General features: G+C 39.3%; 54 protein-coding genes and 5 tRNA genes (1 of these 59 running past the window's edge). 26 read left to right on the top strand and 33 right to left on the bottom strand.

Features of this window, described 5'->3' with window-relative positions; translation table 11 throughout:
- Positions 1–503 carry the 3' portion of a TetR/AcrR family transcriptional regulator gene (locus tag K1I94_RS10475; protein WP_002899570.1) on the top strand. It extends 28 nt beyond the left edge of the window, so 503 of the gene's 531 nt are visible here — the last part of the coding sequence; the start codon falls outside the window, past its left edge; it ends in the stop codon at positions 501–503.
- Between the two features lie 103 nt (positions 504–606).
- Here K1I94_RS10475 and K1I94_RS10470 read toward each other — a convergent pair whose 3' ends face one another.
- From K1I94_RS10470 to mnmA, 15 genes are all read right to left on the bottom strand, one after another.
- Positions 607–1,611 (bottom strand): 3-oxoacyl-[acyl-carrier-protein] synthase III C-terminal domain-containing protein, encoded by a 1,005-nt coding sequence (locus tag K1I94_RS10470; RefSeq protein ID WP_168956591.1) that lies wholly within the window; start codon positions 1,609–1,611, stop codon positions 607–609.
- Positions 1,612–1,651: 40 nt separating this feature from the next.
- Entirely contained in the window at positions 1,652–2,911 is a 1,260-nt protein-coding gene (locus K1I94_RS10465) for a F390 synthetase-related protein (protein ID WP_223315273.1), read from the bottom strand.
- Positions 2,880–3,707 (bottom strand): MBL fold metallo-hydrolase, encoded by an 828-nt coding sequence (locus K1I94_RS10460; RefSeq protein WP_223315272.1) that lies wholly within the window; start codon positions 3,705–3,707, stop codon positions 2,880–2,882. The genes K1I94_RS10465 and K1I94_RS10460 overlap by 32 nt, the downstream gene beginning before the upstream one ends.
- A complete protein-coding gene (locus K1I94_RS10455) occupies positions 3,682–4,713 on the bottom strand; it encodes an NAD-dependent epimerase/dehydratase family protein (protein ID WP_223315271.1) in 1,032 nt (343 codons plus the stop codon). The genes K1I94_RS10460 and K1I94_RS10455 overlap by 26 nt, the downstream gene beginning before the upstream one ends.
- A gap of 244 nt (positions 4,714–4,957) precedes the next feature.
- Positions 4,958–5,569, bottom strand: coding sequence for a 30S ribosomal protein S4 (rpsD, locus tag K1I94_RS10450; protein ID WP_002899562.1), 612 nt, complete (start codon positions 5,567–5,569; stop codon positions 4,958–4,960).
- A 262-nt stretch (positions 5,570–5,831) separates the two neighbouring features.
- The gene (locus K1I94_RS10445) at positions 5,832–6,554 is read right to left on the bottom strand and encodes an ABC transporter ATP-binding protein (RefSeq protein WP_223315270.1); all 723 of its coding nucleotides are present in this window, start codon (positions 6,552–6,554) and stop codon (positions 5,832–5,834) included.
- Positions 6,554–7,552 carry an ABC transporter substrate-binding protein gene (locus K1I94_RS10440; RefSeq protein WP_223315269.1) on the bottom strand — a complete coding sequence of 333 codons (999 nt, stop codon included), beginning with the start codon at positions 7,550–7,552 and terminating at the stop codon, positions 6,554–6,556. The genes K1I94_RS10445 and K1I94_RS10440 overlap by 1 nt, the downstream gene beginning before the upstream one ends.
- A 44-nt stretch (positions 7,553–7,596) precedes the next feature.
- Entirely contained in the window at positions 7,597–8,376 is a 780-nt protein-coding gene (locus K1I94_RS10435; RefSeq protein WP_223315268.1) for an ABC transporter permease, read from the bottom strand.
- A 275-nt stretch (positions 8,377–8,651) separates the two neighbouring features.
- Positions 8,652–9,275 (bottom strand): HAD family hydrolase, encoded by a 624-nt coding sequence (locus K1I94_RS10430; RefSeq protein ID WP_223315267.1) that lies wholly within the window; start codon positions 9,273–9,275, stop codon positions 8,652–8,654.
- 96 nt (positions 9,276–9,371) lie between these two features.
- Positions 9,372–9,647: a Veg family protein gene (locus K1I94_RS10425; protein WP_002894239.1), complete on the bottom strand. Its 276-nt coding sequence runs from the start codon at positions 9,645–9,647 to the stop codon at positions 9,372–9,374.
- 2 nt (positions 9,648–9,649) lie between these two features.
- Entirely contained in the window at positions 9,650–11,005 is a 1,356-nt protein-coding gene (dnaB, locus tag K1I94_RS10420) for a replicative DNA helicase (RefSeq protein ID WP_002894241.1), read from the bottom strand.
- 26 nt (positions 11,006–11,031) lie between these two features.
- Positions 11,032–11,484, bottom strand: a complete 453-nt coding sequence (rplI, locus tag K1I94_RS10415; protein ID WP_002899398.1) for a 50S ribosomal protein L9 — start codon at positions 11,482–11,484, stop codon at positions 11,032–11,034.
- Entirely contained in the window at positions 11,481–13,472 is a 1,992-nt protein-coding gene (locus tag K1I94_RS10410) for a GGDEF domain-containing protein (protein WP_457654770.1), read from the bottom strand. The genes rplI and K1I94_RS10410 overlap by 4 nt, the downstream gene beginning before the upstream one ends.
- A 187-nt stretch (positions 13,473–13,659) precedes the next feature.
- Positions 13,660–15,567 (bottom strand): tRNA uridine-5-carboxymethylaminomethyl(34) synthesis enzyme MnmG, encoded by a 1,908-nt coding sequence (gene mnmG / locus K1I94_RS10405; RefSeq protein ID WP_223315266.1) that lies wholly within the window; start codon positions 15,565–15,567, stop codon positions 13,660–13,662.
- 137 nt (positions 15,568–15,704) lie between these two features.
- On the bottom strand, positions 15,705–16,850 hold the full coding sequence (gene mnmA, locus K1I94_RS10400) for a tRNA 2-thiouridine(34) synthase MnmA (RefSeq protein WP_223315306.1): 1,146 nt from the start codon (positions 16,848–16,850) through the stop codon (positions 15,705–15,707).
- A 274-nt stretch (positions 16,851–17,124) separates the two neighbouring features.
- Here mnmA and sdaAB point away from each other — a divergent pair, with 274 nt between their 5' ends.
- Genes sdaAB through K1I94_RS10385 form a run of 3 tightly spaced genes read left to right on the top strand, consistent with a single transcriptional unit; the run spans position 17,125 to position 19,376 of the window.
- Complete coding sequence (gene sdaAB / locus K1I94_RS10395; RefSeq protein WP_223315265.1) at positions 17,125–17,796, top strand: L-serine ammonia-lyase, iron-sulfur-dependent subunit beta; 672 nt, start codon at positions 17,125–17,127, stop codon at positions 17,794–17,796.
- A gap of 8 nt (positions 17,797–17,804) precedes the next feature.
- Complete coding sequence (sdaAA, locus tag K1I94_RS10390; RefSeq protein WP_168956580.1) at positions 17,805–18,677, top strand: L-serine ammonia-lyase, iron-sulfur-dependent, subunit alpha; 873 nt, start codon at positions 17,805–17,807, stop codon at positions 18,675–18,677.
- A 51-nt stretch (positions 18,678–18,728) separates the two neighbouring features.
- On the top strand, positions 18,729–19,376 hold the full coding sequence (locus K1I94_RS10385) for an HAD family hydrolase (protein WP_223315264.1): 648 nt from the start codon (positions 18,729–18,731) through the stop codon (positions 19,374–19,376).
- Between the two features lie 132 nt (positions 19,377–19,508).
- Here K1I94_RS10385 and K1I94_RS10380 read toward each other — a convergent pair whose 3' ends face one another.
- From K1I94_RS10380 to yfmF, 8 genes are all read right to left on the bottom strand, one after another.
- Complete coding sequence (locus tag K1I94_RS10380; RefSeq protein ID WP_002894257.1) at positions 19,509–20,099, bottom strand: LysM peptidoglycan-binding domain-containing protein; 591 nt, start codon at positions 20,097–20,099, stop codon at positions 19,509–19,511.
- Positions 20,100–20,309: 210 nt separating this feature from the next.
- Entirely contained in the window at positions 20,310–21,104 is a 795-nt protein-coding gene (locus K1I94_RS10375) for an energy-coupling factor transporter transmembrane component T family protein (protein ID WP_223315263.1), read from the bottom strand.
- Positions 21,097–21,936 carry an energy-coupling factor ABC transporter ATP-binding protein gene (locus tag K1I94_RS10370; protein ID WP_223315262.1) on the bottom strand — a complete coding sequence of 280 codons (840 nt, stop codon included), beginning with the start codon at positions 21,934–21,936 and terminating at the stop codon, positions 21,097–21,099. The genes K1I94_RS10375 and K1I94_RS10370 overlap by 8 nt, the downstream gene beginning before the upstream one ends.
- Positions 21,912–22,748, bottom strand: coding sequence for an energy-coupling factor ABC transporter ATP-binding protein (locus K1I94_RS10365; RefSeq protein ID WP_223315261.1), 837 nt, complete (start codon positions 22,746–22,748; stop codon positions 21,912–21,914). Before K1I94_RS10365 ends, K1I94_RS10370 begins: the two co-directional genes overlap by 25 nt.
- Position 22,749: 1 nt before the next feature.
- Positions 22,750–23,289: a CDP-diacylglycerol--glycerol-3-phosphate 3-phosphatidyltransferase gene (gene pgsA, locus K1I94_RS10360; RefSeq protein ID WP_223315260.1), complete on the bottom strand. Its 540-nt coding sequence runs from the start codon at positions 23,287–23,289 to the stop codon at positions 22,750–22,752.
- Between the two features lie 16 nt (positions 23,290–23,305).
- Positions 23,306–24,160 (bottom strand): cytoskeleton protein RodZ, encoded by an 855-nt coding sequence (gene rodZ, locus K1I94_RS10355; RefSeq protein WP_223315259.1) that lies wholly within the window; start codon positions 24,158–24,160, stop codon positions 23,306–23,308.
- Positions 24,161–24,193: 33 nt separating this feature from the next.
- Positions 24,194–25,489, bottom strand: a complete 1,296-nt coding sequence (gene yfmH / locus K1I94_RS10350; RefSeq protein WP_223315258.1) for an EF-P 5-aminopentanol modification-associated protein YfmH — start codon at positions 25,487–25,489, stop codon at positions 24,194–24,196.
- Entirely contained in the window at positions 25,489–26,736 is a 1,248-nt protein-coding gene (gene yfmF, locus K1I94_RS10345) for an EF-P 5-aminopentanol modification-associated protein YfmF (protein ID WP_317627946.1), read from the bottom strand. Before yfmF ends, yfmH begins: the two co-directional genes overlap by 1 nt.
- A 187-nt stretch (positions 26,737–26,923) precedes the next feature.
- On the opposite strand from yfmF, the gene yaaA reads away from it, so the two are divergent.
- Entirely contained in the window at positions 26,924–27,322 is a 399-nt protein-coding gene (yaaA, locus tag K1I94_RS10340; RefSeq protein ID WP_002894275.1) for a S4 domain-containing protein YaaA, read from the top strand.
- 2 nt (positions 27,323–27,324) lie between these two features.
- On the top strand, positions 27,325–28,419 hold the full coding sequence (gene recF / locus K1I94_RS10335; protein WP_223315256.1) for a DNA replication/repair protein RecF: 1,095 nt from the start codon (positions 27,325–27,327) through the stop codon (positions 28,417–28,419).
- 182 nt (positions 28,420–28,601) lie between these two features.
- Here the strand turns inward: recF and guaB are convergent, their stop codons facing one another.
- Positions 28,602–30,083, bottom strand: a complete 1,482-nt coding sequence (gene guaB / locus K1I94_RS10330; protein ID WP_032908038.1) for an IMP dehydrogenase — start codon at positions 30,081–30,083, stop codon at positions 28,602–28,604.
- Between the two features lie 204 nt (positions 30,084–30,287).
- A complete protein-coding gene (gene trpS / locus K1I94_RS10325) occupies positions 30,288–31,313 on the bottom strand; it encodes a tryptophan--tRNA ligase (RefSeq protein WP_223315255.1) in 1,026 nt (341 codons plus the stop codon).
- Between the two features lie 290 nt (positions 31,314–31,603).
- On the opposite strand from trpS, the gene K1I94_RS10320 reads away from it, so the two are divergent.
- Positions 31,604–33,226: an ATP-binding cassette domain-containing protein gene (locus tag K1I94_RS10320; protein WP_002899531.1), complete on the top strand. Its 1,623-nt coding sequence runs from the start codon at positions 31,604–31,606 to the stop codon at positions 33,224–33,226.
- 75 nt (positions 33,227–33,301) lie between these two features.
- A complete protein-coding gene (locus tag K1I94_RS10315; RefSeq protein WP_223315254.1) occupies positions 33,302–35,887 on the top strand; it encodes a YfhO family protein in 2,586 nt (861 codons plus the stop codon).
- A gap of 87 nt (positions 35,888–35,974) precedes the next feature.
- Here K1I94_RS10315 and K1I94_RS10310 read toward each other — a convergent pair.
- The 7 genes from K1I94_RS10310 to rlmH form a co-directional block, all read right to left on the bottom strand.
- A tRNA-Asn gene (locus K1I94_RS10310) sits at positions 35,975–36,048 on the bottom strand.
- Positions 36,049–36,053: 5 nt separating this feature from the next.
- Positions 36,054–36,125: transfer RNA gene (locus K1I94_RS10305), tRNA-Glu, on the bottom strand.
- Between the two features lie 45 nt (positions 36,126–36,170).
- Complete coding sequence (comE, locus tag K1I94_RS10300; RefSeq protein WP_002899424.1) at positions 36,171–36,935, bottom strand: competence system response regulator transcription factor ComE; 765 nt, start codon at positions 36,933–36,935, stop codon at positions 36,171–36,173.
- A gap of 5 nt (positions 36,936–36,940) precedes the next feature.
- Positions 36,941–38,275 (bottom strand): competence system sensor histidine kinase ComD, encoded by a 1,335-nt coding sequence (comD, locus tag K1I94_RS10295; protein ID WP_223315253.1) that lies wholly within the window; start codon positions 38,273–38,275, stop codon positions 36,941–36,943.
- 27 nt (positions 38,276–38,302) lie between these two features.
- Entirely contained in the window at positions 38,303–38,410 is a 108-nt protein-coding gene (locus K1I94_RS10290; protein WP_002894290.1) for a hypothetical protein, read from the bottom strand.
- Between the two features lie 180 nt (positions 38,411–38,590).
- Positions 38,591–38,664, bottom strand: a tRNA-Arg gene (locus K1I94_RS10285).
- A gap of 42 nt (positions 38,665–38,706) precedes the next feature.
- Positions 38,707–39,186 carry a 23S rRNA (pseudouridine(1915)-N(3))-methyltransferase RlmH gene (gene rlmH, locus K1I94_RS10280; RefSeq protein WP_002927418.1) on the bottom strand — a complete coding sequence of 160 codons (480 nt, stop codon included), beginning with the start codon at positions 39,184–39,186 and terminating at the stop codon, positions 38,707–38,709.
- 203 nt (positions 39,187–39,389) lie between these two features.
- Between rlmH and K1I94_RS10275 the strand changes: the two genes are divergently transcribed.
- The 5 genes from K1I94_RS10275 (at position 39,390) to K1I94_RS10255 (ending at position 44,570) form a co-directional block, all read left to right on the top strand.
- Positions 39,390–40,562, top strand: coding sequence for a S1C family serine protease (locus K1I94_RS10275; RefSeq protein WP_002901929.1), 1,173 nt, complete (start codon positions 39,390–39,392; stop codon positions 40,560–40,562).
- Between the two features lie 63 nt (positions 40,563–40,625).
- Complete coding sequence (locus K1I94_RS10270) at positions 40,626–41,387, top strand: ParB/RepB/Spo0J family partition protein (RefSeq protein ID WP_223315305.1); 762 nt, start codon at positions 40,626–40,628, stop codon at positions 41,385–41,387.
- A 213-nt stretch (positions 41,388–41,600) separates the two neighbouring features.
- Entirely contained in the window at positions 41,601–42,953 is a 1,353-nt protein-coding gene (gene dnaA / locus K1I94_RS10265; RefSeq protein WP_223315252.1) for a chromosomal replication initiator protein DnaA, read from the top strand.
- 158 nt (positions 42,954–43,111) lie between these two features.
- Complete coding sequence (dnaN, locus tag K1I94_RS10260) at positions 43,112–44,248, top strand: DNA polymerase III subunit beta (RefSeq protein WP_002908362.1); 1,137 nt, start codon at positions 43,112–43,114, stop codon at positions 44,246–44,248.
- Positions 44,249–44,375: 127 nt separating this feature from the next.
- Positions 44,376–44,570 (top strand): DUF951 domain-containing protein, encoded by a 195-nt coding sequence (locus K1I94_RS10255; RefSeq protein WP_049552985.1) that lies wholly within the window; start codon positions 44,376–44,378, stop codon positions 44,568–44,570.
- Between the two features lie 126 nt (positions 44,571–44,696).
- On the opposite strand, the gene K1I94_RS10250 is transcribed toward K1I94_RS10255, so the two are convergent.
- Positions 44,697–45,188, bottom strand: coding sequence for a DUF1307 domain-containing protein (locus K1I94_RS10250; protein WP_002922817.1), 492 nt, complete (start codon positions 45,186–45,188; stop codon positions 44,697–44,699).
- 166 nt (positions 45,189–45,354) lie between these two features.
- On the opposite strand from K1I94_RS10250, the gene ychF reads away from it, so the two are divergent.
- The 13 genes from ychF to K1I94_RS10190 all read left to right on the top strand — a co-directional run bounded on the left by ychF (position 45,355) and on the right by K1I94_RS10190 (position 57,507).
- On the top strand, positions 45,355–46,470 hold the full coding sequence (gene ychF, locus K1I94_RS10245; RefSeq protein ID WP_223315251.1) for a redox-regulated ATPase YchF: 1,116 nt from the start codon (positions 45,355–45,357) through the stop codon (positions 46,468–46,470).
- A gap of 73 nt (positions 46,471–46,543) precedes the next feature.
- Positions 46,544–47,113, top strand: coding sequence for an aminoacyl-tRNA hydrolase (pth, locus tag K1I94_RS10240; RefSeq protein ID WP_223315250.1), 570 nt, complete (start codon positions 46,544–46,546; stop codon positions 47,111–47,113).
- Positions 47,106–50,609, top strand: coding sequence for a transcription-repair coupling factor (gene mfd / locus K1I94_RS10235; RefSeq protein ID WP_223315249.1), 3,504 nt, complete (start codon positions 47,106–47,108; stop codon positions 50,607–50,609). The genes pth and mfd overlap by 8 nt, the downstream gene beginning before the upstream one ends.
- A 90-nt stretch (positions 50,610–50,699) precedes the next feature.
- A complete protein-coding gene (locus tag K1I94_RS10230; protein WP_002894302.1) occupies positions 50,700–50,966 on the top strand; it encodes an RNA-binding S4 domain-containing protein in 267 nt (88 codons plus the stop codon).
- A complete protein-coding gene (locus K1I94_RS10225) occupies positions 50,959–51,327 on the top strand; it encodes a septum formation initiator family protein (RefSeq protein WP_002894303.1) in 369 nt (122 codons plus the stop codon). The genes K1I94_RS10230 and K1I94_RS10225 overlap by 8 nt, the downstream gene beginning before the upstream one ends.
- 2 nt (positions 51,328–51,329) lie before the next feature.
- Positions 51,330–51,458, top strand: a complete 129-nt coding sequence (locus tag K1I94_RS11365; RefSeq protein WP_263281177.1) for an SP_0009 family protein — start codon at positions 51,330–51,332, stop codon at positions 51,456–51,458.
- On the top strand, positions 51,451–52,734 hold the full coding sequence (locus tag K1I94_RS10220; RefSeq protein ID WP_223315248.1) for a serine hydrolase: 1,284 nt from the start codon (positions 51,451–51,453) through the stop codon (positions 52,732–52,734). The genes K1I94_RS11365 and K1I94_RS10220 overlap by 8 nt, the downstream gene beginning before the upstream one ends.
- A complete protein-coding gene (tilS, locus tag K1I94_RS10215; RefSeq protein ID WP_223315247.1) occupies positions 52,731–54,008 on the top strand; it encodes a tRNA lysidine(34) synthetase TilS in 1,278 nt (425 codons plus the stop codon). The genes K1I94_RS10220 and tilS overlap by 4 nt, the downstream gene beginning before the upstream one ends.
- 4 nt (positions 54,009–54,012) lie before the next feature.
- Positions 54,013–54,555, top strand: a complete 543-nt coding sequence (gene hpt, locus K1I94_RS10210) for a hypoxanthine phosphoribosyltransferase (protein WP_223315304.1) — start codon at positions 54,013–54,015, stop codon at positions 54,553–54,555.
- Between the two features lie 17 nt (positions 54,556–54,572).
- Positions 54,573–56,552, top strand: coding sequence for an ATP-dependent zinc metalloprotease FtsH (ftsH, locus tag K1I94_RS10205; protein ID WP_223313942.1), 1,980 nt, complete (start codon positions 54,573–54,575; stop codon positions 56,550–56,552).
- A 105-nt stretch (positions 56,553–56,657) separates the two neighbouring features.
- Positions 56,658–56,729, top strand: a tRNA-Glu gene (locus K1I94_RS10200).
- Between the two features lie 5 nt (positions 56,730–56,734).
- A tRNA-Asn gene (locus K1I94_RS10195) sits at positions 56,735–56,808 on the top strand.
- A 213-nt stretch (positions 56,809–57,021) separates the two neighbouring features.
- Positions 57,022–57,507: a sigma-70 RNA polymerase sigma factor region 4 domain-containing protein gene (locus K1I94_RS10190; protein ID WP_060976337.1), complete on the top strand. Its 486-nt coding sequence runs from the start codon at positions 57,022–57,024 to the stop codon at positions 57,505–57,507.
- The last annotated feature ends 164 nt before the right edge of the window (positions 57,508–57,671 follow it).

Here is a 57,671-nt window from a genome sequence, read left to right as displayed (position 1 = left end):
CCAAGGCTATTATTGAAAGAGCCATGGTTTCACTACTGCATAAGCAGTCCTTCGACCATATCACTACTGTACAGCTAGCTCAAGCTGCTGGCATCAGCCGTAGTAGTTTTTATACTCACTACAAGGACAAGTACGATATGATTGAACGTTATCAGCAAAACCTCTTTCATCAGTTGGGATATATTTTTGAGAATAATCAAGAAGATATTCAAACTGCGATTACAGAGGTCTTTCAGTTCCTTCAGCTAGAGCCGCTCTTGGCTGCTCTTTTGACAGAAAACGGCACGAAAGAGATTCAAAACTTCCTGCGCCATAAGCTGCAGGTGATGCTAGCGGATAGTCTGCAGGACCGTTTTAGTAGACGTGTTTACAATCATTTTGAAAAAGAATACAGCAGGGTTTTTCTCGCCAACGCCTTCTTTGGTGTCTGCCAAATGTGGATTGCAAGAGGAAAAAAAGAAAGTCCTGAACAAATAGCAGAATTTCTTTTGAAAATGCTGTAAGAAGTTGCTGGAACCCAATGGGTTCCAGCTATTTTCATATTTTGAAAAATTAAACAGGGTGTACAAAACCTCTTTTGGTTCTGTACACCCTATTTTTCTTATATTATAGTTTCATAGCCAGCATATTAACTGTCATGCCAGCTGCTGTTCCCATCAGAGCAATAGTGTCCCCCTCCTTGACTAGATTGCGCTCCAGAGCATAGCAGAGAGAAAAAGGCACTGCTACTGACACCATATTCCCATAGTCTTGCACAATATTAAGGTATTTATCATCAGGAATACCCAAGCTGCGCATGACCATTGGCAGGGCACGACTAGCCTGATGTGGAATGATATAATCCAAGTCAGACAGGCTGAGGCCACTCTTTTCTTTAAATTCTTTAAACATTTCTGGAATTTTTCTGGCAGAGAGCAAGAGAATCTTCTTACCATTCATGTCAAACATGTAGTGAGTCTTGGTAGCATCTGAATACTCCTTAGGCTGAAACGATGTCAAACCACCGCGAATCTCTGTATCATGAGCTCCCTCAGACCAGGTCCGCTGCAGGCTGGAGATGACACCTCTCTCTTCCTCTGTTGCTTCAAAAATCAAAGCAGCCGCCCCGTCACTGAACAACTCAAAACTTTCCTTCTGATTGGGATTGAGACCCAAACTTCCAACCTCACTGGACACGATGAGGATTCTATGATACTCACCAGCCTCCAACAAATGAGACATGAGACTCAAAGCCGAGATAAAGCTGGTGCAAGTCGTATTGATATCCATGGCTGGAATGGACAAGCCCTTGGCTACCAACTCATGAATCAGGGCCGCGGTGCAGGGAATAGGCTGAACGCCCACTGCACTAGCTGACACGATACAATCGATGTCTTTGATAGTCAAGCCCGCTTGCTCTAAGGCTTTTTCAATCGCCTTAACCGCCATGGAAAGCTGGGTTTCTTCATTTTCCACTACCCGATATCGAGTCTGATCCTTAAAAGTCACGGTATTTCTAGGTAGATGCGTACCATAACCAACAATCTTTATATGATTCTTTACTGCTGTCATATTAAACTCCTTCTTGTCAGACTTGAGACTGCTTGACAGTTGGGTAAACTGCCAAAGCACTTGAGCCTCTGATTCATATGTTTTTCCACTTGGAGCATTCTTAAGCCCGATAGATACGTTTCAACTTACGGCTTCTGTCCCGCTGATAACCTTCAAAAGAAATAGCCGGCATAAGAAAGTCTTTATCACTTGCCAAGTTTTGAAACTGCTGGACAATCTCGTCTTCTCGCTGCTGACTGCGATGTTCGATAGCAATGGTCAGAGAACGATCCTTTTTCTGAGCGACTTGATATTCTCCAATCCCATCAACTAAGAGCAGACAACGGCGGATAAAGTCTGGAAAGACCTCCACCGACTGACCTGCAGCATTTTCAAACATGAAAATATCATCCGACCGGCCCTCAATCCTATCAATCCGTGTAAAGACCGAACCGCAGGGGCAAGGTTGAGGATTTTCCACCAAGATATCATTCAGCTCATATTGAAAAATTGGCTGAGAAGTCCGCTTGAAATCCGTAATTATTGGATAAAAGCGTCTATCATCCAAGTAGCGTTTATCTACATGGACAATGTCTTCGTTTAGATGAAGATTGCCGTAGGCACAGCTGCAAGCTAGAAAGCCCTCGGTCGCCTGGTAGACCTGATCTACCTTTTTCAGACCAAATCCTGCTTGAATCCTCTGCCGATCCGGCTCTTCCAAAATTTCTGCCACTGATACGACTTTGCTAGGGGCAATCTGCAAATTTCCCACTTGGACTTGTTTGGACAGCTCTAAGAGCATTGATGCTGGTACCACCAAAATTGTCGGCTGGTAAGCATTCAAGCGCTCTACGTGCTCTTCGGCTCCCTGAAAAGTATCAAAATACTCCAGAGAAATCAAGCCTGAATTGACAGTCTGATAGAGTTGGTTATCTGCCCGAAGAAAGAAGGCTATTTTATGTCCAAAGAGTTTGCCTTTAGGCAGCATCTTGGCCAAGATAGCTGCCGCCCACATACTGCGCTCCTTTTCAGTGGTGACAAACAAGCCTCGGTGACCAGATGTTCCTGAAGACAGGCCGACAGCAATTTCTCCTATCATGGGGCTGAAATCACGTGTCCGCTCGCTCTCCAGAGCCAAGGCTAGTAACTCATCACGATCCAGCCCCTGAGTATTGAGCTCATTGAAATGCTCCATCATAAAGGCCTTATTCATCTTAAAATCTGCTGGAATACCTGATTTAAAATAAGGTGATTCCTGCTGCAGAAATTCCCGATAGGCTGCTAAAGCCTTGATTTGATAGCATTCCAAGGCCTGTCGATCTTTAAATCGATGCCCCCAGCGCATGACGCTAAAGGTTTTTAGAAATGTTCCTAGTTTCATACAAAATCTGCTCCGCTCTCTCAGCCGGATCATGACTGACTAGCACCTGATAGCCAACAGCAAGTAACTGCCGAAGCAAGGCCACACCGGTCATGTATTCTTCCTTGCTATCTTGGATCAGTGACGGCAAGAAACGCATCTGCTCTGTATACGGCAACAGATCCACGCCCCAGCACAAATCAGCTCCGATAAACAGATGATAATCTGGCAAAAAGAGACAAGCTTGACCAGCAGCATGGCCATCAACTGAGGCCAGATATATACTGCCATCCCCAAACAAGTCGACTGTCTTGCGATAGAGGAATGCTGCTTGCACCTGCTGAGGTTCCACCACTTCCAACCGACTCTCAAAATCCTGCGGAAGAAATTCCTTAAAAATCAAATCCTTCAGTTTGGCATGCTGATACGTTTTGAAAACGGTCTTGGTCAGAATGAAGCGGGCCTTGGGAAAGAAAGCGGCTCCGCCGATGTGATCTGGATGCAAGTGCGACAAGATGACATAAGAAATATCTTCTGGCGCAATTCCTTTTTGCTCAAGCAGACGATCTACACGCTCCTCTTCTGACATATCAACAGGCGTTCCCAGACCATAAAGCCAGTATTTAAAATTGGGCTTCAGAATAGCTGGAGAATAGCCAGTGTCGTAGAGAATATAGCCTTTCTCACGATGCTTCAAGAGGAAAACACCAGCTGGAAAAATCATTTTTTTCTTGGCAACTCCCTTAAACATCTGCTGCAAGTGACTGCTGCAGCGTCCAGGCTGAAGATACTCAATTTTCTCGATAATGTTGGACATATTTTGCAATCCCTTCACTGATTGTCAACTTGGGTTGATAGCCCAAATCCCTTACTGCTGCTGATATATCCAGCGTTTGACTGTAACGCATTAAGTAATAAGTGTAAAGAGTCAGAGGTGGCTCTTTTTCAATGTTAAAAAAGCGATAAAAGCTTTCAAAGCCCTGTGCCAGAAGACCTAGAAAAGCAGCAGGTAACTTAATATAACGTTTACGAACCTGTAAACCATCTAAAGCTTCATCCAGCATATCCTTGAAACTACGGGATTCTCCGTTGGTAATATTGTAAACTTGTCCTTGAGCTTCTGGAATTTCCAAAGCTAGACGAACAGCCAAGGCCACATTTTCCACACAGGTCATATCCATTATTTGCTGACCATTTCTGATGAGTGGAATCGCCAGTTTTTGGCTCAAGCGCAGAATCCTAGGAAAGATACTGGTATCTCCAATACCAAAAAGCCCTCTAGGACGTAAGATAACCGATGGAACTTGAGGATAGCTTCGGACAATCCGCTCAGCCATGAGCTTGCTTTTGATATAGAAATTCAGCTCATTCTCCTGAGGAGCAGCCTCTTCTTTGATAGCAAGTTGGTCACGCGCGGCAGCATAAACACTCGGAGAGGAAATATAGACCAGTCGTTGCACTCCAAAATGTCGGCAGGCTTCCATAACCAACTTGGTTCCTACTACATTGGTCTGATAAAACTGCTCCCATGGTCCCCAAATCGTTGAGAGAGCACCAGCGTGCACCACTGCATCCACTCCTTCGCAGGCTGCAAAAATTTCTTCTTCTCTGGTAAAATCTCCAGCAAAAAACTCTACTGAAGAACCTTCTAACTGCCGACCAGCCTTCAGATTACGACCAAAAGCCCGCACCTGATAGCCTTGTTCAGCCAGCTCTTCAACAACATACTTTCCTAGAAAGCCAGTCGCTCCTGTCACTAGAACCTTCATCGCTACTCCTTTCATACAATTTTCTGTTTGTGTCTTGTCCCCATTATACACCATTTCAGCAAATCTTCCGTAAAAAAGCTGGAAAAAATCTTTACAGAGTGTCTCACCTGATTAGATAGGAGCAGAAAGAAATCACTAAATTTCTGAAAAATATCTGTCTCCTTTTCCTTGCTCTTAGAGTTATAGAAAATTGAGCAAACTCAAGTTTTCGTCAACCTTTTTAGTTAAAATCAGCTTTATTAGTTCACTGAGAATATTAAAAAAGAAGCCGGTTTCCCGGCTTCTGAACAAATACAAATTAAAGCATTTTGTTGTAGAATTCAACGATAAGTGCTTCGTTGATTTCTGGGTTTATTTCGTCGCGCTCTGGAAGGCGAGTCAATGAACCTTCTAATTTTTCAGCATCGAATGATACGAATGCTGGACGTCCAAGAGTTGCTTCAACAGCTTCAAGGATTGCTGGAACTTTCAATGATTTCTCGCGAACTGAGATCACTTGACCTGGAGTTACGCGGTATGATGGGATATCAACGCGTTTGCCGTCAACAAGGATGTGACCGTGGTTTACGAATTGACGAGCTTGACGACGAGTAGTCGCAAGACCAAGACGGTAAACAACGTTATCCAAGCGACGCTCCAAGAGAAGCATGAAGTTGAAACCAAGGATTCCTTCTTTGATTTTTGAAGCTTGAACAAACAAGTTACGGAATTGTTTTTCACCTACACCGTAAGTGAAACGAAGTTTTTGCTTTTCAGCCAATTGCAAACCGTATTCTGACAATTTGCTGCGGTTGTTTGGTCCATGTTGACCAGGTACATAGTTACGACGAGCCAACTCTTTACCTGTACCAGTAAGAGAAAGACCCAAACGACGAGCTTGTTTCCAAGATGGTCCTGTATAACGTGACATAAAAATGTCCTCCTGTAAAATATTTTTGAGGAAATAGTCACTTAGAAAGCCCTGATTCGTGCAGAACATTTTCGCCCAAACAGCTAAGGCTACTTTTATAGCTGATGTTCTGTTGACGAGCTCCATGCTTTCCTGCTGCTATTTCACACAAAGGCTATTGTACCATGAATAAAGTCAAAAGTAAAGGGGCTCATCCAAAAAATCAAGCCAAACGGCTTGATTGAAGTTGTTTCTTGAAAGCAAAAGAATTCCGACAGTTGCTTCACACTCCTATAATCCTCAAAATCTCCTGCTTATATTGCAGCTTCTGCAGTTCCTTATCCTCGCTGTCTGACCAGGTCAGCTGGAGGTCTGCCACGATTTGCCCAGGCCGATTTTTCAGAATATAGACATGGTCACTGAGAGCCAGAGCTTCCTCGATGCTATGAGTAATGAGAAGAGTCGTCAGACCCAGCCTACGGTGAATATCCAGATACCAAGCGTGTAGCTCCATCTTTGTCAGCTCATCCAGAGCACTAAAGGCCTCGTCCAGAAGAAATAGCTTGTGACCGAACATATAGGTCCGCAGCAGAGCCACGCGCTGCCGCATCCCCCCGCTCAGCTCATGTGGATACTTATCTGCCACATCAAAGAGCCCGAACTCCTTCAAAATCTGAGTTGCCTGCTCCGTCGCTTCCTTTTTGGATACTTTTCGGATTAGCAGGGGTAAGATGACATTGCCCAACACCGTCTTGTGCTCCAGCAGCAAGTCCTTCTGCAGCATATAACTCACCCGACCCTTGGGATTTTCCTGCCCGTCTAGGACAATCCTGCCCGACTGGACCTCCAAAATCCCAGCAATCAGATTAAAGAGGGTCGTTTTCCCGACTCCACTTGGTCCCAAAATCGCTACGACCTGGCCAGCTTCCACCTGTAGACTGATATCTTTCAAAATCTGCTGCTCATCATAAGCATAGCTTACATTTTCAAGTTTAATTTCTGTCATTATTTTATATAATCGTTGCTAAATCCCTTGTCACTCAAGTCATTGTCCACGATACCCTTATCCTTGGCCCATTTGTAAAAGGCATTCCAGCGACTAGCCTCAAACTGACCCCACTTGTCCTTATCCGATGCATATTGCTCAGACAGATATTTTTGGGAAGCCAAGACAAAGTCACGCTTATTTTTCAACTCTGGCGCATGCTTGATTAAAATATCCGCTGCTTCTTCAGGGTGCTCCATGGCATATTGATAACCCTTCTTGATAGCCTGCAGGACCTTTTTCGCTTCGTCCGGATTCTTCTTCAGATAGTCATTATTAGCAATAATCACTGGAGAATAATAGTCAAACTCCTTGACATAGTCCTTCATATAAAAGAAATTAGTGTCCATGTCCTGAGTTTGAGCCATGATGCCGTCCCAGCCATGATAAATCCACGCTGCATCAAACAAGCCATTTTCAATTGGTGTGATAGAGTTAGAATCGTTATTTGGAACTTTCTCTACCTCATCAAACTGGCCGCCTTGGCTTTCAACCAAAGTTTTGAGCATGCCTAGCTCCACTGGATCATTCCAAGTGCCGTATTTCTTGCCAGCTAGGTCCTTAGGTCCAGTAATCCCTGCAGACTTCTTGGAAATAATGCCCGAAGTATTATGCTCTACAATGGCCGCGACAGCTGTGATTTCTGCGCCCTTATCCAGTTTTTTAGCCATGGAGTCCTGGAAATAAATTCCAAAAGGAGCCTTGCCATTGATAATCAGATCCGAACTGCTATCTTCAGGCGGCAACTTGATATCCACATCCACGCCTGCTTCCTTGAAGTAGCCCTTTTCCTGAGCCACATAAAGGCCGGTATGGTTAGTGTTAGGTGACCAGTCTAGGATAAAATCAATCTTTTTATCCTTGCTTTCAGACGTAGATTTCGACTGACCGCAGGCCGCTAGGCCAATGATTGACACGGCAGCCAAACCTGCCAACAAGACTTTATAACTTTTTTTCATCATTATCCTCTTTTCTTTATTTGGAAAATAGCAGAGCTGAGCTCCTATTTCCACTTGATGACATATTTTTCACTGACAGCCACCAGCTTCATCCCCAGAAGACTAATGACCGAAACCAATATGATAATGGCAAACATGGTATCGTACTGGAAAAGTTTCTTGGACTGAATCATATAAACACCCAAGCCTTCGAAACCGCCCAGCCATTCAGAAACCACAGTCGTGATAAAGGCATAGGAAACACTGACGCGCAAGCCCGCATAGAAATAGGGCATACTAGCTGGAATCTTAAAATGCCAGAGAATCTGCCAGCGATTGGCCTGCATAAGCTCAAAGAGAGTCAGAGTATCCGGGTCACAATGCCGAAAACCATCCAGAATACTGACGATAATCGGAAAAGTCGTCGTCAAAATAATGAGCACAATCTTGGGCAAAATCCCATAACCCAGCCAGAGAACCAAGATTGGCGCCAAAGCAATGGTCGGAATCGTCTGCACCACGACCATCATGGGGTAAATTAAATCATTGAGCCAGCTCATGCTGTCCATGAACACAGCTAATATACAGGCCAAGATGACACCCAAGACTAAACCCAGCAAGGCTACTTTTAAGGTCGCCCAGCTATGACTTGCTAGAAAGCCAGCATCTCTGATAAAGGCCTGACCGATTTCCAGAGGTGTCGGCAGGATAAACTTAGGCAAGAGCTTGAGCCAACCCATGACCTGCCAGATGACAAGTACACCCAGCATACCTAAGAGACCGATTTGCTGCCGCATCAGCCTTTGTAGTGCTTTCATTATAACGATTTTCCTCCCTTCCTGCATTTTAGCGCTGCAATTCTTAAATTATCAAAATGTGATAAAGATGATAAAAGAAAAGGCCTTTTCCATATATGGAAAAGGCGCACAAATACCACTATTTTCGGTATGATTCCTACGCTGGCATTACCCAGATCAGGTGCGGTCGAAGCTTACACTTCCTCTCAGACTGTACACAGACTCCCATATATAGGACTATGATAGCGCAATCATCAGCAAATGTCAAGGTTGGAGCTTGGACTCACTACTTTTCAACGATAAGTGAAGCAAACGATCATCAATCAGTCAAACTTTCCTTTCGCAGCCAGCAAAGTCTCCATAGCCCTGATATTCTCTGTCTCGCTTGTGGATAAGATGGTTTCAAAGCCCAATTCAGCTGCCGTATCTAAGTTAGCCTGAATATCATCAATGAAGACGGATTCTACTGGATTCAGATTATATTTTTTTAACAGCTTTTGGTAAATCTCTGCTTCTGGCTTGACGACACCTACCTCTGAGGAAAGGATATAGCCCGACAACAGTGAGTAAATGGGCAACAAACCAGCTTTTTCAATATGATAAAAAATCTCACAAGTGGTTGACAAGATATAGATTCGATAGCCCTGATTAGCCCATAGCCGAATTCTTTCCTGTAAACCACTGTAAACATGCACAACCTCATACCAATGATAAAAGATATTCTTAACGACAGAATGATAGGAAGCATCTAGCTGAGTCTGGACTCCCTCACAGGCTTCTTTCAAACTCAGCTCTCCTTTGTCTGTCTTATGCCAGACACCTGACTCAAAAATAGCCTGTCTAAGGACCTGCCGCCGCTCTTTCTCAGGTTCAAAATATGTCAGGATTTTCTTAGAATTCCATTCAATCAGAACATTGCCCAAATCAAAAACTAAATTTTTAATCATGATGACCACCTGTTTTCTTTGCTTATCATCCTCTATATACATCGATTTGACTGAGGAATTGCTTCAAATATAAGTAAAAAGACCCGCTGGGCCTTTCTATTCATCAAAATAACGGATGAGGTTCTTTTCTGTCAAAATGTCAGAATAAGTATAAGACTCCACATAGGTATTGGAGATTTCCCCTGGCTGACCGCCTTCATTGGAATATTCCACGATAAACAAAGACGGATAGACTTCAATCAGACGGCCTTGCTTGCTTTTTTGGCGCTTACGACCGTTTTCCAGCGTCATCTCAACGATTTGTCCTTCATGCGCCTTGATATCTTCTTTGATTTTTTTCATTTTTGCCACATCTGTAAATGCATCACTCATCTTTATTCGTCCTCTCTTTTGGAAATACTTGAGAATTTATTATACTCTTTCTGGAAAATTAACTCTACTGTACCACGCGCTCCACTCCGGTTTTTCTCGATAATGACTTCAACCTTGTTGTTGGGAATGCCTTCTTCCTCCTCACCAGCCCGATCATAATAATCATCCCGGTAAAGGAAGGCAACGATATCCGCATCCTGCTCAATGGAACCTGATTCCCGAATATCAGACAGTACTGGTCGCTTATCCTGCCGCTGCTCCACACCACGCGAGAGCTGACTCAGCGCAATGACCGGCACCTTGAGCTCTTTAGCCAAGATTTTCAACTGCCGGGAAATTTCCGAAACTTCTTGCTGGCGGTTTTCACGGCCAGTTCCTGTAATCAGCTGCAAATAGTCAATCAAGACCAGGCCTAAATTGCCCGTTTCCTGGGCCAGTTTTCGAGCCCGCGAGCGAATCTCTGTAATCCGAATCCCTGGTGTATCATCAATATAGATACTAGCGTTAGCCAGATTAGCTGTCGCAATGGTATATTTTTGCCACTCTTCATCTGTCAGTTGCCCCGTACGAATGGAATGAGAATTAATCACCCCTTCTGAAGCCAACATCCGGTCCACCAAGCTTTCCGCCCCCATTTCCAGAGAGAAAATGGCCACAGTCTTATCCAGCTTGGTTCCGATATTCTGAGCGATATTAAGGGCAAAGGCCGTCTTTCCGACCGCTGGCCGAGCCGCCAAAATGATTAATTCTTCCTCATGCAGACCAGTCGTCATCTTGTCCAGCTCACGGTAGCCAGTCGCAATCCCAGTGATATCTGATGTCTGCAGAGACCGAGCCTCCAGATTGCCAAAATTAAGGTTCAGCACATCACGGATATTTTTAAAGCCACTGCGGTTGGCAGTTTCACTGACATCAATCAGAGCTTTTTCAGCTCCGGCAATAATTTCCTCTGACAGACGGTCACCATCGTAGGCTTGATTGATAGACTCTGTCAGACGCGAAATCAGCCGCCTTAGAATGGCCTTTTCTGCAACGATTTTAGCATAGTATTCAGCATTGGCAGAGGTTGGCACAGAATTGACCACTTCCACCAAATAGCTGAGACCGCCGATATTCTGCAAGTCACCCTGGCTGTCCAAAATATTGCGAACAGTCGTTGCATCAATGGCATCGCCGCGGTCAGCCAAGTCAATCATAGCCTTGAAAATCAAGCGATTGGCATACTTAAAGAAGTCAGCAGGCTCGATATACTCACGAACAAAGACCAGTTTGCTCTCATCAATGAAAATGGCTCCTAAAACGGACTGCTCCGCTAAAATATCCTGAGGCTGAGCTCGGAGTTCATCAATCTCTGCCATCGGTAAATCCTTCCTTCAAATCACTATTATCCTTCTTTAACCCGCAAACGAATCACCCCAGTTATATCCTGATAAATTTTCACTGGAACATCTATCAGACCAATGGAGCGAATCGGTGAGTCCACCTTAATATGGCGCTTGTCAATTTTAATGCCAAACTGCTTCTGTAGCTCTTCTGCTATTTTCTTGCTGGTAATAGAGCCAAAGGTACGGCCGTCCGGACCAACTTTTTCAGTAAATTCAACAAGAGTATCTTCTTCTGCTAACTTAGCTTTAATAGCTTGAGCTTCTGCCACTAGTTCTGCGTGAGCTTTTTCTTCGGACTTTTGCTTGCCGCGCAGTTCACCAATAGCCTGCGCTGTTGCTTCCTTGGCTAAATTTTTCTTAATCAGAAAATTTTGAGCATAGCCAGTCGGCATTTCCTTGATTTCGCCTTTTTTGCCCTTGCCTTTTACATCTGCTAAAAAAATTACTTTCATCCTTTTTTCTCCTCGTCTATTATTACTTCCTCTTTAATGACTTGGTCCATAATTTCTTGATTCAGCGACTGAAGGACCTCAGAAACTGTTTTGCCTTCAATTTGAGCTGCCGCCAGATTGAAATGACCGCCACCTCCCAGCTTTTCCATAATTCGCTGAACATTGATCTTGCTGCGACTGCGAGCCGAAATAGACACATAGCCTTTGGTATTCTTGCTTACAACAAAAGTGGCTTCAATTCCTGACATAGAGAGCATGGTATCAGCTGCCTTACTGATGACAACTGTATCATAAGTGTTCTCTTCTGGACCAGCTGCTACAATGACATTAGGCAAAATCTTCTTGCCGTTTAAAATCAGCTCATTAATCGCACGATATTCCTCAAAATTCGTAGCAGAAATATCCTGAATCACAACACTGTCACTGCCCCGAGTTCGTAGATAGCTGGCCACATCAAAAGTCCGACTAGTGACTCGAGATGAAAATCCTTTGGTGTCAAGCATGATACCTGCCATGAGAATGCTGGCTTGCATCTTGCTGAGACGGTTCTTTTTAGAATTCTGGAACTGAATCAGCTCCGTTACCAACTCACTGGCACTGCTAGCCCCACTTTCGATATAGGCAATCACAGCATTTTCGGGAAAATCTTCATCACGACGATGGTGGTCGACTACGATAATCTGACTGAATTGATCAAAGAAATCCTTAGACAGCGTCAGAGATATCTTGGAGTGGTCAACCATAATCAAGAGCGAACGATTGGTCACCATATTTACTGCTTCAGAAAGCGGAACCAGATAGTCAGCCCCTTCCTGCTTGAGCTTTGTAATGGACCGCTCAATGTCAGAAGCCATCTGAGACGGATCATAGACCACATAAGCTTTCTCAATGATATTACTAGCAAAGAGCTGCATACCAAGAGAAGACCCCAAGGCATCCATATCCAGATTTTTATGTCCGACTATAAAGACCTGATCCACACTCTTAATCTTATCAGAGATCGCAGTCATCATAGCCCGAGTACGGGTGCGTGTGCGCTTAACAGCTGACGCCGTTCCTCCACCAAAGAAGATTGGATTCATGTTGTCATTATTTTCTTTGACGACAGCTTGATCCCCACCCCGAACTTCAGCTAAGTTGAGGTTAAGCAGGGCGACCCGACCGATTTCATCATGATTGCCATCGCCATAAGAAAAGCCCATACTGAGTGTCAGCGACAGCTCTCGATTTTTAGCTTCCGTCCGGAATTGATCAATGATAGAAAATTTATTTTCCATCAGCTGTTCCAGCACTGTGTAATCCGTAAAAAGATAGAACCGATCCATGCCAACCCGACGGTAAAACATGTGAAACTGCTCAGAAAATTCTGCTACGAAGTTGGCCACAAAGCTATTGATATGACTGATATCTGTGTCTGAAACGACATCTTCCAAATCATCATAATTATCCACAGAGATAATCCCGATCACCGGGCGCGTTGTTACCAGACCAACGGTGGCTTCGTATTCATTGGATGCATCAAAAAAATAAAACACACTGGATGCACGGTCCAAGTAAACCGAATATTTCTTGTCTCCAACAGTAGCATAATGACCAGAGTCTGAATAAGCAGCCTTCATGATATTCTTGAGCATATCAGCATCAAAATCACCATCTTCAGTTGTAAAAATCAGTTCTGCATAGGGATTAAACCACTCTACATCACCATTATCTTCACTGATTTTAATGACACCAACTGGCATCTTATCCAGCAAGGAAGCGAGGCTTCCTTCTGCTTGATGATTGACATAATGAATCTGCTCAATCTCATCTAGCTCGGATACTCTCTGTTGCTGGATAAAAAGCACAATCAAAAGAGCCAGCACAAGCATGAGAGCAGCTAGCATGGCCAAACTATCACCAAAAAGCCTCAGACAGATGGCTAAGATTATAAAGGAAATTAGACCCGCCATCGCCAAGTGAATTGGGGCAAAACGAAATTTTTTCATCATAGACCTCTTATTCCGCCATTTTACCATAAATCCTAGAAAAAAGCGAATTTCTCCCAATAATCAAAGCATTTAACAATGGTAAAGGAAGCGAAAAATAGTCTTTCAAAGTTTACAGCATTGTAAACCTATTGTAAACTTACACAAAAAGGCTGCTTCCCAAAGGAAACTAAGCCTTTTACAAGAGTTACTTCGCTTGATTTTTAGAAATGCTTCTAGACTTGCCTTCTAAGTAAACCATCAAAATAGAAATATCTGCTGGATTGACACCAGAAATACGACTAGCCTGACCAATCGTTTCTGGATTAATTTTCTTGAACTTTTGCCGCGCTTCTGTCGCAATCGAATCAATATCATCCCAGTCAATATTTGCTGGAATCCGCTTCTCTTCCATACGCTTCATCTTTTCAACCTGATCGAGAGCTTTAGAAATATAGCCTTCGTACTTAATCTCTGTTTCAATTAGCTCGATAATCTTTTCATCAAGCTCCTCTGCAGCCGGACCAATGAACTGAACCACATCTTGATAAGACACTTCTGGACGTCTCATAAATTCTTTGGCAGTCACTGCATCCGTCAGAGGCTTAAAGCCAAGCGCTTCTACCTTAGCGTTTGTTTCCTTAACAGGCTTTAGTTTGATAGATTCCAAACGCTTCATCTCATTATCAAATTGATTCTTTTTAATCTCGAAACGAGCCCAGCGCTCATCATCTACCAGACCAATTTCTCGTCCCATCTCTGTCAAACGCATATCGGCATTGTCATGGCGGAGAATCAAACGGTATTCAGCTCGGCTGGTCAAAAGTCGATAGGGTTCTACGGTCCCCTTGGTCACCAAATCATCAATCATGACTCCAATGTAACCATCACTGCGCTTCAAGATTAACTCCGGCTTCCCTTGGATCTTCAAAGCCGCATTAATCCCAGCAATAATCCCTTGACCAGCGGCTTCTTCATAACCAGAAGTTCCATTGGTCTGACCTGCTGTAAAGAGCCCTGAAATTTTCTTAGTTTCCAAGGTTGCCCGTAACTGGTGGGGCATGATCATATCGTACTCAATGGCATAGCCTGTCCGCATCATCTCAGCATTTTCTAGACCCTTGATAGAGTGAACCAAGTCCTTCTGTACATCTTCTGGCAAACTGGTTGACAGCCCCTGTACATAAACCTCTTCTGTATCACGTCCCTCAGGCTCTAAGAAAAGCTGGTGGCGTTCCTTGTCTGCAAAACGGACAATCTTATCCTCTATAGACGGGCAATAGCGTGGCCCCACTCCCTTAACGATACCAGAAAACATAGGAGCCCGATGCAAGTTGTTTTGGATAATTTCATGACTTTCTGCATTGGTATAAGTCAACCAGCAAGGCACTTGATCTTTCACATAGTCCTCATCACGAGACGTGTAAGAGAAATGATTGGCCTTTTCATCACCTGGCTGAATCTCGGTCACATCATAATTGATAGATGACGCCTTGACACGCGGAGGCGTTCCGGTTTTAAAACGACCAATTTCAAAACCTAGATCCCGCAGATTATCAGCTAAAGGAATGGCTGCTAGACTATGGTTAGGACCAGATGAATACTTGAGATCACCAATGATAATTTCTCCCCGCAAGGCTGTTCCAGTCGTAACAATGACGGCTTTAGCTGCATACTCCTGATGGGTTGCTGTCTTAACTCCAATTACTTTACCATCTTCTACCAAGATTTCATTAATCATAGTTTGCCGCAAGGTCAGATTTTCTTGATTTTCGACAGTCTTCCGCATTTCTTTGGAGTAGACTTCCTTATCCGCCTGGGCCCTAAGAGCACGAACTGCAGGGCCTTTGCCGGTATTAAGCATTTTCATCTGGATATAGCTCTTGTCAATATTCTTGGCCATCTCTCCGCCCAAAGCATCTACTTCACGGACGACAATGCCTTTCGCAGAGCCTCCTATAGAGGGATTACAGGGCATAAAAGCCAGCATCTCAATATTGATGGTTGCCAAAAGAACCTTACAACCCATTCGACTAGCAGCCAGCGATGCCTCAACCCCAGCATGTCCTGCTCCAATCACGATAATATCATAACTTTCAGTAAAATTGTTTGACATTTCTTTTTCCTTCATTTTTTCACCAAAAAAGGCCAAATCTCTAGAAGTGCAGGACAAAAAAGCCTGCAACATCCATGAGCTTTGACCATCATAGGTATTGCTTATCTTATTTTAGCAGATTGAGCTGAATTGTCAATCTAAATGTACTGCAAGACTTGACCATTCTTATAAGCTCTGTCAATCAAGCCTCCACCCAGGCACTCATCTCCATCATAGAAGACGACTGCTTGACCTGGAGTAATAGCCCTTTGTGGTTTATCAAAGTTGACAACTGCCTTGTCACCCTTTACAGTAACTGTCACCTTGGAATCCGGCTGACGATAACGGAACTTAGCTGTACATTCTATAGTAAATTCTTCTGGCATTTCTTTTGTGAAATGAACCTGACTAGCGTCAAGGCTGGTTGACATCAAATTGTCATGGTAAAAGCCCTGACCGACATAAAGAATATTTTGGCTGAGATCTTTTCCAACCACAAACCAAGGCTCATTATCACCACCATGTTGTCCACCAATTCCAAGACCACCCCGCTGGCCAATGGTATAATACATCAACCCAGCATGCTGGCCCATATCTCGGCCTTCCAAGGTCATCATGCGACCCGGCTGGGCTGGTAAATATTGACTCAGAAACTCTTTAAAATTCTTCTCACCAATGAAGCAAATACCTGTCGAGTCTTTTTTCTTGGCTGTAGCCAAACCAGCTCTTTCAGCAATTGCTCGAACTTCTGGCTTTTCTAAATGACCCAGAGGAAACATAGTCTTTTGCAGTTGTTCCTGTGATAGTTGACTTAAAAAGTAAGTCTGATCCTTATTGTTGTCCTTGCCACGCAGCATGTGAACCACGCCTTCTTGGTCTCTCTTCACCTGAGCATAGTGACCCGTTGCAACGTAATCTGCACCCAGTGTCAAGGCATAGTCAAGGAAGGCTTTAAACTTGATTTCCTTGTTACACATAACATCTGGATTTGGAGTCCTACCTGCTCGGTATTCCGCCAAGAAGTATTCAAAAACGCGATCCCAGTACTCTTTCTCAAAGTTGACAGAGTAGTAAGGAATGCCAATCTGATCTGCAACAGCAGCTACATCCTTGTAGTCCTCTGTGGCTGTGCAGACACCAAATTCATCTGTGTCGTCCCAGTTTTTCATGAAGATGCCAATCACATCGTAACCTTGCTCTTTCAAGAGCAAAGCAGTTACTGATGAATCGACGCCTCCGCTCATACCAACAACGACACGAGTCTTAGAGTTATCACTCATTGTGTTCTCCCATCTTTTCGTTATTTCACGATTGAAGGTCGTGCTGTGCTTTCAACGATTGAAGGTCGCTTGAGCAAGGCCTATTATAGCACGAAAGGACTAGGAAAACAAATCAGAAATTCAACTAAATTTATTATCTGTAAAGAATATTTACAACGTTGTAAAGTTATTGATTTTCTCGTTTACTTTCCTATCTAACGAAATTTTATAATATCCACTTTTAATTCATTTAAAAAATCAGCAGAAAGCCCTTAACTTTGTTATAATGAAAATAATAAATTAGCCGCAAGGAGAAATCATGACTTCACTAAGATTTCAATCTGTTTTTGATATTATCGGACCCGTTATGATAGGCCCATCAAGCAGTCATACAGCAGGTGCCGTCCGTATCGGAAAAATTGTCTCCTCTATTTTTAACGATGAGCCTACAGAAGTAGAATTCCAGCTCTTTAACTCTTTTGCCAAAACTTACCGAGGTCACGGAACTGACTTGGCTCTTGTAGCAGGGATTTTAGGTATGGATACAGATGATCCAGAGATTCCTAACAGCCTTGAAATTGCCCATAAACGAGGCATCAAGATTGTCTGGACGATTCAAAAGGATAGCAATGCTCCCCACCCTAATACGACAAAGATTACAGTCAAAAATGACCATAAAACAATCAGTGTGACTGGAGTCTCTATCGGTGGCGGCAACATTCAAGTAACAGAGTTGAATGGCTTTTCAGTATCTCTGAGCATGAATACTCCGACCATCATTATCGTCCACCAGGATGTCCCAGGTATGATTGCCCATGTCACCGAAGTTCTGTCACGCTACAATATCAATATAGCTCAGATGAATGTCACCCGTGAGAAGGCTGGGGAAAAAGCGATTATGATTATTGAAGTTGACAGCCGCAGCTGTGAGGAAGCCATCAACGAAATTCGCAATATTCCTCATCTGCATAATGTGAATTTCTTTAAATAGGAGAAAATATGTTTTATTCCATCAAAGAATTGATAGAGCAAGCTGACTTGGATTACCAAGGAAATGTTGCTGAATTGATGATTGCTACTGAGTATGAATTGACTGGTCGTGAAAGAGATGAAGTCCTGCGGTTGATGCATCGCAATCTGGAAGTCATGAAAGCCTCTGTCCTTCTTGGACTCGATGAGAGCAAGTCTCGAAGCGGATTGACTGGTGGAGACGCGGCAAAACTTGACCATTATATCCAGTCAGGAAAGGCTTTATCAGACCACACTGTGCTGACTGCTGCAAAAAATGCTATTGCTGTCAATGAGCATAATGCTAAAATGGGTTTAGTTTGTGCCACACCAACGGCCGGCAGCGCTGGCTGTCTGCCAGCTGTTCTCACATCTGCAATTGAAAAGTTGGGACTCTCAGAAGAAGAACAGCTAAACTTTCTATTAGCTGCAGGCGCTTTTGGCCTAGTCATTGCCAATAATGCTTCAATTTCGGGAGCTGAAGGTGGCTGTCAAGCTGAGGTCGGCTCCGCTTCAGCTATGAGTGCAGCTGCTTTAGTTCTGGCTGCTGGAGGCTCACCTTTTCAAGCTAGTCAAGCTATTTGTTTTGTCATCAAAAACATGCTGGGTTTGATTTGCGATCCAGTAGCTGGTCTGGTCGAAGTGCCTTGTGTCAAGCGAAATGCTATGGGAGCAAGTTACGCCTTTATTGCAGCTGATATGGCTCTTGCGGGAATCGAGTCTAAAATTCCTGTTGACGAAGTCATTGATGCTATGTATCAAGTCGGGTCAAGTCTGCCTACTGCTTTCAGAGAAACAGCTGAAGGCGGTCTAGCTACAACACCTACAGGCCGCAAACTTTCAAAAGAAATCTTTGGAGAATAACCTTGACAAATTTGTCAAGCAGATTTACTAGATAGTAAACAAGGAGACAAGATGAGTAATTTGAAATATATCTTCTTTGATTTGGATGGAACCTTAGTTGACAGTTCAAAGGGCATCCAAAAATCCTTTGAATACAGTTTTAAACAACTTGGAAAAAAGTGCCCTGAAGAAAGTATTATAAAAAGTTTTATGGGCCCTCCTCTGGAAGTAAGCTTCGCTTCTGTTCTTGAAGAAAGGCAAGTTCCAGAAGCAATTAACTATTATCGTAGCTTCTATAAGGAAAAAGGCATCTGGGGCGTTCGCCTCTATGAAGGGATACCAGAATTACTGACACAGTTAAAAGAAGCTGGTTATAAAATTTATGTAACAACTAGTAAAAATCAACCCACAGCACAAGATTTATTAGCAAATCTAGCTATCTCTGACCAATTTGATGATATTTTTGGCTCACTTCCTGATTCGTTCCACAAAGCAGATGTTCTGCGCCGAGCTCTGCGAACACTAGATGCAAATCCAGAAGAAACCATAATCATAGGTGATACAAAGTTTGATATAATTGGCGGTAAAGAAGTAGGAATCTCAACTTTAGGAGTCCTTTGGGGCTTTGGCAGCAAAGAAGTGTTACTAGAAAACGAAGCAGATTTGCTAGCTAATTCTCCCAAGCACATTTTAAAAATATTGAAAGAACACTTTTCATAACTTTACATAGCTGTCAATATAGATAAGATTGTTACCTTTAAATCTTTATCTACACTACCATTTTCTGCTTATAAATTGTCAATTTTTTGTAAACCAAAAAACCACAGAAATCTGTGGTTTTTTATTTCTATCTTAGTAACCCCAAGCTGAAAGTCCTTGAGCGCTATAGGCGCTATAGGCTGATTGGATTTGATCATCAACAGTAGCCGTTGATCCCCAACCTGGCATTGTTTGGAAAAGACCACTTGCACCTGAAGGGTTGTAAGCATCTACTTGACCATTTGATTCACGGGCAATGATAGCTTCCCAAGTTGATGCAGGAACACCTGTCATTTCTGCCATACGTGATGCTGCATAAGAGCCAGTTGCACCAGCAGTATTACCATTGCTAAGTACAAGGCCTCCTGATGTTGCTGCTGAATTAGCTGTTGCTGCAGGTGCTGCATAATTATTTACGGGAGTTGCAGTTGCTGCTACGCTTGTTTCAGACGTTTTGGCACTATTTCCAAGTTCCAAGATTTGACCAACACGGATGTGATTTGGATCTGCGATCTTGTTTAACTCTACTAATTTCTCAAGAGTTGTATTTTTTTCGTTAGCAATAGCTGATAAAGTATCACCGGCTTCAACTGTATAGGTCTCAGCATTTGCAATACCTGAAACCAAGAAAGCCGCTGCAGCGACTGCACCTGTTAAAGTCCATTTTGCTGTTTTTTTGTTCATTAAAATGTAATTCTCCTTTCGGTGATAATACTATCTTACACATAAAATATTACCAAAAAGTTACATTACCAAGTCAAACGTTACAAGAACATTTAGTTTAGACGTTAAAAACAGACTTTTACAGCTTTTTTGCCAAATATTTTCTTTGACCAAGCAAAAAATAGACAAGTTTAACTTATACTATTCTCTAAAAACACTTTAAACAGCAGGTCAGTTTTTCAATATATAAAGTAGAATACCTAATATAAGTAAGCTAATAATAGCCAGGCTGTCATTTCTTTTCCATGCCAAACGGCGAAAACGTGTCCGACCTTCACCTCCATTATAGCCGCGCGCTTCCATGGCAATAGCTAGAGCATCTGCCCTTTTAAAACTGGAAGCAAATAAAGGGATTAGAATGGGAATAATAGATTTAACCTTTTGAACAAGCTTTCCCTCGCCAAAGTCAACACCACGCGCTCTCTGGGCGTTCATAATCCGAGTAGTATCATCCATCAACGTTGGAACGAAACGCAGGCTCATAGAGAGCATCAGGCCAATCTCATGTGCTGGCACCTTGAAAACCCTCAGAGGTTTCAGCAAAGACTCAACCGCATCGGACAAGCTTAAGGGCGTCGTTGTCAGAGTCAGAAGAGTAGAAAAGAAAATAATCAGAATAAAGCGGCTAAAAATAATGCCAGCCTGTGACAGTCCTGCTTCTGTAATTCTGACAAAAGCAAATCGAAAAATTGTAGCGCCTCCTGAAGTCAAAAACAGCTGGAACAAGGTGGTAAAAGCTATGATAAAAACCATGGACTGGATACCCTTTAAAAAGAACTTCAAAGGAACCTTGGACAGCAAGACCAAACTAAAAACGAAAACAAACAGCAGCAGATTGGTCACAAGATTATTAGCCCAGAAAATTAATAGAATAAAAAGAAACATCGCTAGCAACTTGCTCCGCGGATCCAAACGATGAATAATTGAATTTCCGGGAATATAGCGGCCTAGAATCAACTTATCCATGCAAAATCTCCTTGAATTCTTCAATTGTAATAGGATAGTGCGAGAAGGTCATCCCTTTCTCCGCCAATTCGTGAGCAAATTTTGTAATCTTAGGAACACCCAATTGAATACTCTCCATAAAGTCAAGATCCTGAAAGACCTGAGCAGGCTGACCGCTCTTGACTACTCTGCCCTTATCTAAAACATAGACTGTATCAGCAAAGTTGGCTACATCATCCATTAGGTGAGTTACCAAAACAATGGTCATACCGGCTCGATGTAGCTCTTCAAAGAGCCTCATCAGTTCTTTTCGACCGGATGGATCAAGTCCTGCTGTCGGCTCATCCAAAACCAAGATATCGGGCTCCATGGCCAGTATACCAGCGATGGCCACCCTACGCATCTGGCCGCCAGAAAGTTCGAAAGGACTGCGATTGAACAAATCCTCAGAAATCCCGACCAAGTGCAGCTTTTCAAGCGCCAAAGCTTCCGCTTCTTCCTTAGAAACACCAAAATTCTGAGGACCAAAAGCCACATCTTTCAAAACTGTTTCATCAAAAACTTGACTTTCCGGAAATTGAAAGACCAGACCGACCTTCTTGCGCACCTGTTTAATGTCTTTATTGACGGAATCAGCCGTGATGACTGTACTGCCTACTTCAACACTACCCTGATTGGGAACCAGCAAGCCATTTAAAAGCTGAAGAATGGTTGACTTACCGCTGCCAGTATGCCCGATAAGAGCTGTATAACTGCCCGATTTTATCTCCAAATCCACTCCAAAAAGTGCTGGTCCCTCAAAAGGAGTGCCAGCTTGATAAGTATAACTTACATTTTTGAGAGTAATGCCCATAGTTGATCCTGCAATTCTTTTTCTGTTAAGTAAGAGTCTGGCAGAGGAAACCCTGACTGACGCAAAGCCTCCTTTACCTGATTAACAAATGGCTGATCCAATCCTAGCTCTTCCAAATCTTCTCGAGAAAAAAGCTCTCTCGGGGTAGCGGTAGACTCAACCTGACCCTCTTTCATAACCAAAACACGGTCGCTTAAGGCTATTTCATCCAGGTCATGAGTGATAGAAATGACGGTCAGCTGATTACTATCTTTAATTTTTTTCACGGTCTGGATAAGATCCAAACGTCCCTCTGGATCTAGCATACTAGTTGCTTCATCCAAAATAATAATATCCGGTCTCAGAGCTACCACACCTGCAACAGCTACCCGCTGTTTCTGGCCTCCAGAAAGACGAGCTGGTTCACGCTCCTTAAAATTCTGCATGCCGACAAGCTCTAATGCCTGCTGGACTCGCTCTACCATCAGATCATAGTCCAGCCCTTGATTTTCCAAACCAAAGGCTACATCGTCTTCTACAGTTGCACCGACAAACTGATTATCTGGATTTTGGAATACCATGCCAATCTGTCTGCGTTTTTCCCAGACGTTTTCAGCTGTTAGCTTATCGCCTGAGATAATAATATCTCCGCTTTCCGCTTCTAAAAGACCGTCAATCAAACGAACAGTGGTTGATTTTCCACTGCCATTATGACCGACAATAGACAGCCATTCCCCTTTTTTTACTTGAAAGGAGACATCATTTAAAGTGTAATTCTCAGACTCACTATCGTATTTGTACTTAAGATTTCTTACTTCGATGATATTTTCCATATTATTTAAAGGTGTCTTTAAAGAGATAGGCACTTCCCTTGAAGTAGTCATATCCAGAATAAATCGTAAAGATTAAAGCAATGTACAGAAGGATTTGTCCTAAGAGAGTCCAATGAATCAGTAGAAAAATAATAGCAAACATCTGCGTGAAGGTCTTGATTTTACCAGGCATAGCAGCCGCCAAGACTGTACCGCCTGTTTCCACTAGAAGTAAGCGCAGACCTGTTACTGCCAATTCCCGGCAAATAATAATAGCTACAACCCAGGCAGGAGTCATTTTCATCTCGATCAACATGATAAAAGCAGACATCACTAAAAGCTTATCAGCCATGGGATCAGCAAATTTACCAAAATTTGTTACTACTTCCCACTTTCGAGCCAAATAACCATCTAGATAATCAGTTATACTGGCAAAAGCAAAGATAAAAGCTGCCAAGATATGCATAATGGAAGAATGACCGAATGTTAAAATCACAACAAATACAGGGATTAAAGCAATCCTGACAAGAGTTAAGGCATTTGGAATATTTTCTTTTTTCATGGGATTCCCTTCGTTTTTATCCTTTCGTAATGTTCAAACTAATGGTTCCACTATCGCTAGTCAAAGCCGAAGTATCTAGTTTTTGTCCCTCTATCGTCACAGTTGCTCCTTTAACAGGTGCTAACGTTATAAGATACTTATTGCCTGGCTCAAGAGCAACCGTCTGGCTTGATTTTTCAGGAGATAAGGTGATGCCTTCGGCTAGTTCTGAATCGCTTATGCTTACCAAATTGGTCGTTTGCTCCACAGAAACGGTCACTTTGACAGGCTGACGTGCTCCGCTGTACTCAGCAATCAAATTATCTCCGCTTCCACCAACTGTCAACTTGCTAGCCGAGGAAGAAACTGACTTAGAATCAGCCGAAGAAAAGGAACTCATCTGACTATTAGTACTTGTAGAAGGCACCAGACTATAATTGCTGTTAGATGCTTTAAAACTTACCGAATTAGTATGAGCATAGCTCCAGATATAGTATGCCACGAAAGCTGCAATAGCTGAAGCCAATAAGAGAAAATAGAACAAGGGCAGAAAAGAGCTTTTATTTTTATTTTTTCTGCTCCTAAATTCCTCATCTGCTGCCAGTGCCACTTCATCAAAGACAATCATCTCACCAGCTTCGTAAGCCTCCAGAATAATGGATTCATCCAAATCTACAGCCCAAGCATATTTCCGCAAGAAGCTACGGGCATAGAAAGGACTAGGAAGCAAATCATAGTCATTTCGTTCCAGCGCTTCCAGCAAATCCTGCTGGATATCTGTTTTTTTTGACAATTCCTCCAAACTCAGCCCTTGATTAGTCCGGGCAAGCTTCAACACTTCTCCTATTGTTTTTTTTCTCATACGTACTTTTCCCTTATTTCTATTCTTCACTATTTTAACAAAATTTTAAAAACGATTCTGGAATTATTTTGGAAAAATAGTAAAATCTGTCATATCACACTGATCGATAAATCGATGACCTAGTTTTATCACATCATTCAAGCTGATGTCCTGTAAAATTTTCGGCAAATCAAACAGATTCTCACCCGTCAAATGCGGTTCATATTGGGTTGCAATATACTCAAGCGAGTTTAAACCATGCAGAAAATCACCAAACATCTCACTTTTAATCGTATCCAAATGCTCTTCTGTCACATCTGGATCCTTGTCAAAATTCTTGATGGCTGAACGAAATTGATGAGAAAGTCCCACCGGTTCCTGAGTATCCATCGTCAGCATGACAAAGTGAAAATCTTTTTCTACTTCCACTTCCAGCGTTAAAGAATTATCCATTTTCCCACTTTCATAGAGGGATTGGAAACGCTTGGAAGTCCAGCCAAACATCATGGCAAATAAAAGTTTCAAAGTGATTTTATAGCGATACAACTCCGATTCATCAACAAAGTCTGTTCCCCGAATCCCAACTGCCAGTTTTGGACTAGCTACCTCCATTCGGTAGGTGTCCGTTGATACCACTGGGTGAAGACTAACAGGAATTTTTTCAATAGGTTCCGAACTCCCAGCAAAAACTAATTTTTCCTGCTGTTCAGCAATCTCAGCAGCTATCTGTTCCAAATCGAAATTACCAATCACAAACAAAGTCATATTAGAAGGATGATAAAAGTTACTGAAATTTTCCTTCAAATTTTCGACGGTAATCTCAGAGATAGACTCTTTCGTTCCTGCAATGTCTTCTGCCAGAGGTGTTTGAGGATAGAGATTGGCCAAGGCTCCAAAAAAGAGACGATAATCTGGATTATCCTGATACATTTCAATTTCTTGACCGATAATATCCTGTTCCCGCAAAATGGATTCTTTTGTAAAATCAGCCCGATGCACAAGTTCTTGCAAAAGCTGTAGATTTTCTGAAATGTTATCTGTTGCAGAAAATAGATAGCTAGTCCGAGTAAAGCTTGTAAAGGCATTACTCTCAGCACCTAGCTTAGTAAATTCCAGCAGCAAATCCTTTCCCTGCCGGCCTTCAAAAAGCTTATGTTCCAAAAAATGAGCTATTCCAGCCGGATATTGAGTGACCTGCTTGGTTTCACGTGAAACAATCCCTGTATCCACTGAACCAAAATTAGTTGAGATAATCCCATAAGTTTCATTAAAATCATTTTTAGGCAGAAGAAAAACACGTAAACCGTTTGCTAATACTGTCTGATAGACAGTTTCTCCCACTGCTGAATAATTGATTTTTTCTAGCACTTCTCCCTGCATTATTTTCCTTCCATAAAGTAAATAGCTTGTAATTTTAAGAGACCAGCTGCTTTGATAATATCATCCTTACGAACCTGTTCCAAAGCTTCCAGCCAAGCTTCAAGAGATAAGAATTTGTTCCCTAAAACAGAAGCCATATAAGCTCTCTCTAAGATTGTATTCTGTCGATCCTGAGCTAACAATACTGAATTTCTCAGCATTTTCTTGGTTTGATTCAGTTCTTCCTGACTAAAATTCCCACGCTTCAAATCAACAATCTGTCGGTTGATTAAAGCAACTGTTCTGGTCCGATTACTGCGGTCAATACCAGCGTAAATCCGCATCATTCCTGAAAAAATATCAAAATTGCTAGAAATTGTATAAGCCAGCCCTTCCTTTTCACGAAGATTGACAAATAATTTCGAATGGGCAAAGCCACCTAGCAAAGCATTTAAAACGACCAAAGGCAGGTGCTCACTCTCTCCGTACTGAATAGGGAAGTGATAGGCCAACTCAATAATTGACTGATGGACATCTTTCTGCTCCAGTCCTTCTCGTAAAACATTGGAATATTCTTGCTGATAAACTAACTGAAGTTCTTGTTGGCGAGGTGCAAAATTGAAAGATTGAATTTTCTCCCGAACAGCCACTTCATTAAAGTCCCCAATAAAGAAAAAGTCAATCTGATTTTCCTGAAGCATCTCCTGAAAAGCAACAAAACTGCTTGCAGCTGTCTCTTTCTGGATTAATTCAATTGTCCCAACACGAGGCATCTGCATTTCCTCTTCTTCATAAAAGAGTTTGTCTAATTCTCGATGAGCATGATAAAAATGATTCTCAATTTCAGCTTCCAAATCATTCAAGATATTTTTCTTCTCAATTTCAAAAGCAGATTCATCAAAAGCGTCTTGACTTACCAATGGAGAAAACAAGCTGGCTTTCAAAAAATCAAGCATGGCATCTGTCAGGACATTCTTGCGACTCAAAAATTTATCCCGCACAAAAGAAAGATTGATATCTAAATAATGGACCAATCCTCTCCTTGAAAGACTCGTAGAATAATCAGCACCATACAAATTGGCCAAACGCTCCCTGAAGGCCTGCGAAGTAGGATAAACCGCATTGACAGTTTCTAGCATGCTGGCTGTTAAAACCCGACCAGCTACTGTTTCTTTGGACATAGGCGCTGAAAAACGAACCTTAATTTTGTTTGTTTTAAATTTTTCTGATTGAATAAAATGGAGACGAACTCCTTTAGTGATTTCCATGACGCCCCTCATACTGAATAATATAGATTACTATTATATCATGAAATGCCTCTGATTTGTTTGTTCTACCAAGCTTTTTGCTGATTAAAACGTTTTCTGATAACAGGAGAAAATTTCCACTTTTATCCAAAGCACCTCAGCACTTTTTACTAACAAATATGGTATAATGACAGGGTTGAGGTGAAATATGGAATATAAATTATTTGATGACTACATCACGCTACAAGCCCTTTTAAAAGAAACAGGAATTATCCAAAGCGGCGGAGCAATTAAAACATTTCTAAGTGAGTATCCAGTCCTTTTTAACGGTGAGCCAGAAAACCGCCGGGGGAAAAAACTCCGTGTCAATGATAGGATTTCCCTTCCTGAGCAGGGAATTGAAATTAATCTGACAGCTCCTAGTCAAGAAGAAATTCTGCAACACCAGAAAGAAATCGCAGAAAAAAAACGAGTTGCTGAACTTGTCAAAGCCATGAATAAGGATTTAAAAAAATCTCAGACTTCTAAAAAAGAAAAGCGTAAGAATACAGGGATACCTAAAAAGCAGAAAACTACTAAAAGCCCTGTTCGCTTCCCTGGTATCTAATCATGTGGCTGCAATCATTAAAAATCAAGCATTTCCGAAATTATCAGGAAGCTGATATTGACTTCCATCCTGGCTTAAATGTCTTTCTAGGCCAGAACGCACAAGGTAAAACCAATATTTTAGAAGCTGTTTATTTCCTAGCCTTGACAAGAAGCCACCGCACACGTTCAGATAAGGATCTGATTCATTTTACAGAAAATGATCTCCTTGTCTCTGGCATCTTAGAAAAAAAGACTAGTAAAGTTCCTCTTGACATTAACTTGACACCAAAAGGTCGCATCACAAAAGTCAATCACTTGAAACAAAGTAAATTATCAGACTATATTGGAACTATGAATGTTGTTCTTTTTGCTCCTGAAGATTTACAGTTGATTAAAGGTTCTCCCAGTCTACGCCGTAAATTTATAGACATTGAACTTGGACAAATCAAGCCTGTCTATCTGTCAGATTTATCCAATTACAACCATGTCCTCAAACAACGCAATGCCTATCTGAAAGCTAATGACAAAGTTGATGAAACCTTCTTGACTGTCCTTGATGAGCAGCTGGTTGACTATGGCTGTCGTGTAATTAGGCATCGGTTGGATTTTTTGCAAAAGTTAGAAAGCTTTGCCCAAGACAAGCACTGGGACATCTCTCAAAATTTGGAAGAATTGACTGTCAAGTATCTGTCATCTATTTCTTTACACCAAATTGACAATTTAGAAGAAACTTACCGCTCTTCCTTAATAAGCAGCCGTAAACGCGACCTATTCAAAAAAAATACAGGTGTTGGTCCTCATCGTGACGATATTGCTTTTTTTATCAACCAGATGGATGCCAACTTTGGTAGCCAAGGTCAGCATCGCAGTCTTGTTTTATCACTGAAACTAGCTGAAATCAAGTTAATAGAAAGCATTACGAAGGAAACGCCTATTTTGTTGCTTGACGATGTAATGAGCGAACTTGACAATAACCGTCAACTAAAATTATTAGAAACTATCTCTCAGGATATTCAAACTTTCATTACTACAACAACTTTAGAACATTTAAAAAATCTTCCACAAGATATAAAAATTTTCACCATCCAGCAAGGACAAATTGTATCTCAATCCTAGCATTACACAAACTTTACGTTTTTGTAAATTTCATTTACAAAATATTGCTTATAGTGTAAACGAATTATATCGAATTGTTGTTAGAACAACTTTTATAGCCTTTTGATTTGTAAATATATATCAATTTAAATCGTAAATTTAAAACGAGGTTAGGAAAAATTCCCGACCTCGTTTTATTTTTTTTATTGAACTGAATAGTTAGGGGCTTCATTTGTGATTTGTACATCATGAGGGTGGCTTTCCTTTAATCCAGCGCCACTCATCTCAATAAACTGAGCATTATCGTGAAGTTCTTGCAGATTTGCAGCACCAACATAGCCCATTCCAGAGCGGATACCACCCAGCATCTGGAAGACAATATCTGCAGCAGCTCCCTTATACGCCACACGGCCTTCAATTCCTTCTGGAACTAGTTTATTAGCTTCATTAACAGACCCTTGGAAGTAACGGTCACTAGAGCCCTTCTTCATAGCAGCGATGGATCCCATACCACGGTAAGTCTTAAATTTCCGACCTTGGAAGATTTCCGTCTCGCCTGGCGCTTCGTCTGTTCCTGCAAACATTGAACCTAACATAACAGCATTTCCGCCTGCAGCCAAAGCCTTGACAATATCTCCAGAATACTTAATTCCACCATCAGCAATGATGGTTTTTCCATATTCACGTGCCACAGCAGCCGCATCATAAATAGCAGTTACTTGAGGAACACCAACACCAGCAATGACACGGGTTGTACAGATAGAACCAGGACCAATTCCGACCTTAACAACATCCACACCTGCATCAAAAAGTGCACGCGCACCCTCAGCAGTTGCAATATTTCCAGCAATCAAGGTGCGATCAGGGAAATGAGCACGAATCTCAGCAATCTTGCGCAAAACTCCAGCTGAGTGGCCATGAGCAGTATCAATAACAATCGCATCTGCACCCGCTTCAAAGAGAGCTTCTGCACGTTCGAAAGTATCTGAAGTAACACCGACAGCACCAGCGACCAAAAGACGACCAAACTCATCTTTAGCAGCATTTGGAAACTCAATAACCTTTTCAATATCTTTAATGGTAATCAAACCCGAAAGACAGCCCTTATCATCAACCAAAGGCAACTTTTCAATCCGGTGTTCTTGCAAAATACGCTCTGCAGTTCCCAAATCTGTTCCAACAGGCGCCGTTACAAGATTCTCACTGGTCATATGGCGAGAAATAGGTTGGTCATAGTCAGAAATAAAACGCAAATCACGATTAGTTAGAATCCCTACTAACTTACGATTTTCAAGAGTTTCTACAACAGGAACACCACTGATGCGGTAACGTCCCATTAGCTCATCTGCTTCAGCAATCGTATGCTCTGGCGTTAGGAAAAAAGGATCAATAATAACGCCATTCTCAGAACGTTTAACCTTTCGAACTTCATCGGCCTGTTGCTCAATAGACATATTTTTGTGGATAACTCCAAGACCGCCAGCACGGGCAATAGCGATAGCCATCTGACTCTCTGTAACAGTGTCCATAGCGGCAGTAATGATTGGGATATTCAAGGTCAAATTCTCAGCAAGCTTGGTACTTAGATCAGCATCATTGGGCAGTACATGGCTTTCAGCTGGAATCAGCAGCACATCATCAAAGGTAAAACCTTTTTTCAAAAATTTAGTGTCCCAGTTAGACATCCACAGTTTCCTCTTTTCCTTCTTATTTGAACTAATACCCAAAGAAAATTGAAGTTCAGTTTTCTTTGAATAAGAGCTGTTTTTTTGTTGTTAATATCATACCATTCTATAGGAAATTGTCAATCATTATTACACAAAAAATAAAAACCATCATTTTTTAAACTAAAAACGATAGTTTTTGTGATTCATAATCAATAATGTTCGTTATTTAAAATAATTAATCCCCATCGCAGACTTCACTTCCGAAAGAGTCTGAGCGGCAGTCTGACGTGCCTTATCGCATCCTTCTTGCAGCATTTGATAGACCTGTCCCATGTCTTTAGCAAACTCCACACGACGCTCACGAATCGGACCTAACTCTCGCTCTAAAATTTCTAACAGATAGCGTTTGGTTTTGACATCTCCCAGACCACCTCTTTGATAATGGTCTTTCATTTCAGCAATATCAGCAGCATCTTCTGGGCGACCAAAAACATCCAGATAGTGAAAGACCATATTTCCCTCAACTTTTCCAGGATCTTCCACTCTGATATGATTAGGATCTGTATACATGCTCATGACTTTCTTTTGCAGAATATCCATATCATCTGCCAAATAAATGCCGTTATTGAGAGACTTAGACATCTTAGCATTGCCATCCAATCCAGGCAAACGTCCAGCTGCTTCATTTTCAGGATAAATCCCTTCCGGTTCTACCAAAACATCTGTCTGATAAGCATGGTTAAAGGAACGGACAATCTCCCTAGTCTGTTCAATCATAGGCTTTTGATCATGGCCTACTGGTACATAATTAGCCTTGAAAGCAGTGATGTCTGCAGCTTGAGAAATCGGATAAACTAAAAATCCAGTTGGCAAACTTTCCCCAAAACCTTTTTGTGCAATCTCAGTCTTGACAGTAGGATTACGCTCTAAACGAGCCAATGACACCAAATTCATGTAATACATTGACAACTCTGCCAACTCAGGAATCTGACTTTGAATAAAAATAGTCACCTTTTCAGGATCCAATCCAGCTGCTAGATAATCTAAAGCTACATTACCAATAGACTCAACAATTTTCTGAGGATCCTTTGCATGATCTGTCAAAGCTTGCTGATCAGCCAAAAATACGAACATCTCATATTTACCCTGATCCTGCAAAAGCACGCGGTTCCGTAAACTTCCTACATAATGACCAATATGCAATTTTCCTGTCGGACGATCTCCTGTTAAAATAATTGGTTTAGTCATTTATTACTCCTCAATTTATAATGAGTTCATTATATCATTTTCAATGAAAATGAGAAAGAAGTTTCTAGAAAAAAGCGAAAATTCCAGTTTTTATAGCTTAATTGACATCCCTTTACAATATTTGTAAACTTAATTGACAAACTATTCTGGCTGTAAATCCTAAAAGTCTTAGTTCATTCTATTCTCCTTTTTTCTTTTTGCTCAGGTTTTTAGTTTTTATCTCAGAATTATTTGAAAAAAGTTCTGTTTTCTAGTAAAATGAAGAAGATTATATATATAGGAGAAAGACATTGCTTACAGTATCAGATGTATCACTGCGTTTCAGTGACCGAAAATTGTTTGATGAAGTCAACATCAAATTTACAGAAGGAAATACTTATGGATTGATTGGAGCTAACGGCGCTGGAAAATCAACCTTTTTAAAAATTTTAGCTGGCGATATCGAGCCAACAACAGGCCACATTTCTCTAGGACCAAATGAACGTCTTTCAGTCCTTCGCCAGAACCACTTTGACTATGAAGAAGAACGGGCTATTGATGTTGTAATCATGGGAAATGAGCATCTCTACAACATCATGAAAGAAAAAGATGCTATTTATATGAAGCCTGATTTTTCTGATGAAGATGGTGTACGTGCGGCCGAGCTTGAGGGTGAGTTTGCTGAACTAGGTGGCTGGGAAGCTGAAAGTGAAGCCTCTCAATTATTGCAAAACCTCAATATTCCGGAAGATCTTCACTACCAAAATATGAGCGAGCTCTCTAACGGAGACAAGGTCAAAGTACTCTTAGCCAAAGCCCTTTTTGGTAAACCTGATGTCTTACTTCTGGACGAGCCAACTAACGGTTTGGATATTCAGTCTATTACTTGGCTGGAAGACTTTCTTATCGATTTTGACAATACAGTTATTGTTGTATCCCACGACCGTCACTTTTTAAATAAAGTCTGCACTCATATGGCCGACCTTGACTTTGGAAAAATCAAGCTCTATGTCGGAAACTATGATTTCTGGAAAGAATCCAGTGAACTAGCGGCTAAGCTTCTAGCTGACCGAAATGCCAAAGCAGAAGAAAAAATCAAGCAACTTCAAGAATTTGTTGCTCGCTTTTCTGCCAATGCTTCAAAATCAAAACAAGCAACTTCTCGTAAAAAGATGCTTGACAAGATTGAGTTAGAAGAAATTGTTCCATCTAGCCGTAAATACCCATTTATCAGCTTCAAAGCAGAACGTGAGATCGGTAATGATCTCTTGACAGTGGAAAACCTTTCTGTCAAGATAGACGGAGAAACTATTCTTGATAATATTAACTTCATTTTACGTCCTGGCGATAAAACAGCTTTGATTGGTCAAAACGACATCCAAACAACAGCTTTAATTCGTGCTTTAATGGGTGATATTGAGTATGAAGGAACTGTCAAGTGGGGTGTCACAACCAGTCAATCTTACCTACCAAAAGATAATTCTCGTGACTTCGCTAGTGGTGAATCAATCCTTGACTGGCTGCGTCAATTTGCTAGCAAAGAAGAGGATGACAACACCTTCCTTCGAGGATTCCTTGGGCGCATGCTTTTCTCTGGAGATGAGGTTAACAAGTCTGTCAATGTCTTGTCAGGTGGAGAAAAAGTTCGGGTTATGCTATCTAAGTTAATGTTGCTTAAATCCAACGTTTTAGTCTTGGACGATCCAACTAATCACTTAGATTTGGAATCAATCTCCAGCTTAAATGATGGATTGAAAAACTTCAAAGGATCCATTATTTTTGCCAGTCACGACCATGAATTTATTCAAACATTGGCTAACCATATCATTGTCTTATCTAAAAACGGTGTCATTGATCGCATTGACGAAACCTATGATGAATTCTTGGAAAATCAAGAAGTTCAGGCAAAAGTCAAGGAACTTTGGAAAGATTAATTCCTTGTCAACTTATGTTTACAAAGCTTTACAGAGGCATGAAACAACGTTTCTGCCTCTTTCTATATAAGAAATATGAATCACATTAAAGAATATTTTAAAAAAAATTGGCCTTATTTTTGTGCCTTCTTTCTTCCATTTTTCATCATGTTCTTTGTCTACTTGATGTATGGAATTTACTGGAATAGCGAAACATCTCCCTTGCTTGGTGATGGCTTTCATCAGTATGTCATTTTTGACACCAACCTAAGAAATATCCTCCATGGCACAGATAGTATTTTCTATACTTTCTCCAGTGGACTGGGCCAGAATTTCTATGCTTTATCCAGTTATTATTTAGGTAGCTTCTTATCTCCCTTAGTTTATTTCTTTGATTTGAAATCAATGCCAGATGCCGTCTATCTATTTACCTTAATCAAGTTTGGATTAATCGGACTCTCTACCTTTATCAGCATCAAAGGAATATTCAAAAAGATTCCAGCTTTACTCATCATCACTCTTTCAACTTCATTTTCTTTAATGAGTTTTTCAGTCAGTCAATTGGAAATTAAAACCTGGCTGGATGTGTTTATCCTTGCACCTTTGATTGTGCTAGGTTTACATAGATTGATAGCTAGAAAAGGCAGAGTACTATACTTTACAACACTGTCAATTCTCTTCATCCAAAATTATTATTTTGGATATATGATGGCAATCTTTTTAGTCTTTTGGTACCTTCTTCAATTATCTTGGGATTTCAAAAATAGAATTAAAAGTTTACTTGACTTTACAGTCGTATCTGCTTTAGCAGGTCTGACTAGCCTAATCATGATTCTGCCAACTTACCTAGACATAAGTACTCATGGTGAAACCTTAACAAAAGTTTCTTCCTTGTTGACAGAAAAAAGTTGGTTCTTAGATGTGTTTGCTAAAAATTTTATTGGCAGTTTTGATACAACCAAATATGGTTCTATCCCTATGATTTATGTCGGCACCTTCCCATTGATTCTGGCTATCTTATTTTTTACCTTAAAATCTGTTAAGTTTCACGTGAAACTTTGCTACTTTTTACTCATTGCAATTTTTATAGCTAGTTTTTATCTTCAATATTTAGACTTGCTTTGGCAGGGAATGCATGCACCGAACATGTTTCTTCACCGTTATTCTTGGCTATTTTCTCTGGTAGTTATCTATATGGCTGCTGAGACTTTAAATCGTTGGAAAGACGTGAAATTGATGAATGTTGCCATTAGTTTCACTTTGCTCAGCCTCGGATTCATTCTTACTTTTATTCAGAGAAAACATTATGACTTTTTGGGTCCTGAAAACTATATTCTAACATTAGAATTCCTGCTGGCTTATCTCTTGATTAATTTTGTCTTAGCAAAATCTTCTATTCAACCAAAAATCATTCTCCCTGTCTTGCTTTTCTTTGTTACTTTTGAATTGTCGCTTAATTCCTATTATCAAGTTGGAGGAATTGCTAAAGAATGGGTATTTGCCACTCGTTCTTCATATTCCAGTCACCTTGACGAGATTGACAAGCTTGTCAACTATTCCAAAAAGGACAATATTGACTTTTTTAGAACAGAAAGATTGAATCCACAAACGGGCAATGACAGTATGAAATTCAACTACAATGGAATTTCCCAGTTCTCATCTGTCAGAAATACTCAAGCAAGTTCTACTTTAGATAAACTTGGTTTTAAATCAGCAGGAACAAATCTGAATCTACGTTATCAAAACAACAGTATTTTAATGGACAGTATTTTTGGTGTTCGCTACAATCTATCTGAAACAGATCCTCAAAAATTTGGTTTTCTTCCTGAGAAAACTGAAAAAGAAATGTCTCTCTACCAAAATGATGCTGCTCTTGGTTTAGCTTTTCTGACCAATGATGTTTACCATGATGTCAAGTTTACAAATTTGACTTTAGATAATCAGACAGAATTTTTGAATCAATTAACTGGCTTTGATTTTAAATATTATGATAAAGTAGATGCTATAACTACTAATGAAAATGTCAAGCAAATTGGTAACAGAGTTACTGTGGATGTTGACAGAGAGCATAATACAAGCTTTGCTAGTGTAGTCTATACTGTCAATGTACCTGCTAACAGTCAACTATATGTTAATGTTGCTGGGATTGATTTTAGTAATGATGATCAGACAGATGTTGACATTACTGTCAATAACTTTACAGAACGTTATACAACTAATAATGTCTTTCCTTTCTTTAATGCTGGCTATTTCAGTCAAAGTCAGACAGTGTCTATTCGCTTTACATTCCCAGACAATTCGACAGTTTCATTTGATACGCCAGAATTTTTTGCCGTTAATACTGAGCAATATCAAAATGTCATTCAAAAATTAAAAGAGCAGCCCGTTTCCACAACTACTGATTTAAACACAGTAAAAACAAATTATAGAGCGGAAAAGGATACTTCATTATTCTTTACCATTCCTTATGATAAGGGATGGTCAGCCACTCTTAACGGGAAGCCTATCGCACTAAAACGAGCTCAAAACGGCTTTATGAAATTAGATGTGAAAAAAGGAGAAGGAAATGTTGTCCTCACTTTCATTCCTAATGGACTGAAAGAAGGTGGCATTGCCTTCATATCTGGCATAATTTTATTTGTTTGCTATAATTTTCTACGTAGGAAACGACATAGAATGTAAATATATAAAAAATAAGGCTCTTCATTAAAATGCTAGTGAAGGCCTTTTCTTGAACAATAAAAAAACACCCACTAGGAGTGTCTCTAGCTCCGGCAGTAGGACTCGAACCTACGACATCATGATTAACAGTCATGCGCTACTACCAACTGAGCTATGCCGGATTATATAGTCCGTACGGGATTCGAACCCGTGTTACCGCCGTGAAAAGGCGGTGTCTTAACCCCTTGACCAACGGACCATATGGTATGCTCTCTTTCAGAACATATTCCATTATATCAGGTTTTTAAGCTTTGTCAACTCTTTTCCCTTTATTTTCGAAAATATCTTTCAGATATTTCACTCTTAAACGAGTGACCGGACAGCGATGATTTTCGTAAAAAATAATTTCTCGATTTTTCTTGTCATAATCAACAATGTTGCCAATATTCACCAGATAAGATTTATGTGGTGAAAAAAATCGTTTAGATTGCTGATCTTTTTCTTGAATATCTGTTATCGTTCCATAAAATTCCTTAAGAAAATTTTTACCGACAATCCGAAGTTTATGAGAGCTCCCTGTCGTTTCGATATACAAAATATCGTTATAAGGCATTCGAACATCATTGCCACGATAACTATATTCAAAATAATCTACCATATTGGTATTTTCAATTAGTGTACTCTTAGTGTAAAGAATACTGTCTTTGATTCTATTTTTAAAAGCATCATTGTTGATATCTTTATCAATAAAATCAAGTGCTGATACTTTATATTTAAAAGTCATAGTAGCAAATTCAGATTTTGAGGTTACAAAAACTATAATGGCATAAGGATTATGATGACGGATAAATTGAGCTACTTCCAGCCCTTTTGTTTCTTCCCCCTTAATGTCAATATCCAAAAAATAAAGCTGGTTAACGTCTCCATTTTCAATATATTTTTTGAATTCTTTGATTTTTCCTGTAACCTGAACCTGGATGTCAATTCCAAGTTCCTCAGCAATTTCTGCTAATGTCGTTTCCATCCTGACTTGATGAGATACGGTATCCTCTAAAACTAACACTTTCATAAATTCTATCTCCTAATTGTTAAAATCTGTGTAAAATTGCTTGGCTCAATTTGTGTATCAAGGGTGATAAATTCATACCTATCTAAAATTTCCTTTATGTTATTCAATCCGAAGCCTCTATTTTCTCCTTTAGTTGAAAACTCGGGCTGATAGAGTTCTTCCAAATCCAATTTTCCTTCTTTACGAGAATTTTGAACAACAAAAATGGTTCTATCATCCAGTTGAACCAGAGAAACATGGACAATTTTTTCCAGGCTGTCAATGGCACTCTCAATAGCATTATTTAATAAAATACTAGCAATTCTGACCAGATCTAACAATTTGATTGGAAGGCGTTCCACTTTATCCTTAACTTCAAAAGTCAGCTGAATCTGATGTTCACGCGCTTGAAAGATTGTCTCAGTCATGACACTCCTTAAAGCTGAATCTCCTACATTATTCAAATCAAAAACTGTATATTTATCTGAACGCAGGTTCAAATTTGCATCAGCCAAGACCTCTTGATAAATGTGCTCAATTTCCTTGATATCTCCAGTTTGAATAGCCACTTGCATACTTGTCAGCATGCTAGCATAATCATGACGAAAACCTTTGATTTCATAGTACAATCTCACAATTTCATCAGTATATTCCTGAAGTCGAAGCTGTTCAGATTCTTTTTGACGCAAACGCTCTTCTTTCTCGTATTTCTCACGGCTGTCCTTGAATGTCACCAAGGTAGAAAGAAAGGCCAAGAAACAAATAGTAGCAATCATACTGCTAAAACTGTTGAAATGCTTTATATTACTAATCCAGTGAGAGAGATTTAAAATCAGCCAATTCATTGCATATAAACTACTAATCATCAGAATATGAGATTTAAAGAAACTTCTTTTAAGATAATCTATTCTGAAATCAAAAATATCAATAACCTTTACCATAAAGAACAAGGATATTAAGTTGATACATGTCAGAAACAAGCCCATGTACTGAGCTACAAAATCATCTCCTAAAACAGATGAAATAATAACTGAAAAGAAAGTAGTAGAGCTATCAATTGACAAACATAAAAAGAAGGAAAGTAAGAAAGATTGGTATCTTTTAATCTTTTCAACTCTACAAAAATACCAAACTAAAAATAGAGGGAGAAAAAATGACAGTGTATATGATGGAATTGTGCTAGAAAATGAAAATATGTGTCCTAAAAAAGCAATTATAAACGGAACTATAATCTCAAGACCAAAGCAAACAGCTACAAAAAAGCGAGTATGCTTAATTTTAGTGATTTTTGATAAAATCACTAAAAATGCACCTACATTAATAAAAGGATGAATAATTAATCCAATTATTTCAAGTGACATAAATTTCTCCCCTAAACTTTAAAATTCTTATCTTCCAAAAATCCAACCCCATGGATTTGGAACACCTCTTAAATCCCAAAAGGTTTGAACAAGTGAATTGCTATTCGCAGCAATTTGAAAAGAATAGATTTTCATAACTATCTCCTATCTTTTTATCTTGTAAGTCACCTTACATTTATCATTATAGAAAAATAGAAAGAGTTAGTGACAATTTTCCCTGAAATGTCATTTTTTATCCCCAAAATGACATTATACCAAAAAAATAGAAGAAAAAAACACGAAATATTGTAAAATATTTCGCATTTTTTACATTTCTGATCTCAGCAGGATTCGAACCTGCGACCGTTCGCTTAGAAGGCGAATGCTCTATCCAGCTGAGCTATGAGACCAATACTATCTCATTCTATCAGAAAATAGGGTTGCCGTCAAGATTACTTATGATAAGGACTCCCCTGCTGAATCATAAAAGCTCGATAGATTTGCTCTATTAAAACAAGGCGCATCAGTTGATGAGGTAGCGTTAATTTGCCAAAACTCATCAGAAGATTTGCCCGTTTTTTTACTGCAGGAGATAAACCTAAACTTCCGCCAATAACAAAAGTGATATCAGAAAAGCCATGCACTGTAGTATCCATCATGAGCTGACTAAACTTTTCTGACGGAAATTGCTTTCCTTCAATTGCCAAAGCAATAACGAATTCACGCTCATTGATTTTAGCCAGAATTTTATTTCCTTCTTTTTCAAGAATCTGCTGATTTTCTAAATCACTAGCTTTATCAGGTGTTTTTTCATCCGCTAGCTCAACCATTTCCACCTTGCAGAATCGATTGAGACGCTTCATGTATTCAGCAATTCCATCCTTTAAATATTTTTCTTTCAGTTTTCCAACTGTTACAAGTTTTATTTTCATAAGTCTATTCTATCATATTCATCTATACTTCACACTTTATTAACAAGTAAAATTTATCTGGGAATCGGCTAATCTGTGTATTTTCTAATGCCTATCAACAGTTTTTCTAAGTTTTCCACAAGGTGTGGAAAACTTAGAGGATTTAAGTTATAATTAAGTTTAGCTAACTATAATTTCATCAATTGTAATTCAAGGAGGAAAACATGAAAAACTCTTCAAATGCCATCAAAAAGGCTTTATTGCTTTTTGCAGTGTTAATTGTAGGTTTTATCGGTGGAAGTTTAGGAAATTATGTTACTACATTAGTAACTTCACGTGTAAAAATGAATGGAAATTCAACAACCAGTGTAACTACTTCATATAAAAACTCTACTGACATTTCAGAAGCTGTGAAAAAGGTTCAAAATGCCGTTGTTTCAGTAATTACTTATGCTGAATCTTCCAGCAGCGTTATCAATGATGAATCTTCCAACGATGAATCACAAATCTCCAGTGAAGGTTCTGGCGTAATTTATAAAAAAGATGGAAAATCAGCCTATCTGGTAACCAACACCCACGTTCTTAATGGATCAACCAATGTAGATATCTTACTAGCTGATGGAAACAAGGTTCCAGGTGAAGTAGTTGGATCAGATGTTTATTCAGATATCTCTGTCGTTAAAATTAGTTCTGAAAAAGTAACTGATGTCGCTGAATTTGGAGATTCTGGTTCTCTTACAGTTGGTGAAACAGCAATCGCTATCGGAAGCCCTCTTGGAACAGAATATGCTAACTCTGTAACACAAGGAATCATTTCTAGCCTAGGCAGAAACGTTACGTTACAATCTGAAAATGGTGAAAATATTTCAACAACTGCACTGCAAACAGATGCTGCAATCAATCCTGGTAACTCTGGCGGCCCATTGATTAACATCCAAGGACAAGTTATTGGGATTACTTCAAGTAAAATTTCAACAAATGGTCAAACTTCTGTTGAAGGGATGGGATTTGCCATTCCATCTAATGATGTCGTAAATATTATCAATCAACTTGAGAAAAATGGAACAGTCACACGTCCTGCTTTAGGAATTCAAATGATGGATTTATCTAATCTGACAACTTCTGATTTTTCTAAATTAAATCTTCCTTCTTCAGTGAAATCAGGTATTCTTGTTCGCTCTGTTCAGCAAGGAATGCCTGCTGATGGCAAGCTTCAAAAAAATGATGTCATTACAAAAGTAGATAACACAGATGTGGAATCCACTAGTGATTTACAATCTGCTCTCTACAAGCATAGCATTGGAGATGAGGTGGAGATTACTTATTATCGAGATGGTAAATCTCAAACAGTCAAAATCAAACTCACTAAATCAACAAAAGAGTTAAGCTCAAATTAATCTATTTACAAGATTGTCAACACACCTTTACACAATCGTAAAGGTGTGTTATTCTATATACAAATGGAAAACTTTCAATATATTGCACTTAAAGACATTCGAACCAATCCTTATCAGCCTCGTAAAGAGTTTTCACAAAAAAAGATTGAAGAATTAGCGGCATCAATCAAAGAAAATGGTCTCATTCAGCCAATCATTCTTCGGAAATCTTCACTTTTTGGTTATGAAATTTTAGCAGGAGAACGGAGATTTAGAGCTACCTCTTTTCTTGGCCTAGAAACGATCCCAGCTGTCGTCAAAGAATTATCTGATGATGAAATGCTGAAACAGGCCATTATCGAAAATCTTCAAAGAGAAGACTTGAATCCTATAGAAGAAGCTGAGTCTTATCAAAATTTGATTGACAAAGACTTGACACATGATGAAATTGCTAAAATCATGGGAAAATCTAGACCCTATATCAGCAATATTGTCAGACTTTTACAGCTGTCTAAAGAAGTTCGCCAAGCTATCAAGGAAGAAGAGATTTCTCAAGGACATGCTCGCCTGCTGGTCCCCTTAAAAGAAGAAGAACAGTTACTATGGCTGGAAAAAATCTGTCGAGAAGATTTATCGGTTCGAGCAGTTGAAAAGCTTCTCCAGCAAAAAAAGAGTCTCAAAAAGAAACCTAATAAAGAACTGTTTGCTAAATCTGAAGAGGAAAAAATTAAAAAAATTCTCGGTCTGGAAGTTTCTATTCAGTTAAAAAGCCAGAGTAAAGGAAAGCTGATTATTCCTTTTGAAAGCGAAGAAGAATATCAAAGAATTATAAACAGTTTTAAATAAAACTGTTATTTTCTTTTTTTAAAATAACAAAATTATCCACTGTTAAATCAATTAGGAAGCCTATTAGAATAAGAAATTTTAGCTTTATTCACATTCTGTGGATAACTTTAGCTAACAATGTGAATTCTTTTCCAGTTCTTGTGGAAAACTTTGAACCTTTATGATAAAATAAGATGCGTATGAATCAGAAAATTATAGAAAAGGAGGGAAGTTATGACCAAAGAACAGGACTTTTGGAATCGTATTTTAGAATTGGCTCATGCTCAGCTAAAACAGACAACTTATGATTTCTTTGTTGCTGAAGCCAAGCTTGTCAAAGTTGAAGAAAAACAAGCTTTTATTTTCCTGGATAGTCCGGTGAAACAACTATTTTGGGAGCAAAACTTAGTAGGAGTTATTCTTACTGCAGGATTTGAGATTTTTAATGATCAGATTGCTGGAAAATATATTTTTGAAGAAGAAACTAAAATTGACACACCGAAATCTGCAGTAACCAGTCCTCAAATCAGCACTGTTCAGCCAAGCTTGCCACCTGTTGATACTGGCTTAAAGTCAAAATATACCTTTGACAATTTTGTTCAGGGAGACGGAAATATCTGGGCTAAAGCCGCTGCCTTAGCGGTATCTGAGAATCTAGCCACAACCTATAATCCTCTTTTTATCTACGGAGGACCTGGCCTGGGCAAAACTCATTTATTAAATGCTATTGGCAATCAAATTTTAGAAAATATTCCAGATGCGCGTGTCAAGTATATACCAGCTGAAACCTTTATTAACGACTTCCTTGAACATTTAAGATTGGGAGAGATGGATAGCTTTAAAAAAATCTATCGTAGTCTGGATCTTCTGCTAATTGATGACATTCAATCTTTGGGAGGAAAAAAGGTTTCAACTCAGGAAGAATTTTTCAACACTTTCAATGCTCTTCATGGTGAAAATAAACAGATTGTTTTAACCAGCGACCGCAGTCCTGATCATCTGGATAATTTGGAAGAACGCTTGGTAACACGTTTCAAATGGGGATTAACTCAGAATATTACACCGCCAGATTTTGAAACACGAATTGCAATTCTGCGAAACAAAATAGAAGATTTGGATTATATTTTCCCGAATGATACTTTGGAATATCTTGCAGGACAGTTCGACTCCAATGTCCGCGACTTAGAAGGTGCTTTGAATGACATCAGTCTCATCGCTAGAGTTCGTCATCTGAAGGAAATCACTATTGATATAGCTGCAGAGGCTATTCGAGCACGCAAGCAGGATTCAAACCAGGTAACAGTTATCCCGATTGATAAGATTCAGTCTGAAGTTGGGAAATTCTATGGTGTTAGTGTCAAAGAGATGAAAGGCAGCCGTCGAGTACAAAATATCGTTTTAGCTAGACAGGTAGCTATGTATCTGACTCGTGAACTGACTGACAACAGTCTGCCTAAAATTGGTCGTGAATTTGGCGGGAAAGATCATACGACTGTTATCCATGCACATGGAAAAATCAAAACTATGATTGAATCAGACGACAATTTGCGTTTAGAAATTGAAAGCATCAAGAATAAAATTAAATAGCGTGTGGAAAACTACAGATTTTTTTCAAAACTTATCCACACTTTGTGAACAAGTCTCAAAACTTGTTAGAATAAGGACAAAGCTATTTTTCCACATAATTCACACAAACTACTATTACTATTAATCTTATAATCATAAATAAATAAAAAGGAGATCCCATGATTCATTTTTCTATTAATAAAAATCTCTTCTTACAAGCTTTAAATACCACTAAAAGGGCTATCAGCCATAAAAATGCAATTCCTATTCTTTCTACTGTAAAAATCGATGTTACCAAAGAAGGAATCACCTTAATCGGCTCAAATGGCCAAGTGTCGATTGAAAACTTTATTTCTACTCAAAATGAAAATGCAGGCTTGCTTGTCAACTCAACAGGTTCAATTTTATTAGAAGCGACTTTCTTTATTAATGTTGTTTCTAGCCTGCCAGATATTATTTTGGATTTTAAAGAAATTGAACAAAAACAAATCGTCTTGACTAGCGGCAAATCAGAGATTACCTTGAAAGGAAAAGACGCTGACCAATATCCACGAATCCAGGAAATTTCTGCCAGCAATCCCTTGGTTCTTGAAACAAAAATTCTCAAAGATGTCATTAACGAAACAGCTTTTGCAGCCAGTGTTCAGGAAAGCCGTCCAATTTTAACTGGTGTTCACTTTGTTTTGACAGATAACCGTTCTTTGAAAACAGTTGCGACAGACTCCCACAGAATGAGTCAAAAGAAAATTACTCTAGAGAAAAACGGAGATAATTTTGACGTAGTCATTCCAAGTCGCTCTTTACGTGAATTTACGGCTGTTTTTACCGATGAAATTGAAACGGTAGAGGTTTTCTTTGCTAACAATCAAATTCTTTTCAGAAGCGAAAATATCAGTTTCTACACCCGCCTCTTGGAAGGAAATTATCCAGATACAGATCGTTTGATTCCGACTGAATTTACGAGTGTCCTTACTTTTAATACTTCTGATTTACGTGCAGCTATGGAACGCGCTCGTCTCTTGTCTAATGCCACACAGAATGGAACAGTTAAACTGGAGATTGCAGGCGGTATTGTTAGTGCCCATGTAAATTCACCAGAGGTAGGCCGTGTTAACGAAGAAATTGATACAGAAAGTGTAACTGGCGAAGATTTGACCATCAGCTTTAATCCAACTTATTTGATTGATGCTTTGAAAGCCATTGACAGTGAAAAAGTAACGATTAGTTTTATCTCATCCGTTCGTCCTTTCACCTTGGTACCGAGTGAAGACACAGAAAACTTTATTCAGCTGATTACACCTGTCAGAACTAATTAAAATGAAAAGCAGTGGGACAAGTTAAAGATTTTTAATTCTTGGTCCTAAGCTCTTTTCATTTACAAAGTACGATAGATGCTTAAGTTTTCTTCCTGGACTATGATAGTTCCTTGAAAGGAGAAAGAAAATGTATGAAATTGGTCATTTTGTAGAAATGAAAAAGCCGCATGCCTGCACCATTAAATCGACTGGAAAAAAGGCGAATCGCTGGGAAATCACAAGGGTTGGTGCAGATATCAAAATCCGTTGCACCAATTGTGAACATCTTGTAATGATGAGTCGTCACGATTTTGAAAGAAAAATGAAGAAAATAATAGATTGAACTAAAAAATCATCGTAAATGCTATTGTAGAAAACTAATTTGCATTGCTGAAGATTAGATTTAGATTTTTTTCTGATTTTTCAATCAAAAATGGATAGGACTTAAAAAGTCCTATCCATTTTGCTTTTATTTAAGATCTTCAAATTTACCGTCTTTAACTTCTTTATAACCTGCTTTTTCAAGTAATTTAGCAGTTTCTTTATAGCTGATATAATCCGCTTTTTGATTACCAGATGTTTGAAGAAGCTGTTTACTTTGTAGTTCTTCAATATCAGCTTTACTGAAATCAATTGTCAGTTTTTCAGTTAAATAATCATCTTTGTACTCGATTTTATGAGTTAATCCTTTGATACCCTCAATAGATTTAGCATAGGCTTCTGTCTGCTCTTTAGCAGTGTCTTTTGTCAAGCCAACTGGTTTATAGTAGAAGGTGTTGTTTGTTTCGTTTATAAGAAGCTCATCACCTTTATATTCAACAGTGATGCGGCTATCTTGTTTAGTATTTTGGTCAATCAGCTGGAAATAAGCTTTTTTAGGACTGCTGCAGGCAGCTAAAACAAACAAAGCGGAAATCGCAAGGAAGGAAAGAAAAAGTGTTTTGAAAGTATTCTTTTTCATTAGGGACTCCTTTAATAAAAATATTAGCTATATTATACCATTTTTTTCTTCAATTTATTTTACATTTTTGTAAAGAAAGCTAGAAAAAATAACTTAAATCCGCTGTTTAGGATAAGGATTTATGGTATAATGGTTTGGATTGAAAAGATGAATGGAGAAGATAAGAATGGCTTTGACAGCAGGAATCGTTGGTTTACCCAATGTTGGTAAGTCAACTTTATTTAATGCAATTACAAAAGCAGGTGCAGAAGCAGCTAATTACCCTTTTGCGACAATTGATCCAAATATCGGGCGGGTAGAAGTTCCGGATGCTCGTTTGGATAAATTAACAGAACTCATCAAACCACAGAAGAAAGTTCCAACAACATTCGAATTTACTGATATTGCTGGAATTGTGAAAGGTGCTTCAAAAGGAGAAGGACTAGGGAATAAATTCTTAGCCAATATCCGCGAAGTAGATGCTATCGTCCATGTAGTACGTGCCTTTGATGATGAAAACGTCATGCGAGAACAGGGCCGTGAGTCTGAATTTGTAGATCCAATGGCTGATATTGAGACCATTAATCTAGAATTGATTTTAGCAGACTTAGAAAGTATTAACAAACGCTATGCGCGTGTAGAGAAGATGGCTCGTACCCAAAAAGATAAGGATTCAGTGGCAGAATTTAATGTTTTACAGAAAATTAAGCCTGTCCTGGAAGATGGTCTGTCAGCTCGCACAATTGAATTCACGGAAGAAGAACAAAAAATCGTTAAAGGACTCTTTCTTTTAACGACTAAGCCGGTTCTCTATGTGGCTAATGTCAGTGAAGATGAGGTAGCAGATCCAGATAATATTGACTATGTGAAGCAGATTCGTGAATTTGCAGCTACAGAAAATGCTGAAGTTGTTGTCATTTCAGCGCGTGCGGAGGAAGAGATTTCTGAATTGGACGATGAAGATAAGTCAGAATTTCTGGAAGCTATCGGCTTGACAGAATCAGGTGTAGATAAACTGACCAGAGCAGCTTATCATCTGTTGGGACTTGGAACCTACTTTACAGCTGGTGAAAAGGAAGTGCGTGCTTGGACCTTTAAGCGTGGAATGAAAGCTCCGCAAGCAGCTGGCATTATTCACTCAGACTTTGAAAAAGGCTTTATTCGAGCAGTCACTATGTCTTATGATGACCTAGTGCACTATGGCAGCGAAAAAGCAGTTAAAGAAGCTGGACGTTTGCGTGAAGAAGGAAAAGAATATATCGTTCAAGATGGCGATATTATGGAATTTAGATTTAATGTGTAAAGTATTTGTAAAGTCTAAAAATTCTAGGTTGGAAATTTTTTTCCAGCCCTTTTGGCTTTTATAAAGGAGAAAAATGGTAAAGTTAATAGTCGGTCTGGGAAATCCAGGAGAAAAATATATCGAAACCAAACATAATGTTGGTTTTATGCTAGTTGACAAGAACTGTAAAGATCTTGATTTAAAGTTTACAACTGATAAAATCTTTCAAGCAGATATTGCTTCTACTTTTCTGAATGGTGAAAAAGTCTATTTTGTAAAACCAACTACATTTATGAATGAGAGCGGAAAGGCCGTTCAAGCTTTACTAGCATACTATGGTTTAGATATAGAGGATTTATTGGTCATCTATGATGATTTGGATATGGAAGTTGGTAAAATTCGTTTGCGCAGCAAGGGTTCAGCTGGCGGCCATAACGGTATTAAATCTATTATCAAACACATTGGAAGTCAAGAATTTAAACGGATAAAGATAGGTATTGGCCGTCCAAAAGAAGGCATGACAGTGGTCCACCATGTTCTAGGAAAATTTGATAAAGATGATTATATAACAATTCTGAATACTCTTGATAAGGTTGACAATGCTGTAAAGTATTATTTACAGTCAGGCAATTTTGAACAAGCAATGCAGAAGTATAATGGATAATAAAATGAACTTGATTGATTTATTTTGTCAAAACCAGCAAATTTCAGATTGGAAGAAAAATCTCCATAAAAGCAGCAGACAGTTGATAATGGGATTGTCTGCATCAACAAAAGCAATCACTATAGCGGCTGGATTAGAAGAATCAGAGAAAATCCTTGTGCTGACTTCTAGTCAAAATGAAGCAGATCGTTTGGCTAGTGATTTGATTTCTTTGTTGGGAGAAGACAAGGTCTATACTTTCTTAGCAGATGATACTCCTATAGCAGAATTTGTTTTTGCTTCACAGGAAAAAATATTTTCGAGATTAGATGCTCTAAACTTTTTAATAGACCATCAAAAGTCTGGAATTCTAGTTACTAATGTCGCAGCCAGCAAATTACTCTTGCCTGATTCTATTGATTTTAAAAATACCAATATAAATTTGACAGTTGGACAAGAATATGACCTAAATAATCTTGTAAAGATGTTGTCAAGATCAGGATACAAGAAGGTGTCTCAAGTTTTAAGTCAGGGAGAATATAGTCTAAGAGGAGACATCTTAGACATTTTTGAGCGCTCAGCAGAGGCACCTTATCGCCTGGAGTTTTTTGGCGATGAAATTGATGGTATTCGGATTTTCAATCCAGAAAATCAAACTTCAATTGATAACATAGAAAGTATTTTGATTAAACCTGCTTCTGATATCCTGCTTTCTGAGAAAGATTATGCTCGAGGACGAGAAAATCTGGAAGCTATTTTAGAAAAAGCTGTTGATCCTGCTTTGAAATCTTACTTAGAAGAGCTACTAATAAGTGCCAAAGAGGAGTTCCATCATGCAGATATTCGCAAATTCCTTTCTTATTTTTATCAGAAAGAATGGACTATTTTAGACTACTTGCCTGTTCATAGTCCTGTATTTTTTGATGATTTTCAAAAAATTGTGGATCGGCATGCTCAATTTGAACTGGAAACAGCTAGTTTGTTGACAGATGATTTACAAAGTTGTAAAGCTTTATCAAGTCAGAAATATTTTGCAGATAAATACCAAGATTATCGTCAATATAAACCAGCAACCTTCTTTTCAAGCTTTCAAAAGGGGTTAGGAAATCTGAAATTTGATACTTTTTATCAATTCAATCAGTATCCAATGCAAGAATTTTTCAGTCAGTTTCCCTTGCTCAAGGAAGAAATTAATCGTTATAAAAAATCTGGCTATACAATCATCTTACAAGCGAATCCTTCGGCAGGTTTACAAAGTTTACATAAAAATTTACAGGAATATGATATTCATTTAGACTATATAAAAGAAGCTGAGATTCACAAAAATGCAGTTCAGCTTATTGAAGGAAGTCTTGTTCAGGGATTTAATTTCGTAGATGAGAAAATTGTGTTTATTACAGAGTACGAAATTATTCACAAGAAAATAAAACGAAAAATTCGACGTCAGAATATCTCCAACGCTGAACGACTGAAAGATTACAATGAGCTAGAGAAAGGGGATTATGTTGTCCATAATATTCATGGGATAGGACGTTATCTGGGGATAGAAACGATTGAAATCTCTGGCGTCCACCGTGACTATCTGACAATTCAATATCAAAATTCTGATCGTATTTCGATTCCAGTTGACCAGATTGATCTCCTATCAAAGTATGTTGCCAGCGATGGAAAAACACCTAAGGTAAATAAGCTAAATGACGGTCGCTTCCAGAAGAGTAAGCAAAAAGTTCAGCATCAGGTTCAGAATATTGCGGATGATTTGATTAAACTATATGCTGAACGTAGCCAGCTAAAAGGTTTTGCTTTCTCAGCGGATGATTCTAATCAAGAGGAATTTGATAATGATTTTCCTTATGTTGAAACAGAGGACCAGCTAAGAAGTATTCAGGAAGTGAAGAAGGATATGGAAAGCAGTCGTCCAATGGACCGGCTCTTAGTTGGTGATGTAGGCTTTGGAAAAACAGAAGTAGCTATGCGGGCTGCTTTTAAGGCTGTCAACGATCATAAACAGGTGGCTGTATTAGTACCAACAACGGTTTTAGCCCAGCAGCACTATACTAACTTTAAAGAACGCTTTAATGATTTTGCGGTTAATGTCGAGGTACTCAGCCGTTTCAGGAGTAAAGCAGAACAAAAACAGACTCTGGAGAAGCTGCAGAAGGGACAAGTTGATATTATCATCGGAACCCACCGACTCTTATCAAAAGATGTAGAATTTGCGGATTTAGGTTTAATCATCATTGATGAGGAGCAGCGTTTTGGAGTTAAACATAAGGAAACATTAAAAGAATTGAAAAAGAAAGTTGATGTCTTAACTTTGACAGCAACTCCTATTCCTCGAACTCTTCATATGTCTATGCTGGGGATTCGCGATTTGTCAGTCATTGAGACCCCGCCTACCAATCGCTATCCTGTTCAGACCTATGTTTTAGAAAGCAATCCTACAGTAATTCGAGAAGCTGTCTTACGTGAAATAGACCGAGGTGGACAGGTTTACTATCTTTACAACAAGGTTGACACAATTGAACAGAAAGTTTCAGAGTTAAGAGAGTTAATCCCAGAAGCTTCTATAGGCTATGTTCATGGTCAAATGAGTGAGATTCGTTTAGAAAACACTTTACTGGACTTCATCAATGGAGAATACGATATTTTGGTGACCACAACCATTATTGAAACTGGGGTTGATATCCCCAATGCCAATACTTTGTTTGTAGAAAATGCTGACCACATGGGGCTGTCAACCTTGTATCAACTTCGTGGACGGGTTGGCCGCAGCAATCGGATTGCCTATGCTTATTTGATGTATAGACCAGATAAAATTTTAACAGAAGTTTCTGAAAAGCGTCTAGAGGCTATTAAAGGATTTACAGAGTTAGGTTCTGGTTTTAAGATTGCCATGCGAGATTTGTCTATTCGAGGGGCTGGCAATATTCTAGGAAGTATGCAATCTGGCTTTATTGATTCTGTTGGTTTTGAGATGTACTCACAGCTTCTAGAAGAAGCCATTGCTAAAAAGCAGGGTAGAGAAAACAAACGTCAAAAGAGCAATGCAGAGATTAATCTGCAGATTGATGCCTATCTGCCTAGTAACTATATTTCTGATGAAAGACAGAAGATTGAAATTTACAAGAGAATTCGTGAAATTGACAGCCGTGTAAACTATGAAAATCTACAGGATGAATTGATTGACCGCTTTGGGGAATACCCTGATGTTGTAGCATACTTACTGGAGATTGGACTTGCTAAGTCTTATTTAGATCAAGCATTTGTAAAGTCAGTAGAACGTAAGCAGAATGCAGTAAGTATTCATTTTGAGAAGATTTCGCAGCAGCTTTATCTGACGCAGGATTATTTTGAAGCACTTTCGATGACGAATTTAAAGGCTCGAATTGGTGAAAAAAATGGCTTGATTGAAGTAATTTTTGATGTGAGGAACAAAAAAGATTATGAGATTTTAGAAGGTCTGGTTAATTTTGGAGAAAAGATGCTGGAAATTAAACAACGCAAGGCAGAATAAAGGTTACAATTCAGTGAAGTTTGGCTTTTTAAGCTCTATTTTTCTCAAAAAATGGTAGAATAATAAATTAAGAGAAAATGAGGTAATAGGATGAGATTAGATAAATATTTGAAAGTGTCACGGATTATCAAGCGACGTCCAGTGGCTAAAGAAGTAGCTGACAAGGGTCGGATAAAAGTGAACGGTATCTTGGCCAAGAGCTCAACAGATTTGAAAGTGGATGACTTGGTTGAAGTACGCTTTGGTAATAAACTCTTGACTGTAAAGGTTTTAGAGATGAAAGACAGCACTAAAAAAGAAGATGCAGCTAAAATGTACGAAATCGTCAGTGAAACAAGGATAGAAGAAGATGCCTAAAAATATCGTCCAACTCAATAATCGTTTTATTCAAGATGAAAATCAACGCCGCAGATATGTGGATCAGGAACGGCGAAAACGCAACCGTTTTATGGGCTGGGTTCTGATTTTGGTGATTCTCTTATTTATTCTACCTACCTATAATTTATACCAGAGTTATCAAACCTTGCTGCAGCGTCGTGAACAGTATTCTAAACTGAAGGAGAAATATCAAACGCTCAGCGAAGAAAAGGTCTATCAATCTGATATAGCAACAAAGTTAAAAGATGACAGCTATGCTGCTAAGTATGCACGCGCTAAATACTCTTTTTCAAAAGAGGGTGAGTACATTTATACCATTCCAGATTTATTACCACAGTAGTTATGGAAGATTTACTAAAAACAATTGAGCAGTTCTTGGCCTTTTCAGATGAGAAATTGGAAGAACTGTCTGAAAAAAATCAAGCTTTGAAACTTCGAGAAAATCAAGAGGAAAGGGGAAAACATGCGTAAGCTTTTGTTACTGATATTTTTGTTGCCAGCTTTATTTAGCAGTATCACAGTTATTAGTACCGAAAAAGATTTCGTGTTAGACGAGGAAGAAAAATATCATTTTACAAGCACTGCGTATGGACGCTATTATGATAGCATCCCGACAAATCCTAATGTTTATGAAGAAACTCCTACATTTACAGATTCTACTCTGAGTAAGACTGCTGGAAAGCTAGTTCCAGACCAGCCAATCCAGATAACAGGATTTTATGTAAATGAAGAAGAAGTCCCGATTTTCAAGCTGAAAAATGGGCAGTTTGTGATAGCGGACAAAAACACAATTTACGAAGATACTGTCCAGTCAATTGAAGATATCCATCAAGAAATGTGGCTGAAACCAGGCTTTATTCTTTATGATAAAGCCAATATCAACGGAGCTAAAAAAATCAATGCAACAGTAGCTCCATATACAAAAGTAAACATTGTCCAAATTGTTCAGACAGTCAAAGGAACTTATGCCCAGATTGAAGGACAGGGCTGGGTTTCTATGGAATTTCTGGATGAAACTGATAATCGAATGGACAAAGTTCAAGAAATTTTGAGCAGTAAGTATAACAAGGCGGACTACTCTATCTATGTCAAACAGCTGGACACAGGCAAAGAAGCAGGTATCAATCAAGATCAAGAGATGTATTCGGCCAGTGTGACCAAACTGCCTTATCTCTACTATGTGCAGGAACAGCTGGATCAGAAAAAACTTTCGTTAGATCAGAAGTTCAAGTATATTGGAGCAGTCAATGATTTTGCAGGTGCTTACGAACCAGAAGGAAGTGGCAGTATTGCTAAGTCAGCTGATGACAAGGAATATTCAGTTCAGGATTTGATAAATCGAGTGGCCAAAGAATCAGATAATGTCGCCCACAATATCTTAGGCTATTATGCGACCAATCAATCTGATAAAAATTTTCAGCAGACGATTAACAAAATAGCTGGCAAGAAATGGGATGTGGAAGAAAGACAAGCTTCTTCACGTATGGCTGGAAATGTTTTGGAAGCGATCTATGAGCAAAATGGCATGATTATCGATGCCTTGTCTCAGACAAATTATGATAATCAGCGGATTTCTAAAAATATAGATGTTAAAGTGGCTCATAAAATTGGTGACGCCTATGATTTTAAGCACGATGCTGCGATTGTCTATACAGATTCTCCTTTTATCATTGTCATTTTTACTAATAATTCAAACTACGATAATATTTCTCAGATAGCAGACGATGTCTATGGAGTTCTGAAATGATTAAGCAAGAATTTCTTAAAAAAATGCAGGAGAAAAAGTATTTCCAAGACCATCAAAAAGTTTTGGTTGCTGTATCAGGTGGACTGGATTCTATGACACTGCTGCAGCTGTTGATTGATTCTCAAAAAGAACTGGCTATCGAGCTTGCGATTGCTCATGTCAATCACAAACAGCGGCCAGAGTCAGATCAAGAAGAAAAGACATTGGTAAAGATTGCGGAACAGCTTGGTGTAAAGATTTTTACATCAAGTTTTTCTGGTAATTTTTCAGAAAATGCTGCTCGGCAGTTTCGTTATGATTTTTTCGGGAACGTGATGCAGGAGGGGCACTATACAGCTTTGGTAACTGCCCACCACGAAGATGACCAAGCTGAGACTGTTTTTATGCGGCTGCTGCGTGGAGCTAGACTTCGTCATCTGTCCGGCATGAAAGCTGTCCAGCCTTTTGCTTGCGGGGAACTGATTCGTCCTTTGTTTACTTTTCATAAGTCAGACTTTCCAGATATTCAGCATTTTGAAGATAGCAGTAATTTTCAAAATGACTATCTCAGAAATCGAATTCGCAATCTTTATCTGCCGGATCTAGAAAAAGAAAACCCACAATTTAAGGATTCTTTGCGGTATCTGGGCAAGGAAATTGAAGATTGGCAGACCGCTTTGTCTCACTTGACTAGGGATTTAGATATAGAAAATGTCCAAGTCTTTCATCAGCAAATCCCCCAGGTTCAACGTTTTCTATTGCAGAACTATCTTGAAAACTTTTCTGGACTGAATTTGAGCAAGCAGCAGTTTGAGGAGGTTTTAAACATCCTGCAGACTAAGGCCAATTATCAGCACACTTTGAAAAAAGACTATGAGCTTGTTAAAGATTACCAGCGTTTTGAAATTAGAAAAATCAGTCGTAAGCCCGATTTAAAAATGGATTCAATTTTGTTAGAATTTGAGAATCTGATTGAGTTTGGGCATTATCGATTTTCATTCGGGATTCCTTTGAGTGGTGAAAATATCCAGAAAATTTTTGTTTCGCGTGAAACTTCGCTGATACTCCGCTTCCGAAAAGAGGGAGACAGTATTTTGCTGAATGGTCATCACAAAAAGCTTCGTCGTCTTTTTATTGATAAGAAGGTTTCCTTTGAAGAACGGAATTCATCTGTAGTAGTGGAACAAAATCATCAAATTTTAGCAATCTTAAATATTGCTATCAGTGATTTGAGTAAGGCATTAAAAAGTGATATAATGAGTACTGTACTTTATATTCAGAAAATAGATGGGTAAAATTATGCTAGAACAAGATATCAAAAAAATATTGATTTCCCATGATGAAATCGTGGATGCTGCAAAAAAGCTTGGTCAGCAATTAACCAAAGACTACCAAGGTAAAAATCCAATTTTTGTTGGAATTTTAAAAGGTTCCGTCCCTTTTATGGCTGAACTAATCAAGCATATTGACACACATATTGAGCTTGATTTTATGTTGGTCTCCAGCTACCATGGTGGTACTGCCAGCTCAGGTGTCATTAATGTTATTAAAGACATTGATCAAGACATCACAGGACGTGATATCCTATTTGTTGAGGATATTATCGATACTGGTCAGACTTTGAAAAATCTGTGCAATTTGTTTAAGGAAAGAAATGCTGCATCAGTTAAAATTGCTACACTTTTGGATAAACCAGAAGGCCGTGTTGTTGAAATCAATGCAGATTATACATGTTTCACAATTCCAAATGAATTTGTTGTTGGATATGGGTTAGATTACAATGAAAACTATCGTAATATTCCATATATTGGTATTTTGAAAGAAAAAGTTTATACAAAATAAAGGTTTACTATTAATAGATGAAAAATAAGCAAAATAATGGTTTAATAAAAAATCCATTTCTCTATATTCTGATTATTGTTGTCCTAGTGACAGGGTTTCAGTATTTCTTTTCAGGAGATACTGGCGGTCGCAGTCAGCAAATCAATTACACAGAATTAGTGAAGGAAATTAAGGAAAATAATGTCACAGAGATGAGCTACCAGCCAAATGGCAGTGTCGTTGAGATTTCAGGTACTTACAAAACACCTCAGGAATCGAAAGAAGATACAGGGATTTTATTTTTCTCTCCAAACGTTTCTAAAGTAGAGAAATTCACAAGTATTATTTTACCGTCAGATATTACAATTTCTGATTTACAAAAATTAGCCTCTGAGCATAACACTGAAATCAGCATAAAGCGCGAAAGTTCAAGCGGAATGTGGATTACAATCCTCACTTCCATCGTTCCTTTTGTGATTGTCATCTTCTTCTTTATGTCCATGATGAATCAAGGTGGCGGCGGCGGTGCCCGCGGTGCCATGAATTTCGGGCGCAATAAAGCGCGTGCTGCTAATAAAGAAGATATTAAGGTTCGTTTCTCAGATGTAGCTGGTGCCGAAGAAGAAAAACAAGAGCTAGTAGAAGTTGTTGAGTTTTTGAAAGATCGGAAACGTTACACCAAACTAGGTGCTCGTATTCCTGCCGGCGTCCTTCTGGAAGGCCCTCCAGGAACTGGTAAAACCTTGCTTGCTAAGGCAGTTGCTGGGGAAGCTGGAGTTCCTTTCTTCAGTATCTCAGGTTCTGATTTTGTCGAAATGTTTGTTGGGGTCGGAGCAAGCCGGGTTCGTTCTTTGTTTGAAGATGCGAAAAAAGCAGCCCCTGCAATTATCTTCATCGATGAAATCGATGCAGTCGGTCGTCAGCGTGGTGTTGGCCTTGGCGGTGGTAACGATGAGCGTGAGCAAACCCTCAATCAGCTCTTGATTGAAATGGATGGTTTTGAAGGCAATGAAGGAATCATTATCATTGCGGCTACTAACCGTTCGGATGTATTGGATCCAGCCTTGCTGCGTGCTGGCCGTTTTGACAGAAAAGTATTGGTCGGCCGTCCTGATGTTAAAGGTCGGGAAGCTATTCTTCGTGTTCACGCTAAGAATAAGCCGCTGGCTAAAAATGTTGATTTGAAACTAGTTGCTCAACAGACACCAGGTTTTGTTGGTGCTGATTTGGAAAATGTTTTGAATGAAGCTGCTTTGGTTGCTGCTCGTCGTAACAAGAAAGTCATTGATGCAGATGATATTGATGAAGCAGAAGACCGGGTAATCGCAGGACCTTCTAAGAAAGATAAGATGGTGTCTGAACGCGATCGTCAAATGGTTGCTTATCATGAAGCTGGACATACTATTGTTGGTTTGGTATTGTCAAATGCGCGTGTCGTACATAAGGTAACTATCGTCCCTCGTGGACGTGCTGGTGGCTATATGATTGCCCTGCCTAAGGAAGACCAAATGCTTCTATCTAAAGAAGATATGAAAGAGCAATTAGCTGGTCTTATGGGTGGTCGTGTGGCTGAAGAGATTATCTTTAATGTTCAAACAACAGGTGCTTCTAATGACTTTGAACAGGCAACTCAGATGGCCCGCAGTATGGTAACAGAGTATGGAATGAGCGAAAAACTTGGTCCGGTTCAATACGAAGGAAACCATGCTATGTTTGGTGCAGCCAGTCCTCAAAAATCAATTTCAGAACAGACAGCATATGAGATTGACGAAGAAGTAAGAGAACTTCTTAATGAAGCACGTAACAAAGCTGCAGAGATTATTCAGTCCCATCGTGAAACTCATAAATTGATTGCCGAAGCGCTTCTTAAATATGAAACTTTGGATAGCAATCAGATTAAATCATTGTATGAAACTGGCAAAATGCCAGAAGAGTCTGAACTTGAATTAGACAAAGAAGCTCATGCGCTTTCTTATGATGAAATTAAAACGAAAATGGAAGAAAAAAGTTCCGAGTAGAAGAAGTTGGAGAAATTCCAACTTTTTTCTCTTTTTCTGAAATAATTATTGACAAAGGAAGAAAAGCTGATATAATGGAATATGTTCTGCAGAAGGACAAGAAATGGTCCGTTGGTCAAGGGGTTAAGACACCGCCTTTTCACGGCGGTAACACGGGTTCGAATCCCGTACGGACTATATAATCCGCCATAGCTCAGTTGGTAGTAGCGCATGACTGTTAATCATGATGTCGTAGGTTCGAGTCCTACTGGCGGAGCTAGGTTTAAAAAATCAAATGTGTTAGCATTTGATTTTTTTCTTGCTTTCATATTTCGTACAATCCTCCCAAATGACTAAATATGTGCCTGAAATGACTTAAAAATAGCTATTCGAGTCAGAAGGGCTCCTGAAAGATGCTTTTTAGAAGAAAAAGTCCACCTTGCTTTCTATTTACAGTAGAATTAAGCCAAGTAAATTTTAAGGAGGAACTATGGATTTTAAAGCTACTTATGAGAAGGTGAAATGGATAGTTTGGAAGTGTAAGAAAGATTACTATATACACTTGTGGGAACATAGCGATTGGGAGCAAGAAGGGATGTTAGTTTTATACGAACTTCTGCTTAAAGAAAAAGGAATTGAAAATGATGAGGAAAAACTCTATCGTTATTTCAAAACAAAATTCAGAAATCATATACATGATAAAATCCGTAAACAAGAAAGCCAAAAGCGAAAATTGGACCGCCAGCCTTATGAAGAAGTGAGTGAGATTGGTCATCGACTAAAATCAAAAGAACTGTTTCTAGATGAGTTAGTTGCCTTCAGAGAAGCGATTGACAATTATAAAAGAACTCTTGATGATGTCGGATTGGATAACTACCAGCGATTGATGAGCAATGAGCGTTTTAAAGGAAGAAGAGCCATGCTCAAAGATTTGAAAAATCATTTAAAAGATTTTCAAGATAATACGATTTTATAATGATCAAGCTTGATGAGTCGCTATCTGTTTTAATAGAATGGGTTCGACTATCAAGTTTTTTTATCAAGAAAAAAACGAAAAAAGATTAAAAAAGGTATTGACAGTTGGGTGGTATAGGTGATATACTAATATAGTTGTCGCGAAAGACAAAGCCCTTTGAAAAC

Origin of the sequence: Streptococcus sanguinis (assembly GCF_019929145.1) — a bacterium.
Taxonomy (GTDB): domain Bacteria; phylum Bacillota; class Bacilli; order Lactobacillales; family Streptococcaceae; genus Streptococcus; species Streptococcus sanguinis_U.
Note: the sequence above shows the minus strand (reverse complement) of the source record. Positions and strands in the feature narration are given on the sequence as shown.

Bases quoted from the DNA above. Each gene is read 5' to 3' on its own strand.
- K1I94_RS10465 (WP_223315273.1), bottom strand. From the start codon at position 2,911: ATGAAACTAGGAACATTTCTAAAAACCTTTAGCGTCATGCGCTGGGGG.
- K1I94_RS10460 (WP_223315272.1), bottom strand. From the start codon at position 3,707: ATGTCCAACATTATCGAGAAAATTGAGTATCTTCAGCCTGGACGCTGC.
- K1I94_RS10455 (WP_223315271.1), bottom strand. From the start codon at position 4,713: ATGGTGTATAATGGGGACAAGACACAAACAGAAAATTGTATGAAAGGA.
- rpsD (WP_002899562.1), bottom strand. From the start codon at position 5,569: ATGTCACGTTATACAGGACCATCTTGGAAACAAGCTCGTCGTTTGGGT.
- K1I94_RS10445 (WP_223315270.1), bottom strand. From the start codon at position 6,554: ATGACAGAAATTAAACTTGAAAATGTAAGCTATGCTTATGATGAGCAG.
- K1I94_RS10440 (WP_223315269.1), bottom strand. From the start codon at position 7,552: ATGAAAAAAAGTTATAAAGTCTTGTTGGCAGGTTTGGCTGCCGTGTCA.
- K1I94_RS10435 (WP_223315268.1), bottom strand. From the start codon at position 8,376: ATGCAGGAAGGGAGGAAAATCGTTATAATGAAAGCACTACAAAGGCTG.
- K1I94_RS10430 (WP_223315267.1), bottom strand. From the start codon at position 9,275: ATGATTAAAAATTTAGTTTTTGATTTGGGCAATGTTCTGATTGAATGG.
- K1I94_RS10425 (WP_002894239.1), bottom strand. From the start codon at position 9,647: ATGAGTGATGCATTTACAGATGTGGCAAAAATGAAAAAAATCAAAGAA.
- dnaB (WP_002894241.1), bottom strand. From the start codon at position 11,005: ATGGCAGAGATTGATGAACTCCGAGCTCAGCCTCAGGATATTTTAGCG.
- rplI (WP_002899398.1), bottom strand. From the start codon at position 11,484: ATGAAAGTAATTTTTTTAGCAGATGTAAAAGGCAAGGGCAAAAAAGGC.
- K1I94_RS10410 (WP_457654770.1), bottom strand. From the start codon at position 13,472: ATGAAAAAATTTCGTTTTGCCCCAATTCACTTGGCGATGGCGGGTCTA.
- mnmG (WP_223315266.1), bottom strand. From the start codon at position 15,567: ATGTCAAACAATTTTACTGAAAGTTATGATATTATCGTGATTGGAGCA.
- sdaAB (WP_223315265.1), top strand. From the start codon at position 17,125: ATGACTTCACTAAGATTTCAATCTGTTTTTGATATTATCGGACCCGTT.
- sdaAA (WP_168956580.1), top strand. From the start codon at position 17,805: ATGTTTTATTCCATCAAAGAATTGATAGAGCAAGCTGACTTGGATTAC.
- K1I94_RS10385 (WP_223315264.1), top strand. From the start codon at position 18,729: ATGAGTAATTTGAAATATATCTTCTTTGATTTGGATGGAACCTTAGTT.
- K1I94_RS10380 (WP_002894257.1), bottom strand. From the start codon at position 20,099: ATGAACAAAAAAACAGCAAAATGGACTTTAACAGGTGCAGTCGCTGCA.
- K1I94_RS10375 (WP_223315263.1), bottom strand. From the start codon at position 21,104: ATGGATAAGTTGATTCTAGGCCGCTATATTCCCGGAAATTCAATTATT.
- K1I94_RS10370 (WP_223315262.1), bottom strand. From the start codon at position 21,936: ATGGGCATTACTCTCAAAAATGTAAGTTATACTTATCAAGCTGGCACT.
- K1I94_RS10365 (WP_223315261.1), bottom strand. From the start codon at position 22,748: ATGGAAAATATCATCGAAGTAAGAAATCTTAAGTACAAATACGATAGT.
- pgsA (WP_223315260.1), bottom strand. From the start codon at position 23,289: ATGAAAAAAGAAAATATTCCAAATGCCTTAACTCTTGTCAGGATTGCT.
- yfmH (WP_223315258.1), bottom strand. From the start codon at position 25,489: ATGCAGGGAGAAGTGCTAGAAAAAATCAATTATTCAGCAGTGGGAGAA.
- yfmF (WP_317627946.1), bottom strand. From the start codon at position 26,736: ATGGAAATCACTAAAGGAGTTCGTCTCCATTTTATTCAATCAGAAAAA.
- yaaA (WP_002894275.1), top strand. From the start codon at position 26,924: ATGGAATATAAATTATTTGATGACTACATCACGCTACAAGCCCTTTTA.
- recF (WP_223315256.1), top strand. From the start codon at position 27,325: ATGTGGCTGCAATCATTAAAAATCAAGCATTTCCGAAATTATCAGGAA.
- guaB (WP_032908038.1), bottom strand. From the start codon at position 30,083: ATGTCTAACTGGGACACTAAATTTTTGAAAAAAGGTTTTACCTTTGAT.
- trpS (WP_223315255.1), bottom strand. From the start codon at position 31,313: ATGACTAAACCAATTATTTTAACAGGAGATCGTCCGACAGGAAAATTG.
- K1I94_RS10315 (WP_223315254.1), top strand. From the start codon at position 33,302: ATGAATCACATTAAAGAATATTTTAAAAAAAATTGGCCTTATTTTTGT.
- comE (WP_002899424.1), bottom strand. From the start codon at position 36,935: ATGAAAGTGTTAGTTTTAGAGGATACCGTATCTCATCAAGTCAGGATG.
- comD (WP_223315253.1), bottom strand. From the start codon at position 38,275: ATGTCACTTGAAATAATTGGATTAATTATTCATCCTTTTATTAATGTA.
- K1I94_RS10290 (WP_002894290.1), bottom strand. From the start codon at position 38,410: ATGAAAATCTATTCTTTTCAAATTGCTGCGAATAGCAATTCACTTGTT.
- rlmH (WP_002927418.1), bottom strand. From the start codon at position 39,186: ATGAAAATAAAACTTGTAACAGTTGGAAAACTGAAAGAAAAATATTTA.
- K1I94_RS10275 (WP_002901929.1), top strand. From the start codon at position 39,390: ATGAAAAACTCTTCAAATGCCATCAAAAAGGCTTTATTGCTTTTTGCA.
- K1I94_RS10270 (WP_223315305.1), top strand. From the start codon at position 40,626: ATGGAAAACTTTCAATATATTGCACTTAAAGACATTCGAACCAATCCT.
- dnaA (WP_223315252.1), top strand. From the start codon at position 41,601: ATGACCAAAGAACAGGACTTTTGGAATCGTATTTTAGAATTGGCTCAT.
- dnaN (WP_002908362.1), top strand. From the start codon at position 43,112: ATGATTCATTTTTCTATTAATAAAAATCTCTTCTTACAAGCTTTAAAT.
- K1I94_RS10255 (WP_049552985.1), top strand. From the start codon at position 44,376: ATGTATGAAATTGGTCATTTTGTAGAAATGAAAAAGCCGCATGCCTGC.
- K1I94_RS10250 (WP_002922817.1), bottom strand. From the start codon at position 45,188: ATGAAAAAGAATACTTTCAAAACACTTTTTCTTTCCTTCCTTGCGATT.
- ychF (WP_223315251.1), top strand. From the start codon at position 45,355: ATGGCTTTGACAGCAGGAATCGTTGGTTTACCCAATGTTGGTAAGTCA.
- pth (WP_223315250.1), top strand. From the start codon at position 46,544: ATGGTAAAGTTAATAGTCGGTCTGGGAAATCCAGGAGAAAAATATATC.
- mfd (WP_223315249.1), top strand. From the start codon at position 47,106: ATGGATAATAAAATGAACTTGATTGATTTATTTTGTCAAAACCAGCAA.
- K1I94_RS10230 (WP_002894302.1), top strand. From the start codon at position 50,700: ATGAGATTAGATAAATATTTGAAAGTGTCACGGATTATCAAGCGACGT.
- K1I94_RS10225 (WP_002894303.1), top strand. From the start codon at position 50,959: ATGCCTAAAAATATCGTCCAACTCAATAATCGTTTTATTCAAGATGAA.
- K1I94_RS11365 (WP_263281177.1), top strand. From the start codon at position 51,330: ATGGAAGATTTACTAAAAACAATTGAGCAGTTCTTGGCCTTTTCAGAT.
- K1I94_RS10220 (WP_223315248.1), top strand. From the start codon at position 51,451: ATGCGTAAGCTTTTGTTACTGATATTTTTGTTGCCAGCTTTATTTAGC.
- tilS (WP_223315247.1), top strand. From the start codon at position 52,731: ATGATTAAGCAAGAATTTCTTAAAAAAATGCAGGAGAAAAAGTATTTC.
- hpt (WP_223315304.1), top strand. From the start codon at position 54,013: ATGCTAGAACAAGATATCAAAAAAATATTGATTTCCCATGATGAAATC.
- ftsH (WP_223313942.1), top strand. From the start codon at position 54,573: ATGAAAAATAAGCAAAATAATGGTTTAATAAAAAATCCATTTCTCTAT.
- K1I94_RS10190 (WP_060976337.1), top strand. From the start codon at position 57,022: ATGGATTTTAAAGCTACTTATGAGAAGGTGAAATGGATAGTTTGGAAG.